Here is a 56,952-nt window from a genome sequence, read left to right on the forward strand (position 1 = left end):
CCTGCGCGGCCTGATGACCTGGTCGATCAACTGGGACCGGTTCGGGAAGTGGGAGTTCCAGAAGAACTTCGACGCGTACTTCGGCTGACCGGCGGGGGGGGGGGGGGGGGCCCCCCCCCGCCGCCCCCCCCCCCCCCCCCCCCCCCCCCCCCCCCCCCCCGGGGGGTCGTAAACCGGTCAGGTCGGTGAAAGACGTGCTTCGCGGGGAGGGTGGGGGAGGGCAGAGAGCGGTCGGGGGAGGGAGGCGGCGGGGTCGGGAGGGGTCAGTGGATGATGCCCGTGCGCAGGGCCACGGCGACCATTCCGGCGCGGTCGCCGGTGCCGAGCTTGCGGGCGATGCGGGCCAGGTGGCTCTTGACGGTCAGGGCGGACAGGCCCATCGAGACGCCGATCGCCTTGTTCGACTGGCCCTCCGCGACCAGTCGCAGTACCTCCACCTCGCGGCCGGAGAGCTCGCGGTAGCCGCCCGGGTGGCTCGGGGCACCCGGGGGGCGGCGGTGCAGGCGGGCGGCGGCGGCGCCGATGGGGGCGGCGCCCGGCCGGGTGGGGAGCCCGACGTTGGTACGGGTGCCGGTGACGACGTAGCCCTTGACGCCGCCGGCGAGGGCGTTGCGTACGGCACCGATGTCGTCGGCGGCGGACAGGGCGAGGCCGTTGGGCCAGCCGGCGGCACGGGTCTCCGACAGCAGGGTCAGGCCGGAGCCGTCGGGGAGATGGACGTCTGCGACACAGATGTCGCGGGGGTTGCCGATGCGGGGACGAGCCTCCGCGACGGACGAGGCCTCGATGACATCGCGTACACCGAGCGCCCACAGGTGGCGGGTGACGGTGGAACGGACGCGCGGGTCGGCCACGACCACCATGGCGGTCGGCTTGTTCGGGCGGTAGGCGACCAGGCTTGCAGGCTGCTCGAGGAGAACGGACACCAGGCCTCCTGGGGGGCGGGACGGGGCCGGCTCGTGGGGGTGAAGCCGGGACGAACCGTGCTTTCAAGGTCACAGTCGTCTTCGGCACCGAACCCGTTCGCCTTTAGAGGATGATCACGATCTGGTGAGTAACAATCCGAGCAATTCGGACACGCGGTCGATCATTCGAAGACCGAACGGTTCCCTACTTTGTCGATACGGGGCCGAAAGTGGTCGTGTCGACAAAGTGATGGAACGTTTCCCGGGACGGACGAGGCCCGGTGGAAGGGGACGGAGGGGGCTGAGGACGGGGCGCTGAAGACAGGGGTCCGGGGGGTCGCTCAGCGGGACTGCGGGCCGCGTCGTTGCGGCAGCGTCACGATCGACGCGTCGCCCGGCGCGGCCGGCGGCAGACCCGCGACCTGGGCCAGCAGATCGCACCACGAGGCGAGGTGCGTCGCGGTGTCCGGGACGCCGCCCAGCCCCTCGCGCGGTGTCCAGGACGCCCGGATCTCGATCTGCGAGGCGGACGGGCGCTCCGAGAGCCCCCCGAAGTAGTGGGAGCTCGCGCGGGTGACCGTGCCACTGGGTTCCCCGTAGGTCAGCCCGCGCGCCTGCAGCGCGCCGGTGAGCCAGGACCAGCACACGTCCGGCAGCAGCGGATCGGCGGCCATCTCCGGCTCCAGATCGGCACGCACCAGTGTCACCAGCCGGAAGGTGCCGCGCCAGGCGTCGTGACCGGCCGGGTCGTGCAGCAGCACGAGGCGCCCGTCCGCCAGGTCGTCGTCGCCGTCGACGACCGCGGCCTCCAGCGCGTACGCGTACGGGGCGAGCCGCTGCGGTGCGCGTGTCGCCTCCACCTCGATCTGCGGCCGCAGCCGTGCGGCCCTGAGCGCCTCGACGGCGGCCGCGAAGGCCGGCGGTGCCGTGTTCCCCGTATGCCGGGCCTCCTCCTCGGTACCCTTCGGTTCGTCCATTCCGCCAGCGCCGTCCGACAGTCGTCCCTGAGCCGCAGCCATGCGGGGAAGATTAAGGGGAACGGCGCCCCGGCGCAGGGAGAGACACCCGCGTGCGGGCGCGATGTCCGGATCACGTGGTCTCACGCGGCCGTTCGCGGGCGCCCCCGCACCTCGCGCGCGCGGGCGCACCCCGTGGTCGGGCGCCGTCGCGGCGCCGTGCGAAACTTGCCGGTGTGAGTGCCAACCAGAGCCCCGCGGGCAAGCAGCCGACCGCCACGTACGACTCCGCGTTCCTCAAGGCGTGCAGGCGTGAGCCGGTGCCGCACACCCCCGTGTGGTTCATGCGGCAGGCCGGGCGCTCACTGCCGGAGTACCTCAAGGTGCGCGAGGGCATCCCGATGCTCGAGTCCTGCATGCGGCCCGAACTGGTCGCCGAGATCACCCTCCAGCCGGTGCGCAGGCACGGCGTGGACGCGGCGATCTACTTCAGCGACATCGTGGTCCCGCTCAAGGCCATCGGTATCGACCTCGACATCAAGCCGGGCGTCGGCCCGGTGATCGAGAACCCGATCCGCACCCGCGCGGACCTGGCACGGCTGCGCGACCTGACCCCCGAGGACGTCTCCTACGTCACCGAGGCGTTCGGCCTGCTCACCCGCGAGCTCGGCGCCACCCCGCTGATCGGCTTCGCGGGCGCGCCGTTCACGCTCGCGAGCTACCTCGTGGAGGGCGGCCCGTCCCGCAACCACGAGCACACCAAGGCGCTCATGTACGGCGACCCGCAGCTGTGGGCCGACCTCCTGGACCGCCTCGCCGACATCACGGCCGCCTTCCTCAAGGTGCAGATCGAGGCGGGCGCGAGCGCCGTCCAGCTCTTCGACTCCTGGGTCGGCGCCCTCTCGCCCGCGGACTACCGCCGTTCGGTGATGCCCGCCTCGCGCAAGGTCTTCGAGACGGTCGCCGGGTACGGCGTGCCGCGCATCCACTTCGGGGTCGGCACCGGTGAGCTCCTCGGCCTCATGGGCGAGGCCGGCGCGGACGTCGTCGGCGTCGACTGGCGCGTACCGATGGACGAGGCGGCCCGCCGCGTCGGCCCCGGCAAGGCGCTCCAGGGCAACCTGGACCCTGCCGTCCTCTTCGCCACCCCGCAGGCGGTCGAGACGAAGACCCGCGAGGTCCTCGACGCGGCGGCGGACCTGGAGGGCCACATCTTCAACCTCGGCCACGGCGTCCTGCCCGCCACCGACCCGGACGCGCTGACCCGCCTCGTGGAGTACGTGCACACGCAGACCGCTCGCTGAGGCGCCTTCGGGGGCTCCACGGCCCGCACTGCCCGCCCGACGGACGGCGAACCGGCACGTTACTGAACGCCCGCGCCCGGGTGCGCGTATGTCCTCTCAACCGCCCGCGGCCCGGGGAAGGCGGGACGCGGGGACGACGTGAGGATCAGGCGATGAACGAACGGGTCACACCGGCTCCGGCGATGCACGCCCTGCCCGACGGCGAGGCCGAGGTCGCCCTCGTGCTGCGCCTGCCCTGGGAGGACGTCGCCCGGCTCGGTCAGGAGGCCGGGCGGCTGGCCGCGCGGATGCGGCGGCCGGTGACACTGGACGAGGCGGTGAGCCACCGGCTGCGTACCGCACGCGGCGCGGCGCACGCCAGGCCGGCCGGTGAGCAGCCGCCCGCGGTGAACGGCCCGGCACCGGTGACGGCCCAGGCACCGGTGACCACGCCGGCGTCGGTGTCGTCCCTGCCGGCGCGGCCTCCGGCCGAGCAGGCTCGGCAGGCCATCGACCGGATCAACGGGACGGCGTAGCCCCCGTAACCCCAGGGCCCCGTGGCACTCCCTCGGGTCGGACCTGGCGGTCCCCCGGGACGGGCGTAGCCCCCGTAGTCCCAGGGCCCCGTGGCACTCCCTCGGGTCGGCCCCTGGCGGTCCTCCGGGACGGGTGCTCAGGGCTGCCGCTCCACCGCCCTCGCCGCCTTGCGGGCGGCCACCAGTACGGGGTCCCACACCGGTGAGAAGGGGGGTGCGTACCCCAGGTCGAGGGCCGTCATCTGCTCCACCGTCATCCCGGCCGTGAGGGCCACCGCGGCGATGTCGACCCGCTTGCCCGCGCCCTCGCGGCCGACGATCTGGACGCCGAGCAGCCGGCCGGTGCGCTGCTCGGCGAGCATCTTCACCGTCATGGGGGAGGCGCCCGGGTAGTAGCCGGCGCGGCTGGTGGACTCGATGGTGGCCGTCACGAACCGCAGCCCCGCCCGCAGCGCGTCCTTCTCGCGCAGTCCGGTCCGCGCGATCTCCAGGTCGCAGACCTTGCTGACCGCCGTGCCGACCACGCCCGGGAAGGTGGCGTAACCGCCGCCCGCGTTGGTGCCGATGACCTGCCCGTGCTTGTTGGCGTGCGTGCCGAGCGGGACGTGCCGCTCCTGCCCGGACACCAGGTCGAGCACCTCCACGCAGTCGCCGCCCGCCCAGATGTTCTCGTGCCCGCGCACCCGCATGCCCAGGTCGGTCAGCAGCCCGCCGTGGGCGCCCAGCGGCAGACCGGCGGCCCCGGCGAGCGCGGTCTCGGGGCGTACGCCGATGCCGAGCACCACCACGTCGGCCGGGAACTCGGCGTCCTCGGTGGCCACCGCCCGGACCCGGCCGTCGTCCCCGGTGAGCACCTTGGTGACCTCGGCGCCGTTCACCATGGTGATGCCGAGGCCCTCCATCGCCTCGTGCACCATGCGGCCCATGTCCGGATCGAGCGTGGACATGGGCTCCCGGCCGCGGTTGACGACCGTCACCTCGTAGCCCCGGTTGATGAGCGCCTCGGCCATCTCCACGCCGATGTACCCCGCGCCGACGACCACCGCGCGACGGCCACGCGTGCGTGACAGCGTATCGAGCAGCGCCTGACCGTCGTCCAGCGTCTGCACCCCGTGCACGCCGGGCGCGTCGACGCCCGGCAGGTCGGGACGGATCGGCCGGGCACCGGTCCCGATCACGAGCTTGTCGTACGACGTCCAGGACTCCGCCCCGGAATCGACGTCACGCGCGCGGACCCGTCCGCGGGCGAGGTCGATCTCCGTGACCTCGGTCCGCATGCGCAGGTCGATGTCGCGGGCGCGGTGCTCCTCGGGCGTCCTGGCGATCAGGTCGTCCCGGTCGGTCACGTCACCGCCGACCCAGTACGGGATGCCGCACGCCGAGAACGAGCTGAAGTGGCCGCGCTCGAACGCCACGATCTCCAGCTCGTCCGGGCCCTTCAGCCGGCGTGCCTGTGACGCCGCGGACATCCCCGCGGCGTCACCGCCGATCACGACCAGTCGCTCTCTCGTACCGCCCGCAGCACTCATGTTCATGCGAACACGCTACGGGGGCGGGGCATTTCAGTCCCGCGCGCCGCCCTCCTCGCCGGGTGCGGCTTCCCGGCCTGCGGCTTCCCGGCCTGCGGCCTCGGGTGCCGGCCGGGCCGTCGGCAGCGGGGCGGGCGCGGCGGAGGCGGCCGTCGTGGGCGACGCGGGTACCGGCGCCGGGCGGCGCGGCAGCCGGGGCCGTACCACCCGCAGCCACAGCAGCACCAGCAGTGCCGTCACCGCGGCGAACGGCAGGACCGCGCCCAGCGCCATCGCCACCCAGCGCAGCATCGTCACGAAGGCGTCCCAGCCGCCGGCCAGCGCGTCCGTGAACCCGGGGTCGTCGTCCTGCTCCGGCCGCTCCACCGGCGTCTCGGACAGGGAGAGGGTGATGGTGGCCAGGCTCGTGCGGTCCTTGAGGGCCGCCTGCCGGGCGAGCAGCGCCTCCAGTTCCGCCTGGCGCGTACTCAGCTCGCCCTCCAGCGTCACCACGTCGCTCAGTCTCGTCGCCCGGTCCATCAGCTCACGGACGCGGACGACGCTGGCACGCTGCGACTTGACGCGGCTCTCCACGTCCACGACCTGGTCGGTGGCGTCCTGGGCCTTCGACTTGCGTTCGAGGAGCTTTCCGGCGCCCTCCAGCCCGGCGAGCACCTCCTCGTAGCGCTCCACGGGTACGCGCAGTACCACTTCGGTCCGCTCGTTGCCCTCGTCGTCCCTGGTGGTGGTCTCGTCACCGATGTAGCCGCCGGCGTTCTCGGTCGCGGCGCGGGCCGCGTCGAGGGCCTTCGGGGCGTCCTCGACCCGCACGGTCAGGGAGGCGGTGCGGATGATGTGGGCCGGGGCGAGCTGCGGCGGCGCGGTCGCCTTCGCGCCGTCGGCCTCGCCGCCCGCCGCGCCGGCCCGGTCCTCGGCCCGGCCGTCCGCGCGCGCGTCCTCCTGGGGCGCGGCGGCCTCCTTGGCCGCGCCGCCGGAGTCGGAGCTGCTGCCCGACTCACTGCAGCCGGCGACGGCGAGGGCCGTGACCAGGAGCAGGCCGGCCAGGGCACGGGCGGGCGGTGCGGATCGTCGTGCCGAGCGTGGTGCTGTTCGTCGTACGTGCATGGTGGGTACCCCCGAGGGTCGCGGCGACTGACGCTCCTTCGACGCGGGGAGGGGCGCGGACGTTGACGCGGAACGGTTCCGAAGAGGTCACGGTCCAGCCTCGCGGGGCCCGCGGGAGCCGCGGTCTCCCGCCCCCGCGGGACCGGTGGCACGGGCATGGGGGCCACCCGGCCCCGTGGCGGCACCGGTGCGGTCTGGGACGCTGGGGGCATGTGCGCAAGTGAGAGCCCTGCGGGCGAGACGTCCGCGGACATGGGGCATGTCGTCGTCATAGGAGCCGGAATCGCCGGACTGGCCGCCGCCCACCGGCTGCTGGAGAGCGGCGCGCGGGTGACCGTGCTGGAGGCGTCGGACCGCGTCGGCGGCAAGCTGCTGCCCGGCGAGATCGCCGGAGTACGCGTCGACCTCGGCGCCGAGTCGATGCTGGCCCGCCGTCCCGAGGCCGTCGGCCTGGCCCGCGAGGTGGGTCTCGCCGACCGGCTCCAGCCACCGTCCACCGCGTCGGCCTCCCTGTGGACCCGGGGCGCTCTGCGCCCCATGCCGGGGGGCCACGTCATGGGCGTCCCCGGCACCGCCGCCGCCCTGACGGGCGTCCTCTCCGACGAGGGCCTCGCCCGAATCGAGCGCGACGCAGAACTGCCCCGCACCGAGATCGGCGACGACGTGGCGGTGGGCGAGTACGTGGCGGCGCGCCTCGGCCGCGAGGTCGTCGACCGCCTCGTCGAGCCACTGCTGGGCGGCGTCTACGCGGGCGACGCGTACCGGATCTCGCTGCGCTCGGCCGTGCCCCAGCTCTTCGAGGCCGCGCGCGCCCACACCTCGCTCACCGAGGCGGTGCGCGCCCTCCAGGGCCGGACGGCCACCTCCCCGCCGAGCGGCCCGGTGTTCATGGGCATCGAGGGCGGCATCGGCACCCTCCCGCTCGCGGTCGCGCAGTCGGTGCGCGCGCGGGGCGGCGAGATCGTCACCCGCGCGCCCGTGACGGAGCTGCGCCGCACCGCCCCGCACGGCTGGCGGATCACCGCCGGCGACCGGGTGCTGCACGCCGGCGCGGTCGTCGTCGCCGTCCCCGCCCGCCCCGCCGCCGAGCTGCTGCGCGCCGAGGCCCCCGCCGCCGCGGCCGAGCTGGCCGCCGTGGAGTACGCGTCCATGGCCCTGATCTCCCTCGCCTACCGCCGCGTCGACGCGGCCGCGCTCCCGGAAGGCAGCGGCTTCCTCGTGCCGCCGGTCGACGGGCGCACCATCAAGGCGGCCACCTTCGCCTCCCGCAAGTGGGGCTGGATCGCCGACGAGGACCCGGACCTGGCCGTCCTGCGCACCTCCGTCGGACGGTACGGCGAGACGGAGATCCTCGGCCGCGACGACGACGGCCTCGTAGCGGTCTCCCGGCGCGATCTGGCCCAGGCCACCGGCCTCACCGCCGAGCCCGTCGCCACCCGCGTCACCCGCTGGCGGGACGGCCTGCCCCAGTACCCCGTCGGCCACCACGCGCGCGTGGCCCGCGTCCGCGAGCACGTCGCGAAGCTCCGGGGCCTCGCGGTGTGCGGCGCGGCCTACGACGGTGTCGGCATCCCGGCGAGCATCGCGAGCGCGTACGCGGCCGCGGACCAGCTACGAGGTGACCTGCGCGGTGTGGAGCAGCTCACCGCCCACCCGGTGCAGAGCCTGCACGGCGGAGCGGGAGAATAGGGCCATGAGTGACGACGCCTCCACCCCCGCTGCCGACCGGATCCCCAACAAGGGCAAGCTGGCCAAGGACCTCAACGAGGTCATCCGCTACACCCTCTGGTCCGTCTTCAAGCTCAAGGACGTGCTGCCCGAGGACCGTGCGGGCTACGCCGACGAGGTCCAGGAGCTGTTCGACCAGCTCGCCGCCAAGGACGTGACGATCCGCGGCACGTACGACGTGTCCGGTCTGCGCGCCGACGCCGACCTCATGATCTGGTGGCACGCCGAGACCGCCGACCAGCTCCAGGAGGCGTACAACCTCTTCCGCCGCACCAGGCTCGGCCGCGCGCTGGAGCCGGTCTGGTCGAACATGGCGCTGCACCGCCCCGCCGAGTTCAACCGCTCGCACATCCCGGCGTTCCTCGCCGACGAGACGCCGCGCAACTACATCAGCGTCTACCCGTTCGTGCGCTCCTACGACTGGTACCTGCTGCCCGACGAGGACCGCCGCCGCATGCTCGCCGACCACGGCAAGATGGCCCGCGGCTACCCGGACGTGCGCGCCAACACCGTCGCCTCGTTCTCCCTCGGCGACTACGAGTGGCTCCTCGCCTTCGAGGCCGACGAACTGGACCGCATCGTCGACCTCATGCGCCACCTGCGCGCCTCCGAGGCCCGCATGCACGTCCGCGAGGAGGTCCCCTTCTACACGGGGCGTCGCAAGGACATCGCGGAGCTGGTGGCCGGGCTGGCCTGACCGGCCGGGGGTCCGGGGGTTGTCCCCCGGGAGGTGCGGCACCGGGCGTCGCAAGGACATCGCGGAGCTGGTGGCCGGGCTCGCCTGATCAAGCCGTCGGTGCCGCGGCCTGCTTCGGCTGCGGCACCGGACCGGTCGTGGGCCTCGGCTCCGGTTCCCGGCGCGGGGCGCACGACGCGTCCCGCGCCGGGAGGCCGCCGTCCAGCAGGTACGCCTCCAGGTGGCCGTTGACGCAGGCGTTGGGGCCGCCGGCGACGCCGTGCGTGCCGGCGCCCCGCTCGGTCACCAGCACCGAGCCCGACAGCCGCCCGCGCAGCTCCAGCGCACCGCCGTACGGTGTGGCGGCGTCCCGCTCGGCGGCCAGGATCAGCGTCGGCGGCAGCTCGCCCGGCCCGGTGCGCACGTCGAGGGGGTGCTGCCGGGGCGCCTGCCAGTACGCGCACGGCAGGTTCGTCCACACGTTGTCCCAGGTCTCGAACGGCGCCCGGTGCGCCAGCCGCGTGTTGTCCCGGTCCCAGACCTCGAAGTCGGTCGGCCAGGGCGCGTCGTTGCACTCGACGGCCGTGTACACGGCGCTGGAGTTCTCCGCCCGGACCGTCTCCTCGTCGGTCCGCGTCCCCGCTTGGTCGATCAGCGGCTGCGGGTCCCCCTTCAGATACGCCGACAGTGCCTCGGCACGGTGCGGCCAGTAGTCGTCGTAGTACCCGGCCCGCAGGAACGCCCGCTGCAGCTGCGCGGGCCCCACCGTCCCGCCCGCGGGCTCCGCCGCCAGCCGCGCGCTCGCCTCCTCGTAACTGCGCTGCACGGCCTTCGGCGTGTCCCCGAGCCCGTACACGGCGTCGTGCCCGGCGATCCACCGCTTGAAGTCCGACCAGCGGTCCTCGAACGCCGCCGACTGGTCGAGGTTGTTGCGGTACCAGACCTGCTCGGGGTCCGGGTTCACCACCGAGTCGAACACCATCCGCCGCACGTGCGCCGGGAACAGCTCGGCGTACAGCGCCCCGAGATAGGTGCCGTACGACGCGCCCATGAACGTGAGCCTCTTCTCGCCCAGCGCGGCCCGTACGACCTCCAGGTCACGGGCGTTGTTGAGGGAGTGGTAGTGCCGCAGCGCCTCCCCGGCCCGTTCGGCGCAGCCGCGCGCGTACGCCTCGGCCTCGGCGGCGCGCCGCTTCTTGTACGCGTCCGAGGGCTGCGTCGGCGCCGGCCGGGGCTCCTCGACGTGGTCGCCGGGGTCCTGGCAGGACAGCGGTGCGGAGGGCGCGACCCCGCGCGGGGCGTACCCGACGAGGTCGTACGCCGCCGCGATCCGCTTCCACTCGGGCACCATGCCCACCAGCGGAAAGGGCAGTCCCGAGGCGCCCGGACCGCCCGGGTTGTAGACCAGCGCACCCTGACCGGGCACCTTGCGTCCGCTGTCGTCCGGGTCCTCGTGGGTGGCCCGCACCCGGCTGACGGTGAGCCGGATGTGCTTCCCGTCGGGGTGCGCGTAGTCGAGGGGCACGGTGACCGTGCCGCAGCGGATGCTGCCGGGCAGGTCCTCCGCCTCGGGGCACCTGCCGAACCGGATGCCGGCCGCCGCCGCCCGCTCGGCGGCCACGGCGGTGCCGCGCGCCTCGGCGGCCCCGGACTCGCCCGGAGTTCCCTGCGCAGGGGCGGCGGCGAGGGTGGTCAGCAGCAAGGACCCGGCGGCCGAGTAGAGGGCGGCAGCTCGCATCGCGTATCCCTTCGGTGCACGGTGTGTCACAAGGGATGTTTGGTGCGGCGACCGGGCAGGGCAAGCACCGCCCGCGGGTGTCGGCGCCGAGTGCCTCCGTACGCCCCCCGGCGCGTCAGGCCCGGCGCTCCCAGTGGTCCTCGACGTACTCCTCGCGATGGGCGAAGGCCGCGCGCAGGTCCGGTTCGCCGATCGCGTGGACGCCGCGTACGGCGACCGACGTGAGGTAGGTACGGTCGTCCGCGGTGCCGTCGGCGTGCCGGACGAGGGCACCGATCAGCCGCTGCCCGGCCGGGGAGGCCCAGCGCGAGTACGGGTGGACCTCCATCCGCGTGATCGCGAGGCACCCCAGGGTCAGGGTGAGCGGCAGCGCGAACCACAGGGCGATCAGCAGGCGCGGCTGGTCCGGAGGGAGCGGCAACGCCTGGGCGGCGACGCCGAGCGCGCACACGGTCACCGCGGCGACCCGCACCCGCCGGACCCCGGCCGCGACGCCCCGGGAGCCGTCCGGCACGGCGAGGCCCGCGCCGACCAGCCGGTCGGCCAGGCTCCGCACCGCGTCCGCGGTCGCCGCGGCGGCCCGTACCGGCGCTATGCGGGACTGCCCTTCGGGCCCTATCGCCCCTATGACCGACCGCTCCATGTCGTCCCGTCCGCACGGGTCGACGACGGTCGCCCAGCCGGTGTGCGCGAGCAGCAGCCGGCGCTGGCGCGCCATGGAGACCAGCGTCAGGTCGGCGACCCTGCGCGGACCGCCGGACAGGAACGCCGCCTCGTACAGCGTCAGCGCGTGCTCACGGCCGACGGCGTGCGGATCGACGGCGGCGGCGCGCACCGCCGCCAGACACAGCCGCAGACACGCCAGGCCGGCGACGGCCCAGGCCGGCAGGAGGAGAAGGACCCAGAACATGCCGTACTTCTATGCCAAAGGCGTTCGCCGGCGCCATGCCCTGTTCATATTCCGGGACGCAGTGTTGTGGGTCTGTGACGTTCCGTTCGCCGGCGTCCCGACGACGCCGTGACCGGGTCAGCGGCGCAGCAGAACACGCCTGGTTGCACGGGCCAACCGCGCCCCGGGACGCTCCGACCGAGGCACCGGTCCGGAGCGCTCCTGCCACCACTCCCGCAACTCCAGCCGCACATCGAGGTCCTGCGGACGGCCGTTGCGCATCAGGTGCTCGACGAAGTCGAGGGCGTCCCGCCGGTATCCGCCGGTCATCGGGCACCCGTCGGCGTAGGCGAGGAAGGCCCGCCGGTACTCCGGGCCGAGGATCACCGGCAGTTCGGGCGCGACCTTGGCGACCACGTCCGCCCGCTTCCCGGCGAGCGCCCGGGCCTGCACCCCCAGCCGCACCCGGTCGAACCCCTCGGGCACGGGTGTCCCGGCGACCAGCGCGGACAGCAGCGCGGTCTGCGCGAGACCGAGCCGCTGGCGTACGGCGGCGCCGGCGCCGGATCCGGTACCGGACCCGTCACGCGCGGCTCGGGGCGTCGCCGTCCCGCTCCCCGCGAGCGCCGTGGCCGACGCCCGCCCCTTCTCCACGGCGGCGCGGATCGCCCGCACCTCGTCCTCGAGCTCCTCCCCCTCGGGGAAGTCCTCGTCGCGCTCCAGCAGTACCCCCGGCGGCGCCACGCGCGAGGCGAGGTCGGCCAGGATGTCGAGCACCGGCTGCGGAACGGGGTGGGCGTGGCTGTCGTGCCAGACGCCGTCCCGCTCGAAGCCGCCCGCGACATGGACGTAGGCGATGGCCTCCAGCGGCAGTGCGGCGAGCGCCTCGGCCGGGTCCTCACCGCGGTTGACGTGGTTGGTGTGCAGGTTCGCCACGTCGATCAGCAGCCGCACCCCTGTCCGGTCGGCCAGCTCGTACAGGAACTGTCCCTCCGTCATCTCCTCGTCCGGCCAGGAGATGAGCGCGGCGATGTTCTCCACGGCGAGCGGCACGGGCAGCGCGTCCTGGGCGATGCGCACGTTCTCGCACAGCACGTCGAGGGCGTCGCGGGTGCGCGGCACGGGCAGCAGGTGCCCCGCCTCCAGGAGCGGCGAGGCGGTCAGCGGCCCGCCCGCCCGGACGAACGCGATGTGCTCGGTGACCAGCGGCGACCCCAGCACCTGAGCCCGCTCGGCCAGCGCCGCGAGCCGCCCGGCGTCCGGCCGTTCGGCACCGCCGAGGCCGAGCGAGACGCCGTGCGGCACGACGGTCACCCCGCGCTCGCGCAGCCGCAGCAGCGAGTCGGGCAGATGTCCGGGGCAGAGGTTCTCGGACACGGCCTCGACCCAGTCGATGCCGGGCATCCGCTCGACGACGTCCGCGATCTCCGGACGCCATCCGATACCGGTTCCCAGCCGCGTCATACGATCCATGTCCCGTCCCCCTCCTGCGCGCATGCCGGGGGTATCGCCCGCCGGGCCCGGCCCGAACCCCGGGGAGGGCATGTTCAGAGCATTATCTGAGGTTCGCACCGCCCTTGGGCTCCGGTCATGGCGACGCACGAGCACGAGAGCACGGAGCCCGTCGACCTCTGCCTGCCCGACGGCAGGCTCGATCCGGCGGCCGTCGGCTGGTCCGGGGTGCCGCTGCATCGCGCGAACCTGCGGGGCCGGGGCCACTACGACGGCCGTATCCGCACCGACGACGGAACCAGGATCACCGTCGAGCGACTCCTGGGCTTGGCCGAGGACGTCCACATGCGCTGGTGACGGCACTGTCACGGCTCGGTGCGGTGCGGCGCCGGGGGCTCTCGGTCAGCCGGTGCGTGCGGGCCTCACCGCAGCCCCGGATGGTCCGCCACCACCGTGCACGACCCCGGCGCGATCTCCGTGTACCCGGCGTCGCGGACCACCGGCAGGCCGCTGGTGGTGAGGCCGCTCCAGCGGGCCGGGTCGGCGGTGCGTACCGCCAGCGGGAAGCCCGCCTCGCGCCACGCCGCCCGCTCGCCGTCGGACAGCTCCCACCAGGCGAGCTGCGCGCCGTGCCCGGCCTGGGCCATCGCCTTGCCGGCCGACATGTCCAGGTCGGGGCTCATCCAGAGCACCGGCGCGGACAGGTCGGCGTCGACCGGCGGCTCCGGGTCGTCGAGGTCGGTGCCGGAGACCTGCAGCCGGGCCAGGTCCTTGGGCCAGCCGTCCAGCGGAACCGGCGGGAAGACCCGCACCTCGGCCGTCTTCCCGGTGACCGTGATGCCGGGCAGCGCCTCGGCCCGCCGCCACTCGGCGCCGCGCGCCCGCCGCACGACCTTGCGGATGCGCGCGTCCTGCCAGTCCCGCATCGCCCGCGCCCACTCGCCCTCGCCGGTGGACCGCTCGTCGCCGAGCATCACCAGCACCGCCCGGGCCGCGGTCTCCAGCGCGTCGGTACGGGGCGGCGGTGCCGCCCGCTCGATACGCACGACCAGCGGCAGGACGAACTGCGGCGCGAGGTCGCGGTCGCCGGGCTCGGGGCGGAAGGGGCTGTCGGGGACGGGAGTCGTCGGATCGTTGCTCACGCCCACCAGTCTGCCAAGTCCCGGGCGCGCGAGAGGATGACCCCATGCGACGTGAGTTACGGCTGGACGGCGTCGGCCGTCGGTACGGTCCGCGCGGCCCCTGGGTCCTGCGCGGCGTCGATCTGAACGTGGCGCCCGGCACCCTCGTCCGCGTCGAGGGCACCAACGGCACCGGCAAGTCGACCCTGCTGCGCCTGCTCGCCGGGATCGACGCCGCCACCGAGGGGCGGGTCACCGGCCGGCCGCGCACGGCGTACGTCCCCGAGCGCTTCCCGCCCGCCCTGCCCTTCACCGCCGCCGCCTACCTCACCCACCTCGGCACCGTGCACGGGCTGTCCCGCCGGGCGGCGGCCCGCGCGGCCGGGCAGTGGCTGGAACGGCTGGGGGCCGCCGGGTACGCCGCCACGCCGCTGGCCCGGCTGTCCAAGGGCAGCAGCCAGAAGGTGGCCGTGGCGCAGGCCCTGCTCGCCGAACCGGGACTGCTCGTGCTCGACGAGGCCTGGACCGGACTCGACGCCGACGCCCGGGGCGAGTTGGAGCGGGCGGTCGCCGAACGGACGGCCGCGGGAGGCGCCGTCGTCTTCGTCGACCACGACCCGCGCCGCCTGGCCGACGCACCCGACGCCACGTACACCGTGCGTGACGGCACCCTGCACCGCCGTACCGGACACCCCGACGTCCCGGCCGGTCCGCTGGTCGCCGTCCGGGTGCGGGGGACGCCCGGCGGTGGCCTGCCCGCCGACGCGGTGCGGATCGCCGCCTCCGCCGAGGAGACCCGCCCCGGTTCCTACGCGCTCACCGTCCCCGCCTCACACTCCGACGTCCTGCTGCGCACGCTCCTGAGCGCGCGGCCCCCGTGGCACGTGGTGAGCGTGCGCACCCAGGAAGGCCCGCGATGACCGCCCTGCTCCGCTACCAGGCCGCCCTGCTGCTGCGCTCCCAGCGCTGGCTCGCGCCCGTCGTCCTCTACGCCGCCGCCCTCGGTATCGGGGTACAGGGCGGGCAGCCGGTCCTCGACTCGCTGGGCTGGGCGGCGGCCGTGCTGCTGCCCGTCGCCGCCTGGCTGGTGCGGATCTGCGTCACCGGCGAGCCGCCCGCCGCCCGGGGGTGCGTGTCGGCGGCGCGGGGCCCCGCGCGGGCCCATCTGGCGTGCGTGCTGGTGGCGTTCACCGCCGCGGTCGTGCTGGGTGCGGCCGCGACCGTGGTGGTCACGCTGATCAGCGACCCGGTGAGCACCGACCACGGCACGCGCGTGGCCCCGCTGCCGGCGGGCGGCGCCGGGCTGCTCGCCGCGCTGGTGTGCGCCCTGCTCGGCACCGCCGTGGGCGCGCTCACCGCCTGGCCGCTGCTGCGTTCGCCGGGTCGCGCGGTCCCGGCGCTGCTGCTCGCGGCCCTGCTCGCGCTGGTGGCGTCGGGGTCCCCGGCGCGGGCGGCGGTCAGTGGTCTGGTCACCGGATCGAGGTCGGGCGACGTACCGCTGCCGCTGCTCCCGCTGGCCGCGGCGGCCGTCATCGCCGCGGCCGCGACCGCCGCGGCCTGTGCGCTCAGCTCGCGCAGACCGGCCTGAGCCCGTGGAACACCGGGCGGGTCAGCCCGAGCAGGCCGTGCGCTGGGCCTCCTGCCACTCGCACACCGGGCAGTAGGTGATGCCCTTGTACGACTCGGGATACTCCGTCGGCTCCCGGCACAGCACGCACTCCGCGTACGGCGGGCCGTCGGCCTTGGGCGGGCGGGTCGCGTCGATCAGACAGTAGTCGTTCGGACCGTGGTCGTCGTCGCTGCTCATTCCTCCAGGGTAGGCCCGTCAGGCGCGGCCGTTCGCGGCGTCGATCAGCTCCGAGACCTTCACGAAGCGGTAGCCCCGGCGGCGCAGCTCGGGCACGATCGTCCGTACCGCCTCCTCGGTGACCGGGGCGGCGCTGCGGGTGCAGTGCATGACGACGACCGACCCCGGCCGCACCCCGTCCAGTACCTGCCGGGCCACCGCGTCCGCGTCCGTCGCGAACGCGTCCCCGCTCACCACGTCCCACTGGACGGCGGTGACACCGGTGGCGGTCAGCTCGTCGAGGGCCGCCCTGTCGTAACAGCCGCCGGGGAAGCGGAAGTACGGCATCGCGTTCCGCACTCCGGCCCTCTCGAACGCCGCGTAGGCGCGCTCCACGTCCGACCGCATCCGCTTCTCGGGCACGGCCGGCAGGCCGTAGCAGTCGCCGGTGTAGGCGTAGTGGCTGTAGGAGTGGTTCGCGATCTCGAACAGCGGGTCCCGGCCGATGGACCCGGCCTCGTCCGGGTACTCCTCGGCCCACCGCCCGGTCATGAACACCGTGGCCGGCACCTTCAGTTCCCGCAGGGTCGCGATCAGCCGCGGATTGTCGAACCGCTCGCCCGCCGCCGCCCGCGCCCCCTGGTCGGCGGTCATGTCGGCGTCGAAGGTGAGGGCGACCGTCCTGCCGTCCGCGCGCGGACCGTGCTCGAAGACGGGCGTCAGCCCCGCCGGCCCGGGGGCGAGTGTCGGAGGCCGGGATGACGCCGGCTCGGACGGGGCGGTGGAGGGCGCGGTCGGTGCGGGGCGCGGGGCCGGCGGGGCCTCGGCGGTACCGCAGGCGGCGAGGGTGGTGCCCAGAGCGCACAGTACGGCCGCGCGCCGTACGAGAGTGATCACCGTACGAACGTATGGGTCTGTTGTTCTGTATGTACGACTGCGAGGGGCGACGTGCCCGAGGGATCACCCTCCCGGATCAGCGCGGCTCGGCGACGGTCAGATGTCCCGCTGCTCCAGCGGCTTCGTCGCCGGGCCCTCGATCACCTTGCCGTCCGTGCCGAAGCGGGAGCCGTGGCACGGGCACTCCCAGGCGCGTTCCGCCGCGTTGAAGCTGACCAGGCAGCCGAGGTGGGTGCAGCGCGGTGAGACGGCGTGCAGCGCGCCCGCCTCGTCCCGGTAGACCGCGAGCCGGTCACCGCCCGCCCGGACGACGGCACCCTCGCCCGGCGGCAGGGCGTCCACCGGCGGCGCGGGCCGCAGCCGGTCGCCGACGAAGTGGCGGGCGACCTCGGCCTGCGTCTTGAGGAACGTGGGTGCCTCACGCACCGCCGTGCGCAGCCTGCGCGGGTCGTACAGCTCGCTCCACGCGCACTCCTCGCCGTTGATCTGCGCGGTGAGCAGCCGGCCCGCCATCATGCCGCCGCTCAGCCCCCAGCCGCCGAAGCCGGTGGCGACGTACGTGTGGTGCGCGCCCGGGTGCAGCGGGCCGACCATCGGGACGGTGTCCGTGGGGTCGATGTCCTGAGTGGCCCAGGCGTAGGTGAGGTCGGTGCCCGGGAAGTGCTCGCCGGCCCAGGCGGACAGGCGGTCGAAGCGCTCCCGGGTGTCGCCCGTGCCGGGCGTGAAGTGCTCCCCGGTGACGACGAGCAGCCGGCGGCCCGCGTCCTCGCCCGTGCCGTCCAGGGGCGCCGTACGGACCGAGCGGGTGTTCTCGTCCGGGGTGATGTACATGCCGTCGACGTCGCGGTCCGCCTCGATGCTCCCGGCGACGACCAGCTCCCGGCGCGGGGAGAGGCGGGCGAAGAGCAGCGCCCGGTCGAAGATCGGGTAGTGCGTGGCGACCACGACGTCCCGGGCGGTCACCGTCGCTCCGGCCTCGGTCGACACGCGGCACGGCTCGCCCTCGTCCAGCCCGTGGACGGTGGTGTTCTCGAAGATCCGCCCGCCGTGCGCCTCCAGGTCGCCGGCGAGGGCCAGCAGGTACTTGCGCGGATGGAACTGGGCCTGGCCGGTGACCTTCACCGCGCCCGCGACCGGGAACGGCAGCCCCGTCTCGGTCACGAACGACGCCGGCAGCCCCGCCTCCTTCGCGGCGGCCGCCTCGGCCCGCAGCTCGTCCACGCGGCCCGCGTCGCAGACGTACGTGTACGCGCTGCGGGTCTCCCAATCGCAGTCGATGCCCAGCTCGGCCACGATCTCGGCGGCGTGCTCGATCGCCTCGGACTGCGAGCGGGCGTACAGGCGGGCGCCCTCGGGGCCGCGGGTGCGGCGCAGCTTGTCGTAGACCAGTGTGTGCTGGGCGGTCAGCTTGGCGCTGGTGTGGCCGGTGACGCCGGCGGCGACCCGCCCGGCCTCCAGCACCGCCACACTGCGCCCGGCCCGTGCCAGTTCCCAGGCGGTGCTGAGACCGGCGACGCCGGCGCCGATCACGGCGACGTCGACGTCGAGGTCCTCCGCGAGGGCGGGGCGCGGTGTACCGCCCGGTGCGGTCTGAAGCCAGTACGAGCCGTTGACCTGCGGATTCTCCGTCATGCGGCCTCGGGTACCCCGTAGTCGCGGCTTCAGTGACCGGGCGGCGCGCCACCGCTGCCGGGCGTGTCGTCCGCTACCCGCGCCAGGGGCCCGTCACCGCGAACGTCGTCCCGGGCGTGTAGCAGTTGACGTACATCGTGGCGCCGTCGGGGGAGAAAGTGACCCCGGCGAACTCACCCCACTCCGGTTCGTCCGGCGTTCCGATGTTCTGGGCGCCGCGGGCCATCGCGTACACCTCGCCGCGCCTGGTCACGCCGTAGACGTGCTGGGCGCCGTTGCCGTCCTCGCAGACCATGAGGCCGCCGCTGGGGGCCAGGCAGATGTTGTCGGGGGACTCGCCGGGGAGCCGCACGTCGGTGTCCGGGCCGAAGACGATCACCAGGGTCAGCCGGCGCCGCTCCGGGTCGTAGCGCCAGATCTGACCGTAGTGGTCGCCCGCCGACCCCTCCGCGCTGCGGGCGAAGGACGACACGAAGTACACGCTGCGCCCGCCCCAGTAGCAGCCCTCCAGCTTCTGCGCGTGCGTGATGCCGCCCCGGCCGAAGTCCTGGTGCCGGATGGGCGTCCCGGCGGCCAGCGGGTCGGGCACGTCCACCCACTCGACGCCGTCGAAGCAGGCGCCCGTGTCCTGGATCGAGGACAGGTCGGGTACGCCCGGTACGCGCATCGCCTGGAGCCGGCCGCCCGCCCGCAGCGAGCCCGTGCCGCCCAGCGGCTTCTCGGGCAGGAACCGGTAGAAGAGACCGAACGGCCGCTCGAACGCGTCCTCCGTCTCGTACACGACGCCCCGCCGCGGGTCCACGGCGACCGCCTCGTGCTGGAAGCGGCCCATCGCGGTCAGCGGCACCGCGCCGGTGCGGTGCGGGTCGGCCGGGTCGACCTCGAAGATGAAGCCGTGGTCCTTGGTGTAGCCGTTGGTGCCGGCCTTGTCCTCGGTCTCCTCGCAGGTCAGCCATGTGTCCCACGGGGTGGGCCCGCCTGCGCAGTTCACCGCCGTACCGGCGATCGCGACCCGCTCGCCCTGGACGTGGTTGCGGGAGTCCAGCGTCAGCGCCGTACAGCCGCCCTTGCCCTCCGGGTCGTACGTCAGACCCTCGACCGTGGGGACGGGAACCTTGCCGCTCGCGCGGTTCTCGTGGTTGCGGACGAGGTGGACGCCGCCGTCGCGGCCCCCGTGGCGGTCCCGGGAACGCGCGGCGAAGGCCGCCATGCCGTCGTGGTTGGAGGGGACCGGCCCCTCGCCGGAACGCATCTCGTCGCCCTCGCGGGACAGGACCCGGTAGCGGAATCCTCTGGGCAGGTCGAGCAGGCCGTCGGGGTCGGGGACCAGGGGGCCGTAGCCGGTGCGGCCCGGGGGCTGCGCGGCGGCGGTGCCGGCGAAGAGTTCGGAGAGGGCGCCGGTGAAGGCGATGCCTGCGCCCAGGGCCCCCGTGCGGGCGAGCACCTGGCGTCGGGTTGCGGACATGGGAGTGACCTTCCTGCTGGCGGACAGGACTGTGACCCGCTGTGTCTATCATCTGACCGGAGTCCCGGGAACCACGCGCGTAGAACGTGTCACTGCTCGACCGTGCGTTGCAGGGCTTTCTCCAGGAACCGCGGTAACGAACGCAGTTGCGGGGCAGCGGGCGTCCCGGGCATCTCCCGCGCCCCGCTGCCGCGGCGACATGCCGGACGCCCGGTCCGAGGCCGTGCCCCGGACCGGGCGCCGTCACCGGCGGATCGTCCGCACGGGCGGACCCTCCGCACCGGTGGGACTACACGGCCGCCGCCGTCGCCGGTTCGGTGACCTTCACCGGGTCCGTGCCGGTGGCGCTGTGCCGCTCGGCCCAGTTCTCCAGCGCGGTGCGGCAGGCGTGGTCCAGGTGGTGCAGCCCGGACAGGTCCAGCTCGACCGGGCGGTCCTGCGGCAGTGCCTCCAGGCTCTCCAGGATCTTCGGCAGCCGGAGGAACGTCGCGTTGCCCGTGAGGTGCGCCTGGATGGGGCCGGAGCCCTTGTCGACGACCTCCAGCTTGAGGTGGGAGGCCTCCCAGGCGGTCTTGGCCACCGACAGCGCCAGACCGATCAGCACGCCCTCGAACATGTTCACCGCGACGATCGACACGGCCGTGACCACCAGGATCAGCGCCTCACCCCGGTGACCGCGCCACAGCGACACGATGCCGCGGAACGGGATCAGCTTCCAGCCCGCGTGGAGCAGGATGCCGGCCAGCGCGGGCAGCGGGATCAGCGCCAGCGTGGACGGCAGCAGCGCGGCGAACAGCAGCAGCCACACGCCGTGCATGACCCGGGACGCCTTGGTCCGCGCGCCCGCGCTCACGTTGGCGGAGCTGCGCACGATGACCGCGGTCATCGGCAGCGCGCCGAGCAGACCGCACACCGTGTTGCCCGCGCCCTGCGCCATCAGCTCCTTGTTGTACTCGGTGCGCGGGCCGTTGTGCAGCCGGTCCACCGCGGCGGCGCTGAACAGGCTCTCCGCCGAGGCGATCAGGGTGAAGGCGACGATCGTGCCGAGGATGCCCACGCTCGCCAGCTCGCCGAAGGCGTCGGCGCCGGGCGGCTGGATCGAGTCCAGCAGGCCGTTCACCTCGACCGTCGCGACCGACAGGCCGAACGCCGCCGTGACCGCCGTGGCCAGGGCGACCGCGGCCAGCGCACCCGGCACGGCCCGTGCCCGCTTCGGCAGCCGCTTCCACGACACCATCACCGCGATGGTGCCGGCGCCGAGGGCGAGCGAGGTGAGCGCCTCGGTGCTGCCCAGCGCGTCGGCGGCGGCCCCGGGCAGCCCGGTGATCTTGTCGAGGCCGGAGGCGGGCGCCGCCAGCCCGGCCGCCGAGTACAGCTGGCCGGCGATGAGCACGAGGCCGATACCGGCCAGCATGCCCTCGACGACCGAGAGGGAGATCGCCCGGAACCAGCGCCCCAGCTTCAGGGCGCCCATCGCGAGCTGGATCAGGCCGGCGGCCAGCACGATCACGCCGAGCGCGGGCAGCCCGTACTCGTCGACCGCGCCGAAGACCAGCACCGTCAGGCCGGCGGCCGGACCGGACACCTGCAGGCTGCTGCCCGGCAGGAGGCCGGTGACGATCCCGCCCACGATGCCGGTGACGAGGCCCAGTTCGGCCGGCACACCGGAGGCGACGGCGACGCCCACGCACAGCGGGAGGGCGACCAGGAACACGACGAGCGAGGCGGTGAAGTCCTGCCGCAGGTGGGGGAACTTCCGGGGGTTCTCGGGGTTCTCGGGTATGGCGTCCATGCCGTTCACGGGGGCGCTCACAGCGTCTCGAACGTGTCGGTGTCCGCGTGGTGTGCGCGCACGGTCCCGGTGTGGACCTCGTAGTACCAGCCGTGCATCCGCAGCCGGCCGTCCGTCAGCCGCCGCTCGACGCAGGGGTAGGAGCGCAGCCGCAGCAGCTGGGCCAGGACGTGGTGGTGCACGGCCTCGGCGACCGTCGGGTCGGCGGGGTCGCACGGCTTCGGTTCGTCCGCGGCCTGCGCCAGCCACTCGCGCACGGCGGGTACGGCGGTCAGGTCGTCGCCGCGCACCAGCGCGCCGACGGCGCCGCAGTGCGAGTGGCCGCAGACCACGATGTCGGTGACGCCGAGCACCTCCACGGCGTACTCGATGGTGGCCGCCTCGCCGGAGGGACGCTCGGCGCCGTAGGGCGGGACGATGTTGCCGGCGGTGCGCAACTCGAAGAGCTGGCCGGGCCGGGCGCCCGTGATCAGGGCCGGTACGACCCGGGAGTCGGAGCAGGTGATGAACAGGACTTCGGGCGACTGGCCTTCGGCGAGCCCGGCGAACTCCTCAGGGCGCTGTCCGTACGTGCGGGCGTTGTCGATGAGGGGCTGCATGATGCGGTGATTCCTCCTGGCGCGCGGTGGGGGCGCGTCGGATGGGCAGGACAGAGGTGGGGGATGTACTGCCGGCCCTCAGCAGCGGAAGACCTGGAGGGCCGCCGGGGAGTGGTCCGGCGCGGATCTCGGCCGGTGCCCGGTGGCACGGCCGGGTACGGCGGGTTCGGGCACCGCCGGGCCGCGCTGCCGCAGAACCGGGCGTTCGGGGGCCTCGGGCTGGGACGCGGTGGCGGTGCGGTGCCGGTCGCGGACGCGCGGGGAACTGGTCGGGTCCCCGGACCGGCCGGCCTTGTGGCAGGTGACGGTCTCGTCGTGCGGTGCCGTGCCGGAGAGGGTGGTTCCGGGATGGGCATTGGCCACGGCATCGCGGCTTGTGTGCGCGGATGCGAAGGGTGCGCTGGGCGCGCTGACTGAGACGACCATCAGGGCGATCAGGACGGCGGCGAGGAACGGAACCATGGTCCGGGCCGTCGTGCCTCGTAACATGCGCTCCCCTCCAGGCAGTTCACGCCTGTGGCGTGTGCCGGCACGTGGTCAATGCAAGGTCAACGCGAGGTCAACGCGTGGTCAAGAAACACGTTAACCCTGCAAAGAGCTTTGCAGGGTTAACGTAACGTTACGAGCTGAAGAGAGCCTGAAAATCACGCTGGGTTGGCGGGAACAGGCTGTTCTCAGGGCGTGTCGACCAGCCGTGCCGCGTCCCGGGCCAGCGCGGTGAGCCGGGAGATCGCCCGGAAGTACTTCTTGCGGTACCCGCCGTTCAGCATCTCCTCGCTGAAGAGCCGGTCGAAGGGCAGCCCGGAGGCCAGGACGGGAACCTCCCGGTCGTAGAGCCGGTCCGCGAGCACCACGAGGCGCAGCGCCGTCGACTGGTCCGGCACCGGGCGCACACCGGTGAGGCACACGGCCGCGACGCCGTCGGTCAGGGCGCCGTAGCGGCTGGGGTGGACGCGGGCGAGATGGTCGAGGAGCGCGGGGAAGCCGTCCAGGGAGGCGCCCTCGGTGGCCTGCGCCGCGCGGGTCACCTGCTCGTCGGAGTACGGCGCCGGTGCCTCCGGCAGGCCGCGGTGGCGGTAGTCCTCGCCGTCGATGCGCAGGGCGCGGAAGTGCGCGGACAGGCCCTGGATCTCGCGCAGGAAGTCGGCCGCCGCGAAGCGGCCCTCGCCGAGCTTGCCCGGCAGCGTGTTGGAGGTGGCGGCGAGCGCCACGCCCGCCTCGACGAGCCGGGCGAGCAGGCTGGAGACGAGGACGGTGTCGCCGGGGTCGTCGAGTTCGAACTCGTCGATGCACAGGAGGCGGTGCCCGGAGAGGGTCTGCACGGTCTGCTGGAAACCGAGGGCGCCGACCAGGTTGGTCAGCTCCACGAAGGTGCCGAACGCCTTGCGCGAGGGTTCGGCGGGGGTCGCGTGCCACAGGGAGGCCAGCAGGTGGGTCTTGCCGACGCCGTAGCCGCCGTCGAGGTAGACGCCGCGTGGGCCGGCGGGGGGCTTCGGGGCCTTGCTCCGGCCGAGACCGAAGAAGCCGCGCTTTCCGGTGGCGGCGGGAGCCCCGTCCAGCCCGGTCGCGAAGTCCTCCAGGACCCGCACGGCCTCGCTCTGGCTGGGCTGGTTCGGGTCCGGGATGTACGTGCTGAAGCGGACCGAGTCGAAGCGGGGCGGGGGCACCATCTCGGCGACCAGGCGGTCCGCGGGGACGCGCGGCTCGCGGGCGCACAGGGACAGCGGGGCGGACGCGGACGCCGTCCCGGCTATCGGGGAGCGACCGGAGGAGGCGGAACCGGGAGCGGGGGAGGAGGACACGGGGGTCCATGGTAAGGCCTGCACGGGGAGCACCTGTCGCTGTGCGGGGTGCGGGGTGTGGGGTGTGGGGTGTGGGGTGTGGGTGTGGTGGGCAGGCGGTGTGCGGAGGGCCGGCGAGTTGCGGTGGCCCGGCGTCGTTGTGGGGCGGGGGTGGGTGCGCGGCCCGGCGTTGCCGGGGTGCCGCCGTGCCCGACCGTGCCGGCCCGGGGGTACCTCCCAGGCCGTTCAGGCACTGGGGGAGGCACGACCGCCCACGGCTGTGCGGCGGGACGGTTCGGGTTCCCGGGGCGTGGAACACTGCACCGCATGCGACGCCTGTTCCCCGTGACCCCAGTGACCCCTGTGACCGATCAGACAGCCGGCCCGGGTGCCGACGGGGCCGACCGGGAGTGGAGCCTCGCCGAGCTGGCCGCCGCCTACGCCTACCCCGAGCCCGACGGGCGGCCGGGGGCGTGGCTGCGGGCGAACATGGTCTCCACGCTCGACGGGGCCGCCCAGCACGACGGCCGGTCCCAGCCCATCTCCAGCGCGGCCGACATGCGTATCTTCGGCACCCTGCGCTCCCTGGCGGACGTCGTGATCGCCGGTGCCGAGACCGTACGCCAGGAGGGGTACCGTCCGGCGCGCTCCCGTGCGGACTTCGCCGAGCTGCGGCGGGCGGCCGGGCAGAGCCCCGCGCCGGCGATCGCGGTGGTCAGCGCGAGCCTGGAGCTGGACTTCTCCCTGCCGCTGTTCACCTCGCCCACGGTGCCGACCCTGGTCCTGACCGGAGCGGCCGCGGCCCCGGACCGTATCGCGGCCGCCGAGCGGGCCGGCGCCCGCGTGGTGATCGCCGGCGACGGCGTCGGCGTGGACCCCGCCCGCGCCGTCGACGCGCTCGTCGGGCTCGGCCACACCCGGCTGCTGACCGAGGGCGGTCCGCGGCTGCTGGGGCAGTTCGTCACGGCCGGCGTGCTCGACGAGCTGTGCCTGACCGTCTCGCCGATGCTCACCGCGGGTGACGCGCAGCGGATCGCGGGCGGGCCCTCGGTCGAGGTGCCGCGGCGGTTCGCCCTGGCCTCCCTGCTGGAGGAGGAGGGGTTCCTCTTCAGCCGGTACCGGCGGGACTGAGGGAATGGCGTGACCGGGGGAATCGACGGCATCTCCCGTTCCGCTCGATCCGTGCCGGGCACACTGAATCCGGCAGCACCTGTGAGATCACGGGGCAGGATGGTTTCCTCAAGGCCTGGTACGGCCTACGGAGGGTGGGCCCACGGGCCCTCGAAGGAGAAGGGGCGCCTGGTGTTCACAAGCGTTTTGATGATCGAGAAGGCCCTGACGTCCGCCGACGTGGAGTTCGTCACCACCTTGCACGGCGAGGATCCGGTCGCCTTCCACGTGCTGCTCCAGCCGCGAGGCGATCAGGCGGACCGGCTGCTGCGGGCCATCGACGACGTCGCGCTCGGCGAGCTCGACGACGCCGTCCGGGAAGGGGAGACGCCCGAGGGCGAGGAGGCGCAGAGCGTCGGACAGCGGGCACTGGGAGTGTCCCTCACCGCCCTGCGCGCGTCCGGTGCCGAGGCCGAGGGCCGCCTGATCGAGGACCACCCGCTGGACGAGCTCAAGGCCCTGGTCCTGGAGATCGGCGCCGACGAGGTGATCGTCCTGACCGATCCGCACTACGTGGAGGAGTTCTTCCACCGGGACTGGGCGTCGCGGGCCCGGCACAAGGTCGGCGTGCCGGTCCTGAAACTGTTCTCCCACAGCAAGGCATAGGCTGGGGCCGCGCTCCCGCGCCGGGGGCGCGCCCACCGGCAGAACCACCTCCTGGTACACACCAGGTCCCGTACACCCGTCGCACCTCTGGGGAGAACAGCGCATGGCACCCGGCCTTCCTACCGCCATGGACCGACCGCACTTCATCGGCATCGGCGGCGCCGGAATGTCGGGCATCGCCAAGATCCTCGCCCAGCGCGGCGCCGTGGTGGCGGGCAGCGACGCCAGGGAGTCCGCGACCGCCGACGCCCTGCGCGCACTCGGCGCGACCGTGCACATCGGGCACGCGGCGGAGCACCTCGCCGAGGACGCGAGCTGCGTGGTCGTGTCGTCGGCGATCCGCGAGGACAACCCGGAACTGGCCCGCGCCGCCGAACTCGGCATCCCGGTCGTGCACCGCTCCGACGCCCTCGCCGCCCTGATGAACGGGGTGCGCCCGATCGCGGTCGCCGGCACCCACGGCAAGACCACCACCACCTCCATGCTGGCGGTCTCCCTGTCCGAGCTGGGCCTGGACCCGTCGTACGCGATCGGCGGCGACCTGGACGCGCCCGGCTCCAACGCCCTGCACGGCGACGGCGAGATCTTCGTCGCCGAGGCGGACGAAAGCGACCGCAGCTTCCACAAGTACGCGCCCGAGGTCGCCATCGTCCTCAACGTCGAGCTCGACCACCACGCCAACTACGCGTCGATGGACGAGATCTACGAGTCCTTCGAGACCTTCGCCGGCAAGATCGTCCCCGGCGGCACCCTGGTGGTCGCCGCCGACCAGGACGGCGCCCGGGAGCTGACGCGGCGGCTGGCCGGGTCGGTGCGGACGGTGACGTACGGGGAGTCCGAGGACGCCGACGTACGGATCCTGTCGGTCGTCCCGCAGGGCCTGAAGAGCGAGGTCACCGTGGTGATGGACGGCGCGGAGCTGACCTTCGCGGTCTCCGTCCCCGGCCGCCACTACGCCCACAACGCGGTCGCCGCCCTCGCCGCGGGCGTGGCACTCGGCATCCCCGCCGCCGAGCTGGCCCCCGCCCTGGCCGCCTACACCGGCGTCAAGCGGCGCCTCCAGCTCAAGGGCGAGGCGGCCGGCGTGCAGGTCGTCGACTCCTACGCGCACCACCCCACCGAGATGACGGCGGACCTGGAGGCCATGCGCGCCGCGGTCGGCGACGCCCGCATCCTCGTCCTGTTCCAGCCGCACCTCTTCTCGCGCACGCAGGAGCTGGGCAAGGAGATGGGCCAGGCCCTGTCCCTGGCGGACGCGTCGGTCGTCCTCGACATCTACCCGGCCCGCGAGGACCCGATCCCGGGCATCACCAGCGACCTGATCATCGAGGCGGCCCGGGCGGCGGGCGCGGACGTCACGCCGGTGCACGACAAGGCGGAGGCCCCCGCGGTGATCGCGGGAATGGCGAAGGCGGGTGATCTCGTTCTCACCATGGGCGCGGGCGATGTCACCGACCTCGGACCGCGCATCCTGGACGAGCTGTCGAGCAAGGCGAAGTAAGGGGCTGAGGACTCATGTCGTACGACGTCGAGAAGCCGGACGAGCAGTGGCGCGCGGAGCTGGCACCGGCCGAGTACGCCGTCCTGCGCCAGGCCGCGACGGAACCCGCCTTCACCGGTGAGTACACGGACACCAAGACCGAGGGCGTCTACTCCTGCCGCGCCTGCGGCGCCGACCTGTTCACCTCCACCACCAAGTTCGAGTCGCACTGCGGCTGGCCGTCCTTCTTCGACCCGAAGGACACCGAAGCGGTCGAGCTGATCGAGGACCGGTCCCACGGAATGGTGCGCACGGAGGTGCGGTGCGCCCGGTGCGGGTCGCACCTCGGGCACGTGTTCAAGGGCGAGGGGTATCCGACCCCGACCGACCAGCGGTACTGCATCAACAGCATCGCGCTGCGGCTGGCGCCCACGGAGAGCTGAGTCAGCGGGCGGCGGCCGGGAGCGTCACGGTGAACACCGTCACGCCCGGTTCGTCGCCCAGCTCGATCGTGCCGCCGTGCGCCCGCACCAGCGAGCCGGCGACGGCGAGGCCCAGCCCGCTGCCGCCGCGGTCGCGGCTGCGGGCCTTGTCGACGCGGTAGAAGCGGTCGAAGATCCGCTCCCGGTCGGCGGCCGGCACACCCGGCCCGGTGTCGGCGACCGCGACCCGGGCCGCGTCGGCCGTCACGGACACGGCGACCGAGACCTCGGTGCCCGGCGGGGTGTGCACGGCGGCGTTGGTCAGCAGGTTGTCGAGCACCTGCCGGATCCGCTGCGGGTCCAGACGCAGCTTCACCACCGCCGGCCCGGCCGTCACCGTCAGCGGATGCTCCGGGTGCCCGGCGCGGAAGGCGTCGCCCGCCTGCCGTACCAGCTCCGTCAGATCCGCGTCCTCCCACCGCAGCGGCGCCTCCACCTCCGCCGCGTCGAGCCGGGCGAGCAGCAGCAGGTCGTCCAGGAGGACACCCATCCGGGCCGCCTCGGCGCGCAGCCGGGCCAGATGCCGCTCCCGCTCCCCGGGCGCGTTGGCCGCCGCGTACTGGAACAGGTCGGCGTAGCCCCGCACCGACATCAGCGGGGTGCGCAGCTCGTGCGAGGCGTCCGCGACGAACCGGCGCAGCCGCTGCTCGGCCTCGGCGCGCACCGCCAGCGAGTCGTCGATGTGCTCCAGCATCGTGTTGAACGCGGTCCGCAGCTCCGCCACCTCCTGGCCGCCGTCCCGTCCGTCCACGCGCAGCGGCAGCCGGGCGGCCGACCCGGTCAGATTGTGCGAGGCGATGCCGTGCGCGGTGCTCGCCATCTCGCTCAGCGGCCTCAGCCCGCGCCGCAGCATCCGCCGCCCGAACACGACCAGCGCCAGCAGCGCGAGTCCGAAGGCGACGACCTGCACCGTGATCAACTGGTCCACGGTGTCCTCGACGTCCCCCATGGGCGCGGCGCTGACCAGCACCACCCCGGGCTCGACCTCGCAGGCCCGCAGCAGATAGGGGCCGTGCCCGCCGATCCGCACGGTCCGGGTGAGGTCCTCGTCCGAGCGGGCCATCGTCTGCGCGAGGGCGGTGAGGGCGCGGCTGTCCGCCGGCACCTCGGCGGGCGTGCGCAGGTCCGCCGAGCCGTCGGAGACGTCGTACACGGCGGTGTACCAGCCGTAGTACGGCTTGCGCCGGACCGTGCCGTGCGCCGCCGCGTCCTTGGACTGCACGACCTGCACCAGCTTCATCTGATCGGCGAGCTGCCGCTCCAGATAGTCCCGCATGTACGCGGTCAGCACGGTCCCGACCACGGCGAACACCACCAGCGACAGCACCCCGAGGCCCAGCGCCAGCCGGGTCCCGAGCCGCAGCCCGCGGTAGGCGCGCCACCACCGCCGTATCACCGGGCCGCCTGCCGGATCACGTACCCGAAGCCCCGCACCGTCCGGATCAGCGGCTCGGCGGTGTCGTCCGTGTCGCCGAGCTTGCGGCGGAGCCGGCTGACGACCAGCTCCACCACGTTGGACCGGCCGCCGAAGCCGTACTCCCAGACGTGGTCGAGGATCTGGGCCTTGGTCAGCACGGTCGGCGACTTGCGCATCAGATAGCGCAGCACCTCGTACTCGGTCGGCGTCAGCGACACCCGCCGCTCGCCCCGGCGCACCTCACGGGTGTCCTCGTCCATCGTCAGGTCCGCCACCCGCAGCACCGACCGCTGGTAACCGGGCCCGGCGCTGCGCCGCAGCACGGTCCGCAGCCGGGCCATCAGCTCCTCCACGGCGAACGGCTTGACCAGGTAGTCGTCACCGCCCCGGGTCAGCCCCGCCACCCGGTCGGCGACCCCGTCGCGCGCGGTGAGGAACACCACCGGCACCATCGTGCCCGAGCGGCGCAGCCGGTCCAGGACGCCGAAGCCGTCGACGTCCGGCAGCATCAGGTCGAGCACCACGATGTCCGGCCGGAAGCCGGCGGCCAGCCGCAGCGCCTGCTCGCCGGAGTTGGCGGTGACCGCCTCCCAGCCCTCGTAGCGGGCGACGGTGGCCACGAGATCGGCGATGGGCGGGTCGTCGTCCACCACGAGCAGTCGTACTTTTTCCACCCGCTCATACTGCGCCACCGGCCGCCCGCACCCCATACCGCGGAGAGCGCCGTACCGGGATCGATAAGTTCTTGAAAGTCGCCCGACAGGAAAACGACAGGCCGGCCGGGTGAAGCTCGGTGCCGTGACCACAGTTCCGAGCGCCCCCCACCGTCAGCCGCCCCCCACCGGGGCCCTGCGCCCCAAGGCGGTGGCCCGTACCGGCCTGTACGGGCTGCTGGCCGCCAACGCGGCCGTCGTGGCCGTCCTCTTCGCCCAGGCGGGCTTCGCCTCCAACACCCTCATCGTCCTCGGCCGCCTCACCGGCCTCTACGGCGCCCTGCTCATGGCCTTCCAGCTGGTCCTGGTGGCCCGGCTGCCCTGGTTCGACCGGCGCATCGGCATGGACCGGCTGACCTCCTGGCACCGCTGGACCGGGTTCGCCGTCCTGTGGACACTCCTCGCCCACGTCACCTTCATCACCTTCGGCTACGCCCAGCCGTCCGGCACGGACCCGCTGAACCAGCTCGTCGACCTCGCCGAGACCGTCGAGGGCGTGCTGCGCGCCCTCACCGCCCTGGCGATCCTCGTGGTGGTCGGCGCCGTCTCCGCGCGCGCCGCCCGGCGCAGGATGGCGTACGAGACCTGGCACTTCGTCCACCTGTACACGTACGTCGCGGTGGTGCTCGCTTTCACCCACCAGGTCGCCGCCGGTACGACCTTCACCTCCTCTCCCGCCGCGAAGACGTACTGGTACGGGATGTGGGGCGCGGCCCTCGGCGCGGTCCTGGCGGGGCGCGTCGTGCTGCCGCTGTGGCGGAACCTGCGTCACCGGCTGCGCGTCACCGCCGTCGTCCCCGTCAGCGACCAGGTCGTCTCCGTCCATATCACCGGCCGCGACCTGGACCGGCTGCCCGCGCGGGCAGGCCAGTTCTTCCTGTGGCGGTTCCTGACCCCGGACCGCTGGTGGCAGGCCAACCCGTTCTCGCTGTCCATGGCGCCCGACGGCCGGCAGCTCCGCCTCACCGTCAAGACCGCCGGCGACGGCACCGCCGCCCTGCGCCGCCTCAAGCCCGGCACCCGTGTCTTCGCCGAGGGCCCCTACGGCGCCTTCACCGCCCTGCACCGCACCCGCCCGGACGCCCTGCTGATCGCCGGCGGCGTCGGCGTCACCCCGATCCGGGCGCTGCTCGAAGAGCTGCACGGACACGCGGTGCTCGTCTACCGCGTCGCCACCGACCGCGACGCCGTCCTCCACGACGAGCTGCGCGACCTCGCGCACGCCAAGGGTGCCGGACTGCACTTGGTCACCGGACCGGCCGTCCCCGACAGACTGGGCCCCCGCGACCTCGCCGCGCTCGTCCCCGACGTCGCCGAACGGGACGTCTACGTCTGCGGGCCGCCCGGAATGACCACGGCGGTGCTCCGCACCCTGCGCGAACTGGGCGTGCCCGGGCCGCAGATACACGCCGAACGCTTCAGCCTGGCCGGATGAGCCCGGTCCGCCGAGCTGGGTCCGACGAGCCCAGGCCGACGAGCCCGGCCCGATGAGCTCGGTTCGATGACCCGGCCCGATGAGCTCGGTTCGATGAGCCCGGTCCGGCAACCCTGGTCGCACGAGAGGAACCCCCGCACCGTGAAGCGCGCACTGCCCGTCCTGGTCCTGAGCGTCGCCGGTCTGATACCGGTCTGGCGCTACGCCCCGTCCCACGAGACGGCGGCCACCTCACCCGCCCCGTCCGTGCCGTCCGTGGCGCCGTCCGCGCCGGCCGCCGGTTCCACCGTCGTCGCCGGTACCACCGTCGCCACCGAGAAGGGTCCCGTGCAGGTCGAGGTGACCTTCCGGGACCGGAGGATCACCGCCGTACGCCTGCTCCAGCAGCCCGACCACCCGCAGACCGCGGCAGCCGTCCCCCGACTGATCGAGGAGACGCTCCAGGCCCAGAGCGCCGACGTCGACACCGTGTCCGGCGCCACGGTCACCAGCGACGGCTACCGGGAGTCCCTCCAGGCCGCCATCGACGCCCGGGGCGCTGGTGCCTGACGTGCGGCGCGTCGAACACGTCATGGGCTTCCCCGTCTCGCTGCGGGTCGACGACCCGGACGTGCCCGAGGAGGCCGCGGACGCCGTCTTCGCGTGGCTGCGGGAAGCCGACGCGCGCTTCAGCCCGTTCCGGCCCGACAGCGAGGTGTCCCGGCTGGACCGGGGCGAAGTGGCGCACGTCAGTGCAGAGTTGGGGGAGGTGCTCGACCTCTGCGAGGAGTACCGGGTCGCGACCGGCGGTGCCTTCGACGTCCGGCTGCCCGGGCGGGGCCTGGACCCCTGCGCGGTGGTCAAGGGCTGGTCGGTGCAGCGCGCGGCCGGACTGCTGCGGGCCGCGGGCGCGCGGCGGTTCTGCCTCAACGCCGGCGGTGACGTGGTCGCCGCCGGCGGCCCCTGGAAGGTGGGCGTACGGCACCCCGAGCACGCCGACCGGCTGTGCGCCGTCCTGGAGCTCACCGACGGCGCGGTCGCGACGTCCGCCCGCTACGAGCGCGGCGACCACATCGTCGACGGGCGCACCGGGCGTGCGGCGACGGGCCTGCTCAGCCTCACCGTCGTGGCGCCGACCCTCACCGAGGCGGACGCGGTCGCCACGGCGGCGTTCGCGATGGGCGCCGAGGGCGTCGCCTGGGCCGCGGCGCGCGAGGGCTGCGAGGTGTTCGCCGTGGACGCGGAGCACCGGGTGCTGCGCACGGCGGGGCTGCCCGCCGCCCCCGGGAGGGCCACACACGGTCACCACGGTTCCGCGACACCGGACGTCTAGACTCTCCCGGCAGCGACCGTAGCGACCTGGCCAGAACTTCCCGCCCACCCGAAGGGTATTCGGCGCTTTGATACGGATGGAATCAGTCACCAAGCGGTACCCGGACGGCACCGTGGCGGTCGACCGGCTGTCGTTGGAGATCCCCGACCGCTCGATCACGGTCCTCGTCGGACCGTCGGGCTGCGGCAAGACGACGACCCTGCGGATGATCAACAGAATGGTCGAGCCCACCGAGGGCACCATCCTCCTCGACGGTGCGGACCTCCAGCAGCAGCCGGTCACCACGCTGCGCCGGTCGATGGGGTACGTCATCCAGAACGCCGGGCTCTTCCAGCACCGGACGATCATCGACAACATCGCCACCGTGCCCCGCATGACCGGCTGGGGCAAGCAGAAGTCCCGCGAACGGGCGGCGGAGCTGATGGAGCGGGTCGGGCTCGACGCGTCCCTCGCCAAGCGGTACCCGTACCAGCTCTCCGGCGGCCAGCAGCAGCGCGTCGGCGTGGCGCGGGCACTCGCCGCCGACCCTCCCGTACTGCTCATGGACGAGCCGTTCTCCGCCGTCGACCCCGTGGTCCGCAAGGGGCTGCAGGACGAACTCCTGCGCATCCAGGAGGAGCTGGGCAAGACCATCGTCTTCGTCACCCACGACATCGACGAGGCCATCAAGCTGGGCACCATGGTCGCGGTGATGCGCACCGGCGGCCGGCTCGCCCAGTTCGCGCCGCCCGCCGAGCTGCTGTCCGACCCCGCGGACGACTTCGTCGAGGACTTCCTCGGCGCCGACCGCGGCATCCGGCGGCTGTCCTTCTTCCCCTCCGCCGGCCTGGAGCTGACGACCGGTCCGGTCGTGCGCGCCGACGCCACGGCCGAGCAGCTCGCCGCGCCCGACGCCCCCTACCTGCTGGTGACCGACGCGGACGGCAGGCCGCTGGGCTGGGCCGAGAAGGGGGACCTGACCGCCGGGGACGTCACCCCGCGGCGGCTGCTGTCGTACGGGCGGCCGTTCGTGCCCGGCACCGACTCGCTGCGGGCCGCCCTCGACTGCGCCGTGCTCTCACCCGCCGGCTGGGCGGTCGCCGTGGACGCCGACGGCCGGGTGGCCGGCGTCGTCTCCCAGCACACCATCGGCGAGGCGATCCGCACCGCCCACGGCACGGGGAGCACCGGCGAGGCGCAGGGCGGCGACGCGCAGACCGGGGACGCGCAGACCGGGGACGCGCAGGGCGGCGACGCGCCGCAGGCCGGGTCCGCCGGCGTCACGAAGGTCCGCCCGTGAACGGCTTCTTCGACATCCCGAGCGACCTCGACAACACCTACTTCGGCCTGATCGGGCTGCACCTGCGCGAGGCGCTGCTGCCCGTCCTGGCCGGGCTGCTGCTCGCGCTGCCCCTCGCCCAGCTCTGTGTGCGGTTCCGCTGGCTGTACCCGCCCGTGCTCGGCGTGACCACCGTGTTCTACGCCGTCCCGTCGCTCGCCGTCTTCGTCGTCCTCATCGACTACACCGGCCAGACCGAGCTGACGGTGATGATCCCGCTGGCCGTGTACAGCCTGGTGGTGCTCGTCCCGGCGATCGTCGACGGCGTGCGGTCGGTGCCCCAGGAGACCCTGGCCGCGTCCACCGCCATGGGCTTCGGGCCGCTGCGGAGGTATCTGCAGGTTCAGTTGCCGATCGCCGTGCCCGCGATTCTCGCCGGTCTCCGGGTGGCCGTGGCCTCCAGCATCTCCCTGGTCAGCGTCGGCGCCCTCATCGGCAACCAGGGTGCCCTCGGCAACCTGCTCGCCGACGCCCAGAAGTACGGCCGGCCCGAGCTGGCGGTGAACTCCGTCCTCACCACCGCCGTACTGGCGATCCTGTGCGACGCGGTGCTCGTCCTGGTCCGCAACCTGCTGACACCGTGGATGCCGCGGGGCAGGTCCGGACACTCCAGGGGAGCCGCCGTGCGGCAGGAGCAGTCCCGGCCGAAGAAGGCGGCGACCCGGTGAACGTACTCGACTTCGTCAACGCCTTCTTCAGCGACAGCGCCCACTGGCACGGCTACGACGGCATCCCGCAGCGCCTGCTGGAACACGTCCAGTACACGCTGATGGCCCTCGGACTGGCCGCCGCGATCGGCCTGCCCGTCGGACTGCTGACCGGGCACACCGGGCGCGGCGGCAACGCCGTCGCCTTCGTCGCCACCGCCGCCCGCGCCCTGCCCAGCTTCGGACTGCTGGTGCTGATCGCCGTCGTGGTCGGCATCGGTCTGCTGCCCGTGATGATCCCGCTGGTCGTGCTCGCGATCCCGCCGATCCTGGTGACCACGTACGAGGCGGTCCGCTCCGTCGACCCGTCCCCGGTGGACGCCGCGCGGGGCATGGGCATGCGCGAGTCGGGCATCCTGTTCCGCGTCGAACTGCCCGTCGCCTTGCCCCTGGTCCTCAGCGGGCTGCGCTCGGCCGCCATCCAGGTCGTGTCGACGGCGACCATCGCCGCGTACGTCAGCCTCGGCGGGATCGGCCGGTACATCATCGACGGGCTCTACCAGCGCGACTACGAGAAGGTGGTCGGCGGTGCCACTCTGGTGGCGCTCCTGGCGCTCGTCACGCTCGCGGTGTTCTGGGCGGCGGAGCGACTGGCGGTGTCGCCGGGGGTGCGCAGGCGCTGAGGCCGGGCACCGCCTCGAACACACTTATGAAAGAAACCGTAATCAGGCTGTACTTGACTGACCGACAAGCGGCTCGTTTGGATCAGTGGATGACTTCTACCGCGAAGAGCAGCTGGTCCAGGACGAGGCACACCGGCGTGGCGGCCGTCGCGCTCACCGCCGCTGCGGCGCTGCTCGCGGGCTGTTCGTCCTCCGACGGCACCTCCGACAACCCTCTCGACGGGGAGAAGGCCGAGGCCGGCACCGTCGTCGTCGGTTCGAACAACTTCGCCGAGAGCACGCTGCTCGCCGACATCTACGGTGAGGCGCTCAAGGCGAAGGGCCTCAAGGTCACCTACAAGCACAACATCGGCAGCCGCGAGACGACCTACGGCCTGATGAAGAACGGCTCGGTCACGGTCCTGCCGGAGTACAACGGCTCGCTGCTGGCCTACCTCGACCCCGATGCCGAGCAGAAGTCCGCCGAGGCGGTCAACACCGCGGCAAAGGCCAGGCTCGACAAGAAGCTGACGCTGCTGCAGTCGTCGCCGGCCGAGAACAAGGACTCGGTCAGCGTCAACGCCCAGACGGCGAAGAAGCACGGCCTCACCGCCGAGTCCACCCTCGCCGACCTCAAGGACATCGCACCGGACCTGGTGATCGGCGGCTCGCCCGAGTTCCAGACCCGGCAGCAGGGGCTGAAGGGCCTGGAGTCCGTGTACGGCCTGAAGTTCGAGTCCTTCAAGGCGCTCGACGCGGGCGGCCCGCTGACCCAGTCGGCGCTGACCAAGAACACCGTGCAGGCGGCGGACATCTTCACCACCGATCCGACGATCATCAAGGAGAAGTTCGTCGTCCTGAAGGACCCGGAGAACCTCTTCGGCTACGCCAACGTGACACCCCTCGTCCACAAGGAGGGGCTGCCCCAGGAGGGCGTCGACGCGCTCGACGCGGTCTCCGCCAAGCTGGACACGAAGACGCTCCTGGACCTGGACGCGCAGGTCCAGCTGGACAAGAAGGACCCGCTGGACGTGGCCAAGGAGTGGCTCGAGTCGGCGGGCCTGGCCTGATCCGGCGACCAGGTGTGAGCCGTCGCTACCGCATCGGTGAGCTGTCGCTCCCGCATCGTGTGAACGGTGCGGGAGCGCACGGAAAGCCCGGCGTCCGGCTCCGGGTGCGTGCCGGGGCGCGGACGCCGGAAGCCCGGGGACAGGGGTCAGGCGGGTTCGCCGGCCCGTTGTCCAGGGGCTGCGGGCCCGTCCGAGCGGCCCGGGCCTCCTTCCTGCGGCGCCGGCGGTCGCGGCGCGACTCCTGGTCGGGAAGCCAGCCGAAGACGAGGCAACCGCCGACGCAGCCGAGGAGCAGCCCGACGAGGAACCCTCCCAGGTTGGAGGTGACCCACGTGCCCAGGGAGGCCAGGACGCCGTTGGGCGAGTAGAAGAGGCGCTGGGTGGGGTTGACCAGGGCCAGCAGTCCGCACAGCAGCATCACGACCGGCAGGAGGTAGCCGGCCACGCCCTGCATGCCGACGTGCAGGACGACCTTGAAGGACGCCTTCATATTGAATCCTCCCCTCCCTGAAGGAGGGGATTCCTGGCTCAGGCTGCCTCCTGGAGCAGCGCTCCAGGAGGTCTTCCGCCATCGGCACCAGCCGGGTTGAGACCAGCCCGGACGAGCATGACGCGTGCGGAGTTCTTGTCCCGTGGGGACGCTGTTCCGCAGGCGGTGCAGGTGTTCCTGTCCGGCACGGCGAGCAACGACAGCAACTCGATCGCCTTCGCCGACCAGCACTTCACCAAGATCTCCGGCTCGGGTCTCTGCTTCGCCAACGGCTATTTCACCGCCACCTACGCCCCGGTGACCGACGGGGCCGAGACGGTCTACGTCAACTGACCGAACCTGACCAGGGCTGACTGGAACTGACCGACCGGACCCGGTCCGCGCCTTCGACGGGCGGACCGGGTCGCGGTTCGCGGGGTCGCAGGGACGCGGATCTGACGGTGAGTTATCGTGTACAGGGGGTTAAGACAGGCGGCACGGCCTGTTGCGTTCCAGCCCAGGAGAGTTCAGCCGATGGCGAGGCAGATACGCGCCGAGCAGACCCGCGCGACGATCCTCGGTGCCGCCGCCGACCTGTTCGACCGTCACGGCTACGAGTCGACCAGCCTGAGCGAGATCGTGGCCCACGCCGGAGTCACCAAGGGCGCCCTGTACTTCCACTTCGCGGCGAAGGAGGACCTCGCCCACGCCATCATGGAGATCCAGTCCAGAACCTCGCGTCGGCTGGCGACGGAACTGGACGGCCGGGGCCACACCTCCCTGGAGGCGCTGATGCGCCTCACGTTCGCCATGGCCCGGCTGTGCGAGGAGGGACCGGTCCTGCGAGCCGGACTGCGGCTCGCCACCGGGGGAGTGACGGTACGGCCGCCGCTGCCGCACCCGTTCACCGAGTGGCGGGAGATAGCCTCCTCCCGCCTCCTGGACGCCGTCAGGCAGTCCGACGTGCACCCGGACATCGACATCGACTCCGTCGCCCACACCCTCGTCTGCTCCATCGTCGGCACCCGCGTCGTGAGCGGCACCCTCGAACCGGCCGGACGGCAGCCCCGCCGCCTGGCCGGCATGTGGTACCTCCTGATCCGGGGCATGGTGCCCGTGACCCGACGCGCCCGGTACCTCACCCTCGTGGCCCGCCTGGAGCGGGAGACGGGCGGGGCCTGATTCCCGTAGGGGCCCGCTTCTCCCGTGCGGCGGTATCTCGCGGGCTGCGGCGGCCCCTCGTCGGGTGCGGAGGTCTCTCGCGGGGACGCGGGCGTCGCGACCCGCTGCGGGCGGCCCCTGCCGGGACGACGCGGGCGGCTCCTGCCGGGACGACGCGGGCGGCCCCTGCCGGGACGACGCGGGCGGCTCCTGCCGGGACGCGGCGGCTCCGCCTCCCGCCCCGGGCCGCGCGATACGGTGAGACGCATGCCCGTCACCCCTTCCGAGCCCGCCCCCGTCATCCTCGGCAACGAGCCCGGGTCCTTCCCCCACGGCGTGCTGGCGGAGCGGCATCCCGCCATCATCCGGCAGGTGCGTGCGGCCTTCCCCTACGACCCCGAACGGCAGCGCGCCCTCGACGCGCTGCTCGCCGGCTGTGCCGACGGCGTGATCGAGCCGCTGCCCGACGAGGCCGACGCCCGCGACCGCGACCGCTGGGCGGACTGGGGGATGGACACGTACGTGGGCCAGTCCTGGTTCGACGTGCCCTGGCTGTGGGCCGAGAGCCACTTCTACCGTCGGCTCCTCGACGCCGTCGGCTACTTCGGCCCCGGCACCTGGCAGGGCGTCGATCCCTTCCGCCCCGCCAAGCTCGCCGAACTCGACGCGCCGGAGACGGACGAGGAACTCGCCGCGCTCGACGGCCTCGCAGACCTGCCCGCCGACGAGCGGACCCGGGCCCTGCTGCACGGCTCCCTCTGGGGCAACCGCGCCGACCTCGGCTTCCGCCTCTCCGACAGCGGCACCGGCCCCGGCACCAAGGACGAGGTCCAGCCCTTGGTCGCCGACGACAGCGACGTCCTCTGGTCGCTGCTCCCGCCCTCCGGAACGAGCGCCTCCCGGCAGGGCGCCTCCCGGTCGGGCACCCCCGGCCCGAACACCTTGTGCCTCGTCGCGGACAACGCCGGCCGCGAACTCGTCCCCGACCTGCTGCTCGTCGCGGACCTCCTCGACCGGGGCCGCATCGACCGGGCGGTCCTGCACGTCAAGCCGTATCCGTACTACGTCTCCGACGCCACGCCCGCCGACGTGCTCGACGCCCTGCGGAGGCTCGTCGCGGCGGGCGGTGCGGCCGCCGCGTACGGCGACCTGCTGTGGACCGCGCTGACCGACGGCCGCGTCACCGTCCGCGCCCACACCTTCTCCTGCGCCCCGCTGCCGTACGCGGACATGCCCGACGACCTGCGCGCGGAGTTCGCCGCCGCCACGGTCACCGTCCTCAAGGGAGACCTGAACTACCGCCGCCTGGTGGGCGACCGCCGGTGGCCCCCGACCACGTCCTTCACGGACGCCACCGCCTACTTCCCCGGTCCCGTCGCCGCGCTGCGCACCCTGAAGTCCGACGTGATCACCGGCCTGGCCGCGGAAACGGAGGCCGCCCTGGTGGCGAGCGGGGAACAGCGGTGGCGGACGAGCGGGACGCATGCGCTGATCCAGGTCAGGCGCTGAGGGCGGGCCCGCGCCCCGGCTGGGTGGACCGGCGAGCGCTCCAGGGTTCCCGTTCCGGCCCGATTCACGCGATGGTGTGATCATGTCCCGGCCCGTGGATGTGCCCGCAGGGCCATGGGTAGGGCCCGGCCATGACGCAACAGCCCTTCGAACTCCCGCACTTCTACCTGCCGCATCCCGCACGCCTGAACCCGCACCTCGACGAGGCCCGCGCCCACTCGACGACGTGGGCGCGCGAGATGGGCATGCTGGAGGGCTCCGGGGTCTGGGAGCAGTCCGACCTCGACGCACACGACTACGGCCTGCTCTGCGCCTACACCCACCCCGACTGCGACGGGCCGGCGCTCTCCCTCGTCACCGACTGGTACGTGTGGGTCTTCTTCTTCGACGACCACTTCCTGGAGAAGTTCAAACGCACCCACGACCGCGTCGGCGGCAAGGCCCACCTCGACCGGCTCCCCCTGTTCATGCCGCTCGACCTCACCACCGAGATGCCCGAACCGGAGAACCCGGTCGAGGCCGGCCTCGCCGACCTCTGGACGCGCACGGTGCCGGCCATGTCCGCCGACTGGCGCCGCCGCTTCGCCGTCGCCACCGAGCACCTGCTCAACGAGTCCCTGTGGGAGCTGTCCAACATCAACGAAGGGCGGGTCGCCAACCCCGTCGAGTACATCGAGATGCGTCGCAAGGTCGGCGGCGCCCCCTGGTCGGCCGGGCTCGTGGAGTACGCGACCGCCGAGGTGCCCGCCGCCGTCGCCGGATCCAGGCCGCTCAGGGTGCTGATGGAGACGTTCTCCGACGCCGTGCACCTGCGCAACGACCTCTTCTCCTACCAGCGGGAGGTCGAGGACGAGGGCGAGCTGAGCAACGGGGTGCTGGTCCTGGAGACCTTCTTCGGCTGCACCACCCAGGAGGCCGCCGAACTGGTCAACGACGTCCTCACCTCCCGGCTGCACCAGTTCGAGCACACCGCGTTCACCGAGGTGCCCGCCGTGGCCCTGGAGAACGGCCTGACCCCGGCCGACACCGCCGCCGTCGGGGCGTACACGAAGGGCCTTCAGGACTGGCAGTCCGGCGGCCACGAATGGCACATGCGGTCCAGCCGCTACATGAACGAGAGCGCCCGGCCCACGGCCCCCTGGCAGACGCTGACCGGACCCGGCACCTCCGCCGCTGACGTCGGCGCGCTGCTCGCCACGGCCGTCGCCGAGCGGACGCGGCCCTACACCTACGTGCCGTACCAGAAGGTCGGCCCCTCGGTCATCCCCGACATCCGCATGCCGTTCCCGCTGGAGCTGAGCCCCGCACTGGACGGCGCCCGGCGGCACCTGTTCGAGTGGTCGCACCGGATCGGGTTCCTCAGCGAAGGGGTGTGGGACGAGGACAAGCTCGCGAGCTGCGACCTTCCGCTGTGCGCCGCCGGCCTCGACCCGGACGCCACCCAGGAGCAGTTGAACCTCGCCTCCGGCTGGCTGGCCTTCGGCACCTACGGCGACGACTACTACCCGCTCGTCTACGGCCACCGTCGCGACCTGGCAGCCGCCCGGCTGACCACGGCCCGGCTGTCCGCCTGCATGCCGCTCGACGGCGAGCCGGCCCCACCGCCGGCCAACGCCATGGAACGCTCCCTGATCGACCTGTGGACACGCACGACGGCCGGCATGACGCCCGAGGAGCGGCACCCATTGAAGTCGGCCGTCGACAAGATGACCGAAGCCTGGGTGTGGGAGCTGGCCAACCAGATCCAGAACCGCGTCCCCGACCCGGTGGACTACCTGGAGATGCGGCGCGCCACCTTCGGCTCCGACCTCACCCTGGGCCTGTGCCGCGCCGGCCACGGACCCGCCGTGCCGCCCGAGGTCTACCGCAGCGGACCCGTCCGGTCCCTGGAGAACGCGGCCATCGACTACGCGTGCCTCCTCAACGACGTCTTCTCCTACCAGAAGGAGATCGAGTACGAGGGTGAGATCCACAACGCCGTCCTCGTCGTGCAGAACTTCTTCGGCGTCGACTACCCGACCGCGCTCCCCGTCGTCCAGGACCTGATGAACCAGCGCATGCGCCAGTTCGAGCACGTCGTCGCTCACGAACTGCCCGTCGTCTACGACGACTTCCAGCTGTCGGACGAGGCGCGAGCCATCATGCAGGGCTACGTGACCGACCTGCAGAACTGGATGGCCGGCATCCTCAACTGGCACCGGGAGGTCCCGCGGTACAAGGCCGAGTACCTGGCCCGGCGCACCCACGGCTTCCTCCCGGACCGGATCCCGGCCGTGCCCGTCCCGAGGCGCACCGCTCTGTCCGCGCTCGGCTGACCGTCGGTCAGTCTCACTCTTTCGTGGCTCGTCACGCGCCGGTGCGCCGGGTAGAGCACCTGCCGGAGGCGATCCATGGAACAGACAGCGTTGCGACCCAAGCCGATGCCCGGCCGGGAACCGGGAGCCGGCACCGCGCCCGGCACCGCCCGGGTCCCGTGTGCCGGGCGACCGCGCCGCCGACGGCTCACCACCCTGCTGCTGGGCGCGTTCACCGCGACGGTCCTGGTCCTGGCAGGCGCGGGACTCGCCACGATGGGGGCCGCGGTGATCGGCATGAGTGAACTCGCCGAGCTGCAACGGCAGGCAGGGACTCTGGGGGCGGCACCAGGGGAGGAACCAGGTGCGGATGCGGGGGCGTCGACGGGCAGCCGGGCCGTCCCCGCACACCCGTCGGCCGGCCGCCCGTCCGCGCCCCCCTCCCCGGCGACGGCGACCGAACCCGCCGCGACCCTCGGAGTGGAGGCCGTGGACGACGAGAAGCCGGGAGCCCTGGTCGTGGGCGTCCATGTGCCCGGCCCCGGGTACGCGGCGGGCCTGGTCCGAGGAGACGTGCTCCTGACCTTCGGCACGACCCGGGTCGACTCGGCCGCCGACCTCGCACACGCCGTGCCCCGCGCCCGGCCGGGCAAGGAGGTCAAGGTCACCGTGCGGCACGAGAGCGGTGGCTACCAGCAGCTGACGGTCGTACCGGGTGTGGTCACCTGACCCGCGTCGCACTCAAAACCACCACCAGGGGCCGCCCGGCGGACACGACGACGCGGGGCGGCTCCCTCGTACCCGAGCACGGCGCCGGTCTCCCTCGAACGCCCGAAGGACACGCCCCGACAACCAGTCCTGGCCGCGTACCTCCATGAGCGCTGGTCGTCGACTCGTGCGAATCGGCTCGCGCCGCCCCCTCGTTACGGGCAGGATGCTGCCCGTAGTCCTTTCACGTCCGCTGCTCAGGGAGGCCCGGATGACCGGCAGCGCGCACGCTGCTTCCTTCACCGCCGACGACTACCGGGCCCGCATGGAGCGCGCCGCGCGGGCGGCCGCCGATGCCGGGCTGGCCGGGCTGCTGGTGGCGCCGGGCCCGGATCTCGTCTGGCTCACCGGCTACGCGCCCACCGCGGCCACCGAACGGCTCACCCTGCTCGTCCTCGCCCCCGGCCGCGACCCCGTCCTCGTCGTCCCGACGCTGGAGGCACCCGACGCCGCGAAGGCCGTCGGCGCGCCCGCCCTGACCCTGCGCGACTGGACCGACGGCAAGGACCCCTACGCCGCCACCGCCTCCCTCGTCGACGGCTCCGGGCGGTTCGGCGTCAGCGACAACACCTGGGCGATGCACCTGCTGGCCTTGCAACGCACACTGCCCGGGACCTCGTACGCCTCCCTCACGGAGGCGCTGCCCATGCTGCGCGCCGTCAAGGACAGGGCGGAACTGCAGCTGCTGACGGCGGCCGGCGCCGCCGCGGACGCCGCCTTCGAGGAGATCCGGAAGGTTGCCTTCGGCGGACGCCGGGAGTCCGAGGTCGCCGCCGACCTGGCCGGACTGCTGCGGCGGTTCGGGCACTCCCAGGTCGACTTCACCATCGTCGCCTCCGGCCCGAACGGCGCCAACCCGCACCACGAGGTCGGCGACCGGGTCATCGAGGACGGCGACATGATCGTCCTCGACTTCGGCGGCCTGAAGGACGGCTACGGCTCCGACACCTCCCGCACCGTCCACGTGGGCGAACCCACCGACGAGGAGCGCCGGGTGCACGACCTGGTCCGCGAGGCGCAGGAGGCCGGCTTCCGTGCGGTGCGGCCCGGCGTCGCCTGCCAGGAGGTCGACCGGGCCGCCCGGGCGGTCATCGCCGACGCGGGGTACGGCGAGTACTTCATCCACCGCACGGGGCACGGCATCGGCGTGACCACGCACGAGCCGCCGTACATGATCGAGGGCGAGGAGCAGCTCCTCCTGCCCGGCATGTGCTTCTCCGTCGAGCCCGGCGTCTATCTGCCCGGCCGGTTCGGGGTACGCATCGAGGACATCGTCACGGTCACCGAGGACGGCGGCCGGCGTCTGAACGACACCACCCGGGAGATGGTCATAGTGGAGTGACCGGCGACAGACAGCCCCGAACGCCCCGGCGGACCCGAACGCCCCGGCAGACCCGGAAGACGACGGCGCGACCATGACCCAGCCACCGACACCCACCGCGGACACCGTCCGCCGACTGGTCCGCTCCCTGCTGGGCGAGAGCGCGGAACCCGACGTCCGGCCGGCCGCGGCGGGTGCCGAGCCCGGTACCTGGTGGGTCGGCACCCGGCACGTGCTGCGCCTGACCGCCGACCGCGAGGCCGCGGCACGGCAGCGGCGCGAACTGCGCCTGCGCGAGCTGGTCCGCCCGTACGTCTCCGTCACGGTGCCGACGAGTGTGGCGCACGGCGAGTGGGCACCGGGTCTGACCTGCACGCTGGACGTCAAGGTGCCCGGCGGGCCGGCCGAGGACCACGACGTGTCGGCCCTCGGCGAGGCGGACCTCGCGGCGCTGCTCACCGGGCTGCGCGAGGTGCCGGTCCGCCAGGCCGAAACCCTTGGCGTGCCCCGGGCCGCCCCACGCTCCCTGGAGACGCTGCGGCAGGCCGCCGAGCCGGCCGCCCGTCGGCTCGCCGAGGCCGACGAGTTCGACGCCGCGCGGCCGGAGCGGCTCACCGGGGCGGCGACGGCCCAGCTCGGCGTCCAGCCCGGCGCGGCGGTCCTCGTCCACCACGGGCTGACCGGCGAGCACCTCGTGGTCGGCGCCGACGGCCGGGTGCGCGGCGTCCTCGGCTGGACCGACGCGGTGCTCGGAGACCCGGCCGAGGACATCGCCGCGCTCGCGCTCTCCGTGGGCTCGCCCGCCGCCGTCCGCGCCGCCACGCTCGCCGGTTACGGCGCCCGCCCGTGTCTGCGCGGTCTGTGGCTGGCCCGCTGCGACGCGGTCGTCCACCTCGCCGAGACCCTCTCCGGCCGGCCGTCCGCGCCGGCGGGCGTGCCCCTGCCCCTGCCGCTGCTCAGGACGCGGCTGCGGCGCGCCTGGGAGCCGATCCTGCTGGAGCGGGTGACGGAGCTGCGTGAGGACGGCGGCCCGGACGAGGACCCCGCCTGAGCACGCCTCCCTCCCGTTTCCCCGGTCCCTCGTGACCCCCGGTCATTCCCGTACGGGGTCCACGGCCGGCCCGCCCCATCTGTCATTCCCGTACGGGGTCCACGGCCGGCCCGCCCCATCTGTCATTCCCGTACGAGGTCCACGGCCGGCCCGCCCCACCTGTCATTCCTGTACGAGGACCACGCTCGACTCACCCGGCACGCGCAGCACCCCGTCCGCGCCCGGCGCCTGCACGGGTTCCCACGCGGCGAGCACGCGCGCGGGGCGGGTGCCCAGGGGGATCGCCGCCGGTTCGGCGCCCAGGTTGACGGCCACCCGGATGTCACCGCGGCGGAAGGCCAGCCACCGGGCCTCACCGTCGTACGCCACCTTGGTGTCGGCGAGGTCGGGGGCGGTCAGGTCCGGCTGCTCGCCGCGCAGGGCGATCAGCCGTCGGTACCAGGCCAGTACGCGCGCGTGCGGCTCCCGTTCCGGCTCGGACCAGTCGAGGCAGGAGCGCTCGCGCGTCGCCGGGTCCTGCGGATCGGGCACGTCCTCCTCCTTCCAGCCGTGCGCGGCGAACTCGCGCCGCCTGCCGTCCCGTACCGCCTGAGCGAGTTCCGGGTCGGTGTGGTCGGTGAAGAACTGCCACGGCGTGCCAGCGGCCCACTCCTCGCCCATGAAGAGCATCGGAGTGAACGGCGCGGTCAGCGTCAGCGTGGCCGCGCAGGCCGCGAGACCGGGGGAGACCAGGGAGGCCAGGCGGTCACCCTGGGCGCGGTTGCCGACCTGGTCGTGGGTCTGGCTGTACCCGGTCAGCCGGTGCGCGGCGGTGCGGCCGCGGTCCAGCGGGCGGCCGTGACCGCGGCCCCGGAAACTGGAGTAGGTGCCGTCGTGGAAGTAGCCCCGCGTCAGCGTCTTGGCGAGCGCCGCCAGCGGAGCGCGTGAGAAGTCGGCGTAGTAGCCCTGCGACTCCCCGGTCAGCGCGGCGTGCAGGGCGTGGTGGAAGTCGTCGTTCCACTGCGCGTGGACGCCCAGGCCGCCCTCCGCGCGCGGGGTGATGATCCGCGGGTCGTTGAGGTCGGACTCGGCGATCAGGAACAGCCCTCGCCCCAGGTCGGCGGCGAGGGCGTCCACCGCCGTCGACAGCTCCTCGAGGAAGTGGCACGCGCGCGTGTCGACCAGGGCGTGCACCGCGTCCAGACGCAGCCCGTCGATCCGGTAGTCCCGCAGCCACGCCAGGGCGCTGTCCACCAGATAGGCCCGCACCTCGTCCGAGCCCGGCGCGTCCAGGTTGACGGCGACACCCCAGGGCGTGTGGTGGGTGTCGGTGAAGTACGGGCCGAAGGCGGGCAGGTGGTTGCCGGACGGGCCCAGGTGGTTGTGCACCACGTCCAGGACCACGCCCAGGCCCAGTTCGTGGGCCCGGTCGACGAACCGTTTCAGCGCCTCGGGCCCGCCGTACGGCTCGTGCACCGCCCACAGCGAGACCCCCTCGTACCCCCAGCCGTGCCGGCCCGGGAAGGGGCACAGCGGCATCAACTGGACGTGCGTGACGCCCAGTCGGGCCAGATGGCCGAGCCGTTCGGCGGCGGCGTCGAGCGTTCCCTCGCGTGTGTACGTACCCACGTGCAGCTCGTACAGGACGCCTCCGGGCAGCGGGCGCCCGCCCCACTCGGCACGCCACGCGTACCGTCCCTGATCGACGACCGCGCTCAGCCCGTCCGGTCCGTCCGGCTGCCGGCGCGAGCGCGGGTCCGGCCGCACCGGCCCGTCGTCCACCGCGAAGCCGTACCGCGAGCCGTCGCGCGCCTCCGCCTGACCGCACCACCACCCCGGCCGCTCCGGATCGCGCTCCAACGCGCGCGTGGCGCCGTCGCACTGCAACGTCACTCGGCCGGCCTGCGGTGCCCACACCTCGAACTGCACGGACGGTTCCCCTTCGTCTGCTCACCGTGATGTAGCCCGTCCATGGTCCTGCAAAAGTGATCTCTCCGCTGCTGAAACTCCCCGTTCGAGCCGGGTGTCGTGCCGTGCTCCGCGTCCGGCGGCCCCTTTTCCCGTTTTCTGGACACTCCGGCCCGGCTGACCGACAATCACCAGCGTGACGTCGTCCTTCGAGTTCAACACGTACCCCGCGCGGTTGTCCGACGCGGAGCGCGACAAGGCGCTGAAGGTACTCCGGGACGGCGTCGCCATGGGCCGTCTGTCGCACGACACGTTCATCCGCAGGATGGAGCTGGCGCTCGCCGCCCGCCGCCTGGAGGAGCTCGCCGCGCTCACCGCCGACCTGCCCACCGAGGGCCGGATGTCGAGGCTGGTGTTCGGCACCGTCGAGGCGGTGTCCGGCTTCGGCGTGCGGCTGCGCAGGGCCTGGCAGGCCGAGCGGCTGCCCAAGCTGCTGCTGCCCCACCCCGGCGCCGGCCATCCGCTGCGCATAGGGCGCGACCCGGCGAGCGGGCTGCGGCTGACCCACGAGACGGTCTCCCGGGTGCACGCCGAACTCAGCCGCCAGGGCGGCATGTGGGTGCTGCGCGACCTCGGCTCCACCAACGGCACCACGGTCAACGGGCGGCGGGTCATCGGCGCGGCCGTCGTCCGTGAGGGTGACCAGATCGGTTTCGGCCAGATGGCCTTCCGCCTCGCGGTGAACTGAGCCGGAGAAGGGGGCGGAGCACAGCCCTGGCCTGGGCTTCACGCGGCGTCGTGCTTCATGGCAGGGTAGTCAATAAGACAAACCCCTTTGCGTTTCATAGTGTTGACGTACCCATGAAGTCGTGACTGACTGTGCGTACACCACGCACGTCAGGTGAACCGACAGTCCGCCAGTGGAGGTGTGCCCTGCCGCCCCTCCTGTGCTACCCGACCGTGGACGAGCTGGGCGCCCGGGCCGCCGCACTCGCCGCCGGCCATCCCCGTCACGCCCGGCTGCGCCGCGTCGGCACGTCCCGTGCGGGCACTCCGCTGCTGCTGCTCTCCGTCGGCCACGGCAGCCGCCAGGCCCTCGTCGTCGCCGGCCCGCACGCCAACGAGCCCGTGGGCGGTGCCACCGTCCTGAGGCTGGCCGAGCGCGCCCTGGGCGATCCCCGGCTCACCGAGGGCGCCGACGCCACCTGGAACCTGCTGATCTGCGCCGATCCCGACGGCCTGCGGCGCAACGAGGGCTGGCTGTCCGGCCCGTACACCCTCGGCCGCTATGCCCGGAACTTCTTCCGGCCCGGCTTCCTGGAGCAGCCCGAATGGCTGCCCGACGGCCCGGACCGGGCCGTCCTGCCGGAGACCCGTGCCCTGCTCGCCCTCCAGGACGAACTGCGGCCCTTCCTGCAGTGCTCCCTGCACGGCGTCGACGTCGGCGGCGGCTTCGTCGAGCTGACCCACGAGCTGCCGGGCCTCGCCCAGCGCATCGCCCACACCGCGGCCCGGCTCGGCATCCCCCGCGAACTGGGCGCCTACGACACCCTGTACTGGCCCGACCTCGGCCCCGCCGTCTACCGCATCCCGCCGCCCCGCCGCGGCGACCTCACCGCGGCCATCACCGAGGCCGCCGTCGAGTCGACGTGGTGCCACCCGCAGCGGTACGGCACCGTCACCGCGGTCGTCGAGGCGCCCATGTGGGGCGTGGCCGCCGTGGCGGACGACTCGCCGCCGGCCGACCGGGAGGGGGTGCTGCGCTCCGTGAGCCGCACGCTGCGTCACGACACCCGGCGCCTGCACCGCGTCCTCGCCCGGATCCGCCCCCACCTCGCCACCGTTCCCGAGGCGGCGCGCCTCCTCGCACCGGTCGACGACTACCTGCTGGTCTGCCCCAGGCTCGCCGACGCGTGGGACCCCGACACCGACGACGGATCGGGCCGCTCCCTCCCGCCGATGAACACCGCCCACCTGGTCGCCCTGCGGCTCGCCGGACGGCGCCTGTCGCTGCGGACCGCGGGGCTGCTGCACCAGCTGGTGACCCGTGGCGGCGACCCGGCGGGTGTACTGCCCGAACTGGACCGGCTCGTCGACGAGGGCTGCGCCGACTACCGCGACGGCTGCGCGGCCCGCTGGATCCCGGTCGCGCGCCAGGTGGAGTACCAGACCCGGGTCGTCCTCGCCGCGTTCGAACTGGCCGGGCGACGCCCCACCGCGGACTCCCGTTCGGGTGAGCCGGGCCGGGGGCCCGAGGCAGCCGTGCCGATGCACCAGGACTGACGGCGTCCTCCCGTGCGGCAGCGCACCTCGGCGCGGCCGGGCGGAAGGCGTACGGAGGCACGGGCGGGTGCGGGCGCCCGCCGGTCAGTTCCCGTCCCCGTCCGCCGCGACCCGCTCCAGCAGCGCCACCGGCGCCTTCGCGAACAGCTCCGCCACGCGCGCGTGCCCCGTGAACTCCCGCCCGGGCGTCAGCGCGTCGGCCCACCGGCCCGGCGGCAGCGGCAGTGCCGTTCCGTGCCAGCCACCCGCCCCGGCCAGGCGCAGCGACAGCCGGGTCACGGCCGTCAGGACCTCCCCGGAGCGGACGAACGCCACGCAGTGCGCCGCCGCCGGGCCCTCGGCGGGCAGCGGCTCGTACGTCGCCGCGTCGTCGAAGGCATCGGGCCGCCGCGCGCGCAGCGCCAGGGCCGCCCGGGTCACCGCGACCTTCTCGCCGCGCCCGCCGCCCTCCCCGAAGCGCACGGGCCGGCGGTTGTCCGGGTCCACCAGGGCCAGGTACTCGTCCTCCGTGCCCTGGTAGAGGTCCGGTACCCCCGGCATCGTCAGGTGCGTCAGGGCCGTGCCGAGGACGTTGGCCCGGATGTGCGGCTCCAGGGCGTCACGGAAGGCCGCCACCCGCCCGGCCGGCGCGCCGCACGGCCCCGCCGCCACGAACCGGGCCACCGCCTCCTCGTACGGCGGCTCCCGCTCCGTCCAGCTGGTGTACATCCCCGCCTCGCGCACATGCTTCAGCAGCGCCTCCCGCACGCGCTCACCGTCCGCCGGACCCAGCCCGAACACCGTCTGCCACGCCGCCCACGCCAACTGGGCGTCCGGCACACCCTCACCCGTGCGGGTGACCTCCGCCAGGACGTCCGCCCAGCGCTCGGGGCACTGAGTGAGCACCGCCAGCGCGGCGCGCACGTCGGCGCTGCGCTTGGTGTCGTGGGTCGAGACGACCGTGCCGGTCGCGGGCCAGTCGCGCTGCACGCGCGCGCAGTACCCGTGGAACTCCTCCGGTGACACCGCCGGACTCCCCGGGTTCCCGCCCACCTCGGTCGCCGAAAGCAGCGGCACGTAGCGGTAGAACGCCGTGTCCTCCACCGACTTCGCGCGCAGCGCCGACGCGGTCTGCGCGAACCGCGTCCGGAACTCCACGTGGTCCGGCCCGTCCCCGTACCGGCCCAGCACCAGACCCCGTACGACGTCCACCGCGCCGGCCTCCTCGGGCACCGCGAACGCGAGCCGCGCCTCGGCCGCCGCCTCCTCGGTGACGACCGACGCCGCGTCCACCGACGCGTACGGCCGGTACACCTCCAGCCGGACCAGCAGCTCCCGCAGCGCCGCGCGCAGCGCCCACGGAGCCCGGTCGCGCAGGACGGGATCCGGCGAGGCGACGCACAGGCGGTGCGCCACCCGGGTCAGCCGGTCCACCTCGGTGGCCAGCTCGTGCGTGACCACCTTGTACGCCGCCCGCCGCACCGTCGCCGCCCAGTCACCGCCCCGGTCCGTCTGCGGGGCGGCGAACCTGCGGTACCGGCCGAGGAGTTCCCCGTACCCGGCCGGGTCCGTGAAGAGCCCGTCGACGTGCCGCAGGGCGTCGTAGCCGGTCGTGCCCGCCACCGGCCACGCGGCCGGCAGCCGCTCCCCGTCCGCCAGGATCTTCTCCACCACCGTCCACCGTCCGCCGCTGGCCTCGTGCAGCCGCCGCAGGTAGGTGTCGGGGTCGGCGAGGCCGTCCGGGTGGTCGACGCGCAGCCCGTCGATCACCCCCTCGTGGAGCAGCCGCAGCACCGTGGCATGCGTGGCCTCGAACACCTCCGGATCCTCCACGCGTACGCCGATCAGCTCGGAGATGCTGAAGAAGCGCCGGTAGTTGAGCTCGGTCCGGGCGAGCCGCCACCACACCGGGCGGTACCACTGCGCGTCCAGCAGCCGCGGCAGCGGAAGGCCCGCGGTGCCGTCCCGCAGGGGGAAGGCGTGGTCGTGGTAGCGCAGTACGTCACCGTCGACCCGGAGGTCGTCCAGCACCTCGCCGACCGGGGCGCCGAGCACCGGCATCAGCACCTGGCCGCCCTGCGCCTCCCAGTCGACGTCGAACCACCGCGCGTACGGCGACTTCGGCCCCTCCCGCAGCACCTCCCACAGGGCGTGATTGTGACGGGGGGACATCGCCATGTGATTCGGCACGATGTCCACCACCAGGCCGAGACCGTGCTCCCGCGCGGTGCGCGCCAGTGCCCGCAGGCCCTCCTCGCCGCCCAGTTCCTCGCGCACGCGCGCGTGGTCCACGACGTCGTAGCCGTGCAGCGAGCCCGGGACCGCCTCCAGGACGGGGGACAGGTGCAGGTGCGACACACCGAGCGAGGCGAGGTACGGCACGGCCGCCGCGGCGGCCTCGAAGGGGAACGCGGGCTGCAGCTGCAGCCGGTAGGTGGCCGTGGGGGCCGGGGAGGTCGGGGACAGCGCCGGGTCGGGTCGCTCAGTGGTCATGGAGAACTACGTACCCGCCCCGCCGCCGTTCGTGTCATCGGCCCCCTGCACGGACGTACGGGCGGGCCCGGGCAGGACCCGCCCGCACGCTTTTCAGACGGGCCGCCGCAACACCGTCAGGCTTCGGTCCACCAGGGTCAGCCGGTCCCCGGCCTGCACCTTGGCGGCCGGGTCCGGGGGCACCCCCTCCGTCAGGGCGGTGTCGACGATGACCTCCCACTGCCGGCCGTGGTCGACCGGCACCACGAAGTCCAGCGGCTTCGGCGAGGCGTTGAACATCAGCAGGAACGAGTCGTCCAGGATGCGTTCCCCGCGCGCGCCGGGTTCGGAGATCGCGTTGCCGTTCAGGAACACCGTGAGCGCCGACGCCCGCGCCGAGTTCCAGTCCCGCTGGGTCATCTCCGCGCCCTCGGGGGTGAACCAGGCGATGTCCGACAGCTCGTCGTGGGTGCCCTCCACGGGGCGGCCGTGGAAGAAGCGCCGCCTGCGGAAGACCGGGTGGTCCTTGCGCAGCCAGACCATCGCGCGCGTGAACTCCAGCAGCCCGGTACCGGCACCGTCACCTTCGCCGTCGGGCCACGCCACCCACGCCAGCTCGTTGTCCTGGCAGTAGGCGTTGTTGTTGCCCCGCTGGGTGCGGGCGAACTCGTCGCCGTGGCTGATCATCGGCACACCCTGGGAGAGCAGCAGGGTGGCGACGAAGTTGCGCATCTGCCGCGCCCGCAGCTCCAGCACCGCCGGGTCGTCGCTCTCGCCCTCCGCGCCGCAGTTCCAGGACCGGTTGTGGCTCTCACCGTCCCGGTTGTCCTCGCCGTTGGCGTGGTTGTGCTTGTCGTTGTACGCCACCAGGTCGTGCAGGGTGAAGCCGTCGTGGCAGGTGACGAAGTTGATCGAGGCCAGCGGGCGGCGGCCGTCGTCCTGGTAGAGGTCGGAGGACCCGGTCAGCCGGGACGCGAACTCCGCCAGCGTGCGCTGCTCGCCGCGCCACAGGTCCCGCACCGTGTCCCGGTACTTGCCGTTCCACTCGGTCCACAGCGGCGGGAAGTTGCCCACCTGGTAGCCGCCCTCGCCCACGTCCCACGGCTCGGCGATCAGCTTCACCTGTGACACCACGGGATCCTGCTGCACCAGGTCGAAGAACGACGACAGCCGGTCCACCTCGTGGAACTGCCGTGCCAGGGTGGCGGCGAGGTCGAAGCGGAACCCGTCGACGTGCATCTCGGTGACCCAGTACCGCAGCGAGTCCATGATCATCTGGAGCACGTGCGGGGACCGCATGAGCAGGGAGTTCCCGGTCCCGGTGGTGTCCATGTAGTAGCGGGGGTCGTCGGTCAGCCGGTAGTAGGACGGATTGTCGAGGCCTTTGAAGGAGAGCGTCGGGCCCAGGTGGTTGCCCTCGGCGGTGTGGTTGTAGACCACGTCGAGGATCACCTCGATACCGGCCTCGTGCAGCGCCTTCACCGCCGACTTGAACTCCAGCACCTGCTGGCCGCGGTCGCCCCAGGAGGCGTAGGCGTTGTGCGGGGCGAAGAAGCCGATCGTGTTGTAGCCCCAGTAGTTGTTCAGGCCCATGTCCACCAGGCGGTGGTCGTTGACGAACTGGTGTACCGGCATCAGCTCCAGCGCGGTCACCCCCAGCTCGGTCAGGTGCTCGATCAGCGCCGGGTGCGCGAGGGCCGCGTAGGTGCCGCGCAGCTCCTCGGGAAGCCCGGGGTGCCGCATGCTCAGGCCCTTCACGTGGGCCTCGTAGATCACCGTGTGGTGGTACTCCGTCCGGGGGCGCCGGTCGTCGCCCCAGTCGAAGTACGGGTTGACCACGACCGACGTCATCGAGTGCGGCGCCGAGTCCAGGTCGTTGCGCCGGCCGGGGTCGCCGAAGTGGTAGCCGTACACCTCCTCGCCCCACTGGACCGAGCCGCTGATCGCACGCGCGTACGGATCGAGGAGCAGCTTGGCGCTGTTGCAGCGCAGCCCGCGCTCCGGGGCGTAGGGGCCGTGCGCGCGGTAGCCGTACCGCTGCCCCGGCATCACGCCCGGCACGTACGCGTGCCGTACGAACGCGTCGCTCTCCCGCAGCTCGATCGCGGTCTCCGAGCCGTCGTCGTGCAACAGACACAGCTCTACTCGGTCGGCGGCCTCCGTGAAGACCGCGAAGTTGGTGCCGGCGCCGTCGTACGTGGCACCGAGTGGATACGCCTCTCCAGGCCAGACCTGCATGAACACGACTCTTTCAGGTGTGGGGCGCCGGTGCGGACGCCTTGGCTCCGAGTCCCCCGGAAGTCTCCCCGAAAGTGAGGCGACCGCCTGGCACGTACGTCCTCCTGCCCACCCGTCGTCTTCTGCACGCCCGCGCCCCGAGGAGGGCGCGGGGGATCCTTCCCCGTACCGGGTGACGTCATCGCTATGAATCCGCTCACTCCCCGGTGTAACACCGACCGGAACGCGCCTGCGGGTCACAGTCGTTGGGAAAACCGTCCCGGCCATCGGGCTGCACCGCGCACCGCTCGCGGAGTACCCTTCCTTGATCGTTGGGACGGGGTCTTCCCGGTAGTGCTCCGGGGGAGCGGAAGGCGGTGCGCGGGTGGGCTCGGGAGGGCTGGAGCTGCCTCCTGGTGACGACGGTCACCAGGGGAACTCCACGGACGTCCCGCCCGGTGCGGTGTCCCTGGCGCGGCCGATGAACGCGGGCGCGATCGGTCCGGAACTGGACTGGGACACCGACGCCTGGCACGAGGTGCGCACCCGTGCGCAGCGGGCCGGCCGGGCGTACATCTGGCTCAACCTCGTCGAACAGCGGCTGCGCGCGGTCGTGGCCGCCGTCCTCAGACCGGTCTACGAGCCCGTGCACGGCGATGAGTGGGTGGTCGCCGCGGCCGGACCCGCCGGCCAGGAGTGGGTGCAGCGGGCCGTCGCCGTCCGCGAGGTCAGCCGCCGCAAGGGCTACCTGCTCGACCCGGCCGACGACAACGTCCTCAGCTTCCTCACCCTGCCGCAGCTGCGCGAGCTGATGATCCAGCACTGGCCCTGCTTCGAGCCCTACGTGGACGAGCGCCGCGACGTGGAACTCGCCCTGGACGAGCTGGAGGTCACCCGCAACGTGGTCTCCCGCAACCGGGCGCTGTCCGAGGCGGTGCTGAACCAGGCCGAGCGGGCCTCGGCGCGGCTGCTGGAGGTCCTCGGCGCGGGCGGTGACGTGCCGTCCACACGGCGGCTGCCGGTCGACGCCGTGGAAGACCTGGTCGGCGACCGCTACGCCGACGTGGTCGCCGTGCACTCGGACCGGGTGCGGCTGCTGCGCCAGTTCCCGGCCGAGGACATCTTCGGCAGCGCACGGCGGCTGGACGCCCTCGGCATCGGCCTCAACCTGCTCGTGCAGAACTTCTCCGGCCGCCGCCTGCTCCGGCTGGCCGAGTCCGGCGGCCGGGTGCGGCTGCTCTTCCTGAACCCGGCCTCCAGCGCGATCAAACGCCGCGAGCGCGAACTCGGCATCAAACGAGGCGAGCTGAGCCGCGCCGTGGAGATGAACATCCTGCACATGCGCCGGGTGCGCTCCCGGCTGCGGGACCCGGGCGCGTTCGAGATCCAGGTGTTCGACGAGACGCCCCGCTTCACGGCCTACCTCGTCGACGGGGACGGTGCCGACGGCATCGCGGTCGTGCAGTCCTATCTGCGCCGGACGCGGGGGATGGAGGCGCCGGTACTGGTCCTGCGGAACGGACGCAACGGCGGCAAGGTGGTGAAGTCGGACCAGATCGACGAAAGCGGACTGTTCCCCACCTACCGCGAGGAGTTCGAGCTGATGTGGGCGGATTCGCGGCCTGTGTCGTGAGCGTCCGCGCCGGGGCGGCCCGCTGCCTGACCGGGCGTAAACGGAATGCGATCCTCTGATTGTCAGTGGCCCGTGGGAAGGTGGAGACCACTGGGGGAACGCACCACCGAGAAGGGGGACCGCCCATGGGCTGGCACCGGGAGCTGCTGATCGGCTTCGACCTGGAGACGACGGGCACCGATCCGCGCGAGGCGCGCATCGTCACGGGAGCCGTGATCGAGGTCGTGGGCGGGGATCCGCGGGGACGCCGGGAGTGGCTGGCCGACCCGGGCGTGGAGATCCCGGCGGACGCGGTGGCGGTGCACGGCATCACCAACGAACGAGCGGCCGGCGAGGGCCGCCCCGCCGACCAGGTCGCCGACGCCATCGCCGGCGTGCTCGCGGCCTACTGGAAGACGGGCGTCCCGGTCGTCGCCTACAACGCGGCCTTCGACCTCACCCTCCTCTCCGCCGAACTGCGGCGCTACGGACTGCCGTCCCTGCGCGACCGCCTGGGCGGCCTGGACCCCGCCCCGGTCATCGACCCGTACACCATCGACCGTTCCGTCGACCGCTACCGCCGCGGCAAGCGCAACCTCGAAGCCGTCTGCCGGGAGTACGGCGTCCCGCTCGACGCGGCCCACGACGCCACGGCCGACGCCCTCGCCGCGGCCCGGCTGGCCTGCGCGATAGCCGGCCGCCACCCCAAGGTCGCGTCCCTCGGCCCGGCAGACCTGCACCAGCGCCAGATCGAGTGGTACGCCGAGTGGGCGGCGGACTTCCAGAGCTTCCTGCGCCGCAAGGGCGACGCCGCGGCAGTCGTCGACGGCAGATGGCCGGTGCGCGAGCCGGCCGACGAGCGGGTCTGACCCAGTAACGGAAGGCACCCGGTCAGAACGGGTACCAGCGCACCGTCGGATCCCCGTCCCGCAGCGACGCCACCCGGCGTTCGAACTCGGCCAGCGCCTTCGGGTTGCTCGGCGCGTGCTGGGCCACCCATGCGCAGCTGGCCGTCTCCCGGGCGCCCCGCAGCACCGCGCAGCCGTCCCACTCGCGCACGTCCCAGCCGTAGGTCGCGGTGAAGGCGTCGTGCGCCTCGGCGGGCAGTCCGTAGCGGTCCCGGCTGAGCGCCATCACCACCAGGTCGTGCTCGCGCAGGTCGCAGGAGAAGGTCTCCAGGTCGACCAGGACCGGCCCGTCGGGTCCGACGTGCACGTTGCGGGGCAGCGCGTCGCCGTGGATCGGGCCGGGCGGCAGGTGGGGGACGAGCGCGGCGGCGGCCGTCGCGAAGCCGTCGCGCCGCTCACGCAGGTACGCGGCGTCCGCGGGGTCGATCACATCGCCGGCGAGCCGCAGCCAGCGTTCCACGCCGCCCAGCAGCTCGCGGGGCGGCAGCTCGAAGGTCGGGGAGGGCAGCGCGTGGACCAGCCGGAGCAGTGCGGCCACGTCCCGGGGCTCGGCGGGCCGCACCGGGTCGGGCAGCCGCCGCCACACGGTCACCGGGTGCCCGTCGACGAAGCGCGCCGTCGGATCGGCCGCCCGCACCGCCGGCACCCCGGCCTCCTCCAGCCATACCGCGACGGCCAGTTCCCGGCGCGCCCGGCCGAGGAGTTCCGCGTCACGGCCGACCTTGACCGCCAGGTCACCGGCGGCGAACACCGCGTTCTCGCCGAGGGCGAGCAGCCGCGCCTCCCGCGCCGGGCCGGGCAGTACCCCCGCCGCGGCCAGCACCTCCCGCGCCCGTGCCT

The 56,952-nt window shown here is 73.4% G+C and carries 50 protein-coding genes and 3 pseudogenes (1 of these 53 only partly in view); 29 read left to right on the top strand and 24 right to left on the bottom strand.

Annotated features, from left to right (window positions below):
• Positions 1-263 precede the first annotated feature (263 nt).
• Together ACH4F2_RS21340 and ACH4F2_RS21345 are read right to left on the bottom strand one after the other, a co-directional pair.
• On the bottom strand, positions 264-926 hold the full coding sequence (locus ACH4F2_RS21340) for a response regulator transcription factor (protein ID WP_003972894.1): 663 nt from the start codon (positions 924-926) through the stop codon (positions 264-266).
• Positions 927-1,246: 320 nt separating this feature from the next.
• On the bottom strand, positions 1,247-1,924 hold the full coding sequence (locus tag ACH4F2_RS21345) for a DUF3000 domain-containing protein (protein ID WP_398134280.1): 678 nt from the start codon (positions 1,922-1,924) through the stop codon (positions 1,247-1,249).
• A gap of 173 nt (positions 1,925-2,097) precedes the next feature.
• On the opposite strand from ACH4F2_RS21345, the gene hemE reads away from it, so the two are divergent.
• Together hemE and ACH4F2_RS21355 are read left to right on the top strand one after the other, a co-directional pair.
• A complete protein-coding gene (hemE, locus tag ACH4F2_RS21350) occupies positions 2,098-3,165 on the top strand; it encodes a uroporphyrinogen decarboxylase (RefSeq protein ID WP_398134281.1) in 1,068 nt (355 codons plus the stop codon).
• A 152-nt stretch (positions 3,166-3,317) separates the two neighbouring features.
• The gene (locus ACH4F2_RS21355) at positions 3,318-3,680 is read left to right on the top strand and encodes a hypothetical protein (RefSeq protein ID WP_398134282.1); all 363 of its coding nucleotides are present in this window, start codon (positions 3,318-3,320) and stop codon (positions 3,678-3,680) included.
• A 137-nt stretch (positions 3,681-3,817) separates the two neighbouring features.
• Here ACH4F2_RS21355 and ACH4F2_RS21360 read toward each other — a convergent pair whose 3' ends face one another.
• The gene (locus ACH4F2_RS21360; RefSeq protein ID WP_398134283.1) at positions 3,818-5,215 is read right to left on the bottom strand and encodes an FAD-dependent oxidoreductase; all 1,398 of its coding nucleotides are present in this window, start codon (positions 5,213-5,215) and stop codon (positions 3,818-3,820) included.
• 27 nt (positions 5,216-5,242) lie between these two features.
• Positions 5,243-6,313 carry a DUF4349 domain-containing protein gene (locus tag ACH4F2_RS21365; protein WP_398134284.1) on the bottom strand — a complete coding sequence of 357 codons (1,071 nt, stop codon included), beginning with the start codon at positions 6,311-6,313 and terminating at the stop codon, positions 5,243-5,245.
• A 210-nt stretch (positions 6,314-6,523) separates the two neighbouring features.
• Here ACH4F2_RS21365 and hemG point away from each other — a divergent pair, with 210 nt between their 5' ends.
• Both hemG and hemQ read left to right on the top strand, forming a co-directional pair.
• The gene (gene hemG / locus ACH4F2_RS21370) at positions 6,524-8,002 is read left to right on the top strand and encodes a protoporphyrinogen oxidase (RefSeq protein WP_398134285.1); all 1,479 of its coding nucleotides are present in this window, start codon (positions 6,524-6,526) and stop codon (positions 8,000-8,002) included.
• 4 nt (positions 8,003-8,006) lie between these two features.
• Positions 8,007-8,738, top strand: a complete 732-nt coding sequence (gene hemQ / locus ACH4F2_RS21375) for a hydrogen peroxide-dependent heme synthase (RefSeq protein ID WP_398134286.1) — start codon at positions 8,007-8,009, stop codon at positions 8,736-8,738.
• An 88-nt stretch (positions 8,739-8,826) separates the two neighbouring features.
• Here hemQ and ACH4F2_RS21380 read toward each other — a convergent pair whose 3' ends face one another.
• The 3 genes from ACH4F2_RS21380 to ACH4F2_RS21390 form a co-directional block, all read right to left on the bottom strand.
• Positions 8,827-10,455, bottom strand: a complete 1,629-nt coding sequence (locus ACH4F2_RS21380; protein ID WP_398134287.1) for an alpha/beta hydrolase — start codon at positions 10,453-10,455, stop codon at positions 8,827-8,829.
• A 115-nt stretch (positions 10,456-10,570) separates the two neighbouring features.
• A complete protein-coding gene (locus ACH4F2_RS21385) occupies positions 10,571-11,365 on the bottom strand; it encodes a TIGR04222 domain-containing membrane protein (RefSeq protein ID WP_398134288.1) in 795 nt (264 codons plus the stop codon).
• A 117-nt stretch (positions 11,366-11,482) separates the two neighbouring features.
• On the bottom strand, positions 11,483-12,808 hold the full coding sequence (locus ACH4F2_RS21390; RefSeq protein ID WP_398134462.1) for a DUF692 domain-containing protein: 1,326 nt from the start codon (positions 12,806-12,808) through the stop codon (positions 11,483-11,485).
• Between the two features lie 126 nt (positions 12,809-12,934).
• Here ACH4F2_RS21390 and ACH4F2_RS21395 point away from each other — a divergent pair.
• Positions 12,935-13,060 (top strand): annotated as a pseudogene (locus ACH4F2_RS21395) (DUF2804 domain-containing protein); the annotation flags it as partial.
• A 158-nt stretch (positions 13,061-13,218) separates the two neighbouring features.
• Here ACH4F2_RS21395 and ACH4F2_RS21400 read toward each other — a convergent pair.
• Positions 13,219-13,938 (bottom strand): peptidyl-tRNA hydrolase, encoded by a 720-nt coding sequence (locus tag ACH4F2_RS21400; protein WP_398134289.1) that lies wholly within the window; start codon positions 13,936-13,938, stop codon positions 13,219-13,221.
• Positions 13,939-13,982: 44 nt separating this feature from the next.
• Here ACH4F2_RS21400 and ACH4F2_RS21405 point away from each other — a divergent pair, with 44 nt between their 5' ends.
• Both ACH4F2_RS21405 and ACH4F2_RS21410 read left to right on the top strand, forming a co-directional pair.
• Positions 13,983-14,837, top strand: a complete 855-nt coding sequence (locus ACH4F2_RS21405; RefSeq protein WP_398134290.1) for an ATP-binding cassette domain-containing protein — start codon at positions 13,983-13,985, stop codon at positions 14,835-14,837.
• Positions 14,834-15,505: an ABC transporter gene (locus ACH4F2_RS21410; RefSeq protein ID WP_398134291.1), complete on the top strand. Its 672-nt coding sequence runs from the start codon at positions 14,834-14,836 to the stop codon at positions 15,503-15,505. The genes ACH4F2_RS21405 and ACH4F2_RS21410 overlap by 4 nt, the downstream gene beginning before the upstream one ends.
• Positions 15,506-15,526: 21 nt before the next feature.
• On the opposite strand, the gene ACH4F2_RS21415 is transcribed toward ACH4F2_RS21410, so the two are convergent.
• The 8 genes from ACH4F2_RS21415 to zapE form a co-directional block, all read right to left on the bottom strand.
• Positions 15,527-15,724 (bottom strand): hypothetical protein, encoded by a 198-nt coding sequence (locus tag ACH4F2_RS21415; protein WP_398134292.1) that lies wholly within the window; start codon positions 15,722-15,724, stop codon positions 15,527-15,529.
• 18 nt (positions 15,725-15,742) lie between these two features.
• Positions 15,743-16,600, bottom strand: a complete 858-nt coding sequence (locus ACH4F2_RS21420; RefSeq protein WP_398134293.1) for a polysaccharide deacetylase family protein — start codon at positions 16,598-16,600, stop codon at positions 15,743-15,745.
• Positions 16,601-16,696: 96 nt separating this feature from the next.
• Positions 16,697-18,232: an FAD-dependent oxidoreductase gene (locus ACH4F2_RS21425; protein ID WP_398134294.1), complete on the bottom strand. Its 1,536-nt coding sequence runs from the start codon at positions 18,230-18,232 to the stop codon at positions 16,697-16,699.
• Between the two features lie 73 nt (positions 18,233-18,305).
• Positions 18,306-19,697, bottom strand: a complete 1,392-nt coding sequence (locus ACH4F2_RS21430) for a PhoX family protein (protein WP_398134295.1) — start codon at positions 19,695-19,697, stop codon at positions 18,306-18,308.
• A gap of 289 nt (positions 19,698-19,986) precedes the next feature.
• Positions 19,987-21,489 carry a SulP family inorganic anion transporter gene (locus ACH4F2_RS21435; RefSeq protein WP_398134296.1) on the bottom strand — a complete coding sequence of 501 codons (1,503 nt, stop codon included), beginning with the start codon at positions 21,487-21,489 and terminating at the stop codon, positions 19,987-19,989.
• A 17-nt stretch (positions 21,490-21,506) separates the two neighbouring features.
• Positions 21,507-22,088, bottom strand: coding sequence for a carbonic anhydrase (locus ACH4F2_RS21440; RefSeq protein ID WP_398134297.1), 582 nt, complete (start codon positions 22,086-22,088; stop codon positions 21,507-21,509).
• A gap of 78 nt (positions 22,089-22,166) precedes the next feature.
• Positions 22,167-22,577, bottom strand: a complete 411-nt coding sequence (locus tag ACH4F2_RS21445) for a hypothetical protein (protein WP_398134298.1) — start codon at positions 22,575-22,577, stop codon at positions 22,167-22,169.
• A 185-nt stretch (positions 22,578-22,762) separates the two neighbouring features.
• Positions 22,763-23,842: a cell division protein ZapE gene (zapE, locus tag ACH4F2_RS21450; protein ID WP_398134463.1), complete on the bottom strand. Its 1,080-nt coding sequence runs from the start codon at positions 23,840-23,842 to the stop codon at positions 22,763-22,765.
• Positions 23,843-24,196: 354 nt separating this feature from the next.
• On the opposite strand from zapE, the gene ACH4F2_RS21455 reads away from it, so the two are divergent.
• From ACH4F2_RS21455 to msrB, 4 genes are all read left to right on the top strand, one after another.
• The gene (locus ACH4F2_RS21455) at positions 24,197-25,000 is read left to right on the top strand and encodes a pyrimidine reductase family protein (protein ID WP_398134299.1); all 804 of its coding nucleotides are present in this window, start codon (positions 24,197-24,199) and stop codon (positions 24,998-25,000) included.
• A 171-nt stretch (positions 25,001-25,171) separates the two neighbouring features.
• On the top strand, positions 25,172-25,645 hold the full coding sequence (locus ACH4F2_RS21460) for an indole-3-glycerol phosphate synthase (RefSeq protein WP_398134300.1): 474 nt from the start codon (positions 25,172-25,174) through the stop codon (positions 25,643-25,645).
• A gap of 103 nt (positions 25,646-25,748) precedes the next feature.
• The gene (gene murC, locus ACH4F2_RS21465) at positions 25,749-27,146 is read left to right on the top strand and encodes a UDP-N-acetylmuramate--L-alanine ligase (RefSeq protein ID WP_398134301.1); all 1,398 of its coding nucleotides are present in this window, start codon (positions 25,749-25,751) and stop codon (positions 27,144-27,146) included.
• 14 nt (positions 27,147-27,160) lie between these two features.
• Positions 27,161-27,568, top strand: coding sequence for a peptide-methionine (R)-S-oxide reductase MsrB (msrB, locus tag ACH4F2_RS21470; RefSeq protein WP_398134302.1), 408 nt, complete (start codon positions 27,161-27,163; stop codon positions 27,566-27,568).
• Position 27,569: 1 nt separating this feature from the next.
• On the opposite strand, the gene ACH4F2_RS21475 is transcribed toward msrB, so the two are convergent.
• Complete coding sequence (locus tag ACH4F2_RS21475) at positions 27,570-29,003, bottom strand: sensor histidine kinase (RefSeq protein WP_398134303.1); 1,434 nt, start codon at positions 29,001-29,003, stop codon at positions 27,570-27,572.
• On the bottom strand, positions 29,000-29,734 hold the full coding sequence (locus tag ACH4F2_RS21480; RefSeq protein ID WP_398134304.1) for a response regulator transcription factor: 735 nt from the start codon (positions 29,732-29,734) through the stop codon (positions 29,000-29,002). The genes ACH4F2_RS21475 and ACH4F2_RS21480 overlap by 4 nt, the downstream gene beginning before the upstream one ends.
• A gap of 88 nt (positions 29,735-29,822) precedes the next feature.
• Between ACH4F2_RS21480 and ACH4F2_RS21485 the strand changes: the two genes are divergently transcribed.
• The 7 genes from ACH4F2_RS21485 to ACH4F2_RS21515 all read left to right on the top strand — a co-directional run bounded on the left by ACH4F2_RS21485 (position 29,823) and on the right by ACH4F2_RS21515 (position 36,181).
• Positions 29,823-31,172 (top strand): ferric reductase-like transmembrane domain-containing protein, encoded by a 1,350-nt coding sequence (locus ACH4F2_RS21485; RefSeq protein ID WP_398134305.1) that lies wholly within the window; start codon positions 29,823-29,825, stop codon positions 31,170-31,172.
• 141 nt (positions 31,173-31,313) lie between these two features.
• Positions 31,314-31,721 carry an FMN-binding protein gene (locus ACH4F2_RS21490; protein ID WP_398134306.1) on the top strand — a complete coding sequence of 136 codons (408 nt, stop codon included), beginning with the start codon at positions 31,314-31,316 and terminating at the stop codon, positions 31,719-31,721.
• 1 nt (position 31,722) lies between these two features.
• A complete protein-coding gene (locus ACH4F2_RS21495) occupies positions 31,723-32,484 on the top strand; it encodes an FAD:protein FMN transferase (protein WP_398134307.1) in 762 nt (253 codons plus the stop codon).
• Between the two features lie 67 nt (positions 32,485-32,551).
• Positions 32,552-33,763, top strand: a complete 1,212-nt coding sequence (locus ACH4F2_RS21500) for an ABC transporter ATP-binding protein (RefSeq protein WP_398134308.1) — start codon at positions 32,552-32,554, stop codon at positions 33,761-33,763.
• Positions 33,760-34,470 carry an ABC transporter permease gene (locus tag ACH4F2_RS21505; RefSeq protein WP_398134309.1) on the top strand — a complete coding sequence of 237 codons (711 nt, stop codon included), beginning with the start codon at positions 33,760-33,762 and terminating at the stop codon, positions 34,468-34,470. Before ACH4F2_RS21500 ends, ACH4F2_RS21505 begins: the two co-directional genes overlap by 4 nt.
• A complete protein-coding gene (locus tag ACH4F2_RS21510; protein WP_398134310.1) occupies positions 34,467-35,132 on the top strand; it encodes an ABC transporter permease in 666 nt (221 codons plus the stop codon). Before ACH4F2_RS21505 ends, ACH4F2_RS21510 begins: the two co-directional genes overlap by 4 nt.
• An 89-nt stretch (positions 35,133-35,221) precedes the next feature.
• The gene (locus ACH4F2_RS21515; protein WP_398134311.1) at positions 35,222-36,181 is read left to right on the top strand and encodes an ABC transporter substrate-binding protein; all 960 of its coding nucleotides are present in this window, start codon (positions 35,222-35,224) and stop codon (positions 36,179-36,181) included.
• 193 nt (positions 36,182-36,374) lie between these two features.
• On the opposite strand, the pseudogene ACH4F2_RS21520 reads toward ACH4F2_RS21515, so the two are convergent.
• Positions 36,375-36,671: pseudogene (locus tag ACH4F2_RS21520) on the bottom strand (DUF6114 domain-containing protein); the annotation flags it as partial.
• Positions 36,672-36,709: 38 nt separating this feature from the next.
• Positions 36,710-36,844 (bottom strand): annotated as a pseudogene (locus ACH4F2_RS21525) (RNA-guided endonuclease TnpB family protein); the annotation flags it as partial.
• On the opposite strand from ACH4F2_RS21525, the gene ACH4F2_RS21530 reads away from it, so the two are divergent.
• From ACH4F2_RS21530 to ACH4F2_RS21560, 7 genes are all read left to right on the top strand, one after another.
• Positions 36,807-37,004, top strand: a complete 198-nt coding sequence (locus ACH4F2_RS21530; protein ID WP_398134468.1) for a hypothetical protein — start codon at positions 36,807-36,809, stop codon at positions 37,002-37,004. The pseudogene ACH4F2_RS21525 and the gene ACH4F2_RS21530 overlap by 38 nt on opposite strands.
• Positions 37,005-37,184: 180 nt before the next feature.
• Positions 37,185-37,832 carry a ScbR family autoregulator-binding transcription factor gene (locus ACH4F2_RS21535; RefSeq protein WP_398134312.1) on the top strand — a complete coding sequence of 216 codons (648 nt, stop codon included), beginning with the start codon at positions 37,185-37,187 and terminating at the stop codon, positions 37,830-37,832.
• A gap of 246 nt (positions 37,833-38,078) precedes the next feature.
• On the top strand, positions 38,079-39,320 hold the full coding sequence (locus ACH4F2_RS21540) for a damage-control phosphatase ARMT1 family protein (RefSeq protein WP_398134313.1): 1,242 nt from the start codon (positions 38,079-38,081) through the stop codon (positions 39,318-39,320).
• Positions 39,321-39,451: 131 nt separating this feature from the next.
• Positions 39,452-41,635 carry a germacradienol/geosmin synthase Cyc2 gene (cyc2, locus tag ACH4F2_RS21545; protein WP_398134314.1) on the top strand — a complete coding sequence of 728 codons (2,184 nt, stop codon included), beginning with the start codon at positions 39,452-39,454 and terminating at the stop codon, positions 41,633-41,635.
• 75 nt (positions 41,636-41,710) lie between these two features.
• The gene (locus tag ACH4F2_RS21550; RefSeq protein WP_398134315.1) at positions 41,711-42,343 is read left to right on the top strand and encodes a PDZ domain-containing protein; all 633 of its coding nucleotides are present in this window, start codon (positions 41,711-41,713) and stop codon (positions 42,341-42,343) included.
• 250 nt (positions 42,344-42,593) lie between these two features.
• Positions 42,594-43,724, top strand: coding sequence for an aminopeptidase P family protein (locus tag ACH4F2_RS21555; protein ID WP_398134316.1), 1,131 nt, complete (start codon positions 42,594-42,596; stop codon positions 43,722-43,724).
• 73 nt (positions 43,725-43,797) lie between these two features.
• Positions 43,798-44,754 (top strand): aminoglycoside phosphotransferase family protein, encoded by a 957-nt coding sequence (locus ACH4F2_RS21560; protein ID WP_398134317.1) that lies wholly within the window; start codon positions 43,798-43,800, stop codon positions 44,752-44,754.
• Positions 44,755-44,916: 162 nt separating this feature from the next.
• Here the strand turns inward: ACH4F2_RS21560 and treZ are convergent, their stop codons facing one another.
• On the bottom strand, positions 44,917-46,662 hold the full coding sequence (treZ, locus tag ACH4F2_RS21565) for a malto-oligosyltrehalose trehalohydrolase (protein WP_398134318.1): 1,746 nt from the start codon (positions 46,660-46,662) through the stop codon (positions 44,917-44,919).
• A gap of 175 nt (positions 46,663-46,837) precedes the next feature.
• On the opposite strand from treZ, the gene ACH4F2_RS21570 reads away from it, so the two are divergent.
• Positions 46,838-47,389: an FHA domain-containing protein gene (locus ACH4F2_RS21570; protein ID WP_398134319.1), complete on the top strand. Its 552-nt coding sequence runs from the start codon at positions 46,838-46,840 to the stop codon at positions 47,387-47,389.
• A gap of 212 nt (positions 47,390-47,601) precedes the next feature.
• Positions 47,602-48,924, top strand: a complete 1,323-nt coding sequence (locus tag ACH4F2_RS21575; RefSeq protein ID WP_398134320.1) for a M14 family zinc carboxypeptidase — start codon at positions 47,602-47,604, stop codon at positions 48,922-48,924.
• Between the two features lie 84 nt (positions 48,925-49,008).
• Here ACH4F2_RS21575 and treY read toward each other — a convergent pair whose 3' ends face one another.
• Both treY and glgX read right to left on the bottom strand, forming a co-directional pair.
• The gene (gene treY / locus ACH4F2_RS21580) at positions 49,009-51,396 is read right to left on the bottom strand and encodes a malto-oligosyltrehalose synthase (RefSeq protein ID WP_398134321.1); all 2,388 of its coding nucleotides are present in this window, start codon (positions 51,394-51,396) and stop codon (positions 49,009-49,011) included.
• Positions 51,397-51,489: 93 nt separating this feature from the next.
• Positions 51,490-53,613 (bottom strand): glycogen debranching protein GlgX, encoded by a 2,124-nt coding sequence (gene glgX / locus ACH4F2_RS21585; RefSeq protein WP_398134322.1) that lies wholly within the window; start codon positions 53,611-53,613, stop codon positions 51,490-51,492.
• Positions 53,614-53,977: 364 nt separating this feature from the next.
• On the opposite strand from glgX, the gene ACH4F2_RS21590 reads away from it, so the two are divergent.
• Entirely contained in the window at positions 53,978-55,225 is a 1,248-nt protein-coding gene (locus ACH4F2_RS21590; protein WP_398134323.1) for an SAV2148 family HEPN domain-containing protein, read from the top strand.
• Between the two features lie 125 nt (positions 55,226-55,350).
• Positions 55,351-56,073, top strand: a complete 723-nt coding sequence (locus ACH4F2_RS21595; RefSeq protein ID WP_398134324.1) for a 3'-5' exonuclease — start codon at positions 55,351-55,353, stop codon at positions 56,071-56,073.
• Positions 56,074-56,095: 22 nt separating this feature from the next.
• Here ACH4F2_RS21595 and ACH4F2_RS21600 read toward each other — a convergent pair whose 3' ends face one another.
• Positions 56,096-56,952, bottom strand: the 3' portion of a protein-coding gene (locus ACH4F2_RS21600) for a phosphotransferase enzyme family protein (protein ID WP_398134325.1). It continues 7 nt past the right edge of the window; only the last 857 of its 864 coding nucleotides appear in the window; the start codon falls outside the window, past its right edge; its stop codon occupies positions 56,096-56,098.

Origin of the sequence: Streptomyces sp. NPDC017890 (assembly GCF_044328675.1) — a bacterium.
Lineage (GTDB): Bacteria > Actinomycetota > Actinomycetes > Streptomycetales > Streptomycetaceae > Streptomyces.

Coding starts and splice junctions, on each gene's coding strand:
- ACH4F2_RS21345 (WP_398134280.1), bottom strand. CDS start 1,924: ATGGCTGCGGCTCAGGGACGACTGTCGGACGGCGCTGGCGGAATGGAC.
- ACH4F2_RS21355 (WP_398134282.1), top strand. CDS start 3,318: ATGAACGAACGGGTCACACCGGCTCCGGCGATGCACGCCCTGCCCGAC.
- ACH4F2_RS21360 (WP_398134283.1), bottom strand. CDS start 5,215: ATGAACATGAGTGCTGCGGGCGGTACGAGAGAGCGACTGGTCGTGATC.
- ACH4F2_RS21365 (WP_398134284.1), bottom strand. CDS start 6,313: ATGCACGTACGACGAACAGCACCACGCTCGGCACGACGATCCGCACCG.
- hemG (WP_398134285.1), top strand. CDS start 6,524: ATGTGCGCAAGTGAGAGCCCTGCGGGCGAGACGTCCGCGGACATGGGG.
- hemQ (WP_398134286.1), top strand. CDS start 8,007: ATGAGTGACGACGCCTCCACCCCCGCTGCCGACCGGATCCCCAACAAG.
- ACH4F2_RS21380 (WP_398134287.1), bottom strand. CDS start 10,455: ATGCGAGCTGCCGCCCTCTACTCGGCCGCCGGGTCCTTGCTGCTGACC.
- ACH4F2_RS21385 (WP_398134288.1), bottom strand. CDS start 11,365: ATGTTCTGGGTCCTTCTCCTCCTGCCGGCCTGGGCCGTCGCCGGCCTG.
- ACH4F2_RS21390 (WP_398134462.1), bottom strand. CDS start 12,808: ATGACGCGGCTGGGAACCGGTATCGGATGGCGTCCGGAGATCGCGGAC.
- ACH4F2_RS21405 (WP_398134290.1), top strand. CDS start 13,983: ATGCGACGTGAGTTACGGCTGGACGGCGTCGGCCGTCGGTACGGTCCG.
- ACH4F2_RS21410 (WP_398134291.1), top strand. CDS start 14,834: ATGACCGCCCTGCTCCGCTACCAGGCCGCCCTGCTGCTGCGCTCCCAG.
- ACH4F2_RS21415 (WP_398134292.1), bottom strand. CDS start 15,724: ATGAGCAGCGACGACGACCACGGTCCGAACGACTACTGTCTGATCGAC.
- ACH4F2_RS21425 (WP_398134294.1), bottom strand. CDS start 18,232: ATGACGGAGAATCCGCAGGTCAACGGCTCGTACTGGCTTCAGACCGCA.
- ACH4F2_RS21430 (WP_398134295.1), bottom strand. CDS start 19,697: ATGTCCGCAACCCGACGCCAGGTGCTCGCCCGCACGGGGGCCCTGGGC.
- ACH4F2_RS21435 (WP_398134296.1), bottom strand. CDS start 21,489: ATGGACGCCATACCCGAGAACCCCGAGAACCCCCGGAAGTTCCCCCAC.
- ACH4F2_RS21440 (WP_398134297.1), bottom strand. CDS start 22,088: ATGCAGCCCCTCATCGACAACGCCCGCACGTACGGACAGCGCCCTGAG.
- ACH4F2_RS21445 (WP_398134298.1), bottom strand. CDS start 22,577: ATGTTACGAGGCACGACGGCCCGGACCATGGTTCCGTTCCTCGCCGCC.
- ACH4F2_RS21455 (WP_398134299.1), top strand. CDS start 24,197: ATGCGACGCCTGTTCCCCGTGACCCCAGTGACCCCTGTGACCGATCAG.
- murC (WP_398134301.1), top strand. CDS start 25,749: ATGGCACCCGGCCTTCCTACCGCCATGGACCGACCGCACTTCATCGGC.
- msrB (WP_398134302.1), top strand. CDS start 27,161: ATGTCGTACGACGTCGAGAAGCCGGACGAGCAGTGGCGCGCGGAGCTG.
- ACH4F2_RS21480 (WP_398134304.1), bottom strand. CDS start 29,734: ATGGGGTGCGGGCGGCCGGTGGCGCAGTATGAGCGGGTGGAAAAAGTA.
- ACH4F2_RS21515 (WP_398134311.1), top strand. CDS start 35,222: ATGACTTCTACCGCGAAGAGCAGCTGGTCCAGGACGAGGCACACCGGC.
- ACH4F2_RS21535 (WP_398134312.1), top strand. CDS start 37,185: ATGGCGAGGCAGATACGCGCCGAGCAGACCCGCGCGACGATCCTCGGT.
- ACH4F2_RS21540 (WP_398134313.1), top strand. CDS start 38,079: ATGCCCGTCACCCCTTCCGAGCCCGCCCCCGTCATCCTCGGCAACGAG.
- cyc2 (WP_398134314.1), top strand. CDS start 39,452: ATGACGCAACAGCCCTTCGAACTCCCGCACTTCTACCTGCCGCATCCC.
- ACH4F2_RS21550 (WP_398134315.1), top strand. CDS start 41,711: ATGGAACAGACAGCGTTGCGACCCAAGCCGATGCCCGGCCGGGAACCG.
- ACH4F2_RS21555 (WP_398134316.1), top strand. CDS start 42,594: ATGACCGGCAGCGCGCACGCTGCTTCCTTCACCGCCGACGACTACCGG.
- ACH4F2_RS21560 (WP_398134317.1), top strand. CDS start 43,798: ATGACCCAGCCACCGACACCCACCGCGGACACCGTCCGCCGACTGGTC.
- treY (WP_398134321.1), bottom strand. CDS start 51,396: ATGACCACTGAGCGACCCGACCCGGCGCTGTCCCCGACCTCCCCGGCC.
- glgX (WP_398134322.1), bottom strand. CDS start 53,613: ATGCAGGTCTGGCCTGGAGAGGCGTATCCACTCGGTGCCACGTACGAC.
- ACH4F2_RS21595 (WP_398134324.1), top strand. CDS start 55,351: ATGGGCTGGCACCGGGAGCTGCTGATCGGCTTCGACCTGGAGACGACG.